Origin of the sequence: Micromonospora inositola (assembly GCF_900090285.1) — a bacterium.
GTDB classification, from domain to species: Bacteria; Actinomycetota; Actinomycetes; order Mycobacteriales; family Micromonosporaceae; genus Micromonospora; species Micromonospora inositola.
Genome location: NZ_LT607754.1, coordinates 1 through 56,213, shown reverse-complemented (window position 1 = coordinate 56,213; position 56,213 = coordinate 1). Strand labels below are relative to the sequence as shown.

General features: G+C 70.3%; 51 protein-coding genes, 1 tRNA gene and 2 pseudogenes (1 of these 54 running past the window's edge). 23 read left to right on the top strand and 31 right to left on the bottom strand.

What is annotated here, in order from left to right; translation table 11 throughout:
• The 5 genes from GA0070613_RS00250 to GA0070613_RS00230 all read left to right on the top strand — a co-directional run.
• On the top strand, positions 1–925 hold the 3' portion of the coding sequence (locus tag GA0070613_RS00250) for a diacylglycerol/lipid kinase family protein (protein ID WP_089015648.1). It extends 77 nt beyond the left edge of the window; only the last 925 of its 1,002 coding nucleotides appear in the window; its start codon lies beyond the left edge, outside the window; it ends in the stop codon at positions 923–925.
• Positions 918–1,919, top strand: a complete 1,002-nt coding sequence (locus GA0070613_RS00245) for a YihY/virulence factor BrkB family protein (RefSeq protein ID WP_089010416.1) — start codon at positions 918–920, stop codon at positions 1,917–1,919. Before GA0070613_RS00250 ends, GA0070613_RS00245 begins: the two co-directional genes overlap by 8 nt.
• 79 nt (positions 1,920–1,998) lie before the next feature.
• A complete protein-coding gene (locus tag GA0070613_RS00240; protein ID WP_089010415.1) occupies positions 1,999–3,489 on the top strand; it encodes a phosphatase PAP2 family protein in 1,491 nt (496 codons plus the stop codon).
• A 9-nt stretch (positions 3,490–3,498) separates the two neighbouring features.
• Entirely contained in the window at positions 3,499–4,302 is an 804-nt protein-coding gene (locus GA0070613_RS00235) for an endonuclease/exonuclease/phosphatase family protein (protein ID WP_089010414.1), read from the top strand.
• Positions 4,303–4,450: 148 nt separating this feature from the next.
• Positions 4,451–5,509 (top strand): hypothetical protein, encoded by a 1,059-nt coding sequence (locus GA0070613_RS00230; protein ID WP_089010413.1) that lies wholly within the window; start codon positions 4,451–4,453, stop codon positions 5,507–5,509.
• A gap of 40 nt (positions 5,510–5,549) precedes the next feature.
• On the opposite strand, the gene GA0070613_RS00225 is transcribed toward GA0070613_RS00230, so the two are convergent.
• The 8 genes from GA0070613_RS00225 to GA0070613_RS00190 all read right to left on the bottom strand — a co-directional run bounded on the left by GA0070613_RS00225 (position 5,550) and on the right by GA0070613_RS00190 (position 14,678).
• Positions 5,550–6,185: a GAP family protein gene (locus tag GA0070613_RS00225; protein WP_089010412.1), complete on the bottom strand. Its 636-nt coding sequence runs from the start codon at positions 6,183–6,185 to the stop codon at positions 5,550–5,552.
• 232 nt (positions 6,186–6,417) lie between these two features.
• Positions 6,418–7,380: a TIGR03557 family F420-dependent LLM class oxidoreductase gene (locus tag GA0070613_RS00220; protein ID WP_089010411.1), complete on the bottom strand. Its 963-nt coding sequence runs from the start codon at positions 7,378–7,380 to the stop codon at positions 6,418–6,420.
• A 108-nt stretch (positions 7,381–7,488) separates the two neighbouring features.
• Complete coding sequence (locus GA0070613_RS00215) at positions 7,489–8,733, bottom strand: RNA polymerase sigma factor (protein WP_197699084.1); 1,245 nt, start codon at positions 8,731–8,733, stop codon at positions 7,489–7,491.
• A 21-nt stretch (positions 8,734–8,754) separates the two neighbouring features.
• Entirely contained in the window at positions 8,755–9,147 is a 393-nt protein-coding gene (locus GA0070613_RS00210; protein ID WP_231929906.1) for a YciI family protein, read from the bottom strand.
• Between the two features lie 113 nt (positions 9,148–9,260).
• Entirely contained in the window at positions 9,261–11,465 is a 2,205-nt protein-coding gene (locus GA0070613_RS00205; protein WP_089010408.1) for an alpha-galactosidase, read from the bottom strand.
• Positions 11,462–12,373 carry a carbohydrate ABC transporter permease gene (locus GA0070613_RS00200; protein WP_089010407.1) on the bottom strand — a complete coding sequence of 304 codons (912 nt, stop codon included), beginning with the start codon at positions 12,371–12,373 and terminating at the stop codon, positions 11,462–11,464. The genes GA0070613_RS00205 and GA0070613_RS00200 overlap by 4 nt, the downstream gene beginning before the upstream one ends.
• Positions 12,370–13,326 carry a carbohydrate ABC transporter permease gene (locus GA0070613_RS00195; protein ID WP_089010406.1) on the bottom strand — a complete coding sequence of 319 codons (957 nt, stop codon included), beginning with the start codon at positions 13,324–13,326 and terminating at the stop codon, positions 12,370–12,372. Before GA0070613_RS00195 ends, GA0070613_RS00200 begins: the two co-directional genes overlap by 4 nt.
• A gap of 20 nt (positions 13,327–13,346) precedes the next feature.
• Positions 13,347–14,678, bottom strand: a complete 1,332-nt coding sequence (locus GA0070613_RS00190) for an ABC transporter substrate-binding protein (RefSeq protein WP_089010405.1) — start codon at positions 14,676–14,678, stop codon at positions 13,347–13,349.
• Between the two features lie 280 nt (positions 14,679–14,958).
• Between GA0070613_RS00190 and GA0070613_RS00185 the strand changes: the two genes are divergently transcribed.
• The 3 genes from GA0070613_RS00185 to GA0070613_RS00175 all read left to right on the top strand — a co-directional run bounded on the left by GA0070613_RS00185 (position 14,959) and on the right by GA0070613_RS00175 (position 19,126).
• Positions 14,959–17,025 carry a beta-galactosidase gene (locus GA0070613_RS00185; protein ID WP_089010404.1) on the top strand — a complete coding sequence of 689 codons (2,067 nt, stop codon included), beginning with the start codon at positions 14,959–14,961 and terminating at the stop codon, positions 17,023–17,025.
• A gap of 37 nt (positions 17,026–17,062) precedes the next feature.
• On the top strand, positions 17,063–17,839 hold the full coding sequence (locus GA0070613_RS00180; protein ID WP_089015647.1) for a DeoR/GlpR family DNA-binding transcription regulator: 777 nt from the start codon (positions 17,063–17,065) through the stop codon (positions 17,837–17,839).
• Positions 17,840–18,178: 339 nt separating this feature from the next.
• Complete coding sequence (locus tag GA0070613_RS00175; RefSeq protein WP_089010403.1) at positions 18,179–19,126, top strand: sporulation protein; 948 nt, start codon at positions 18,179–18,181, stop codon at positions 19,124–19,126.
• A gap of 73 nt (positions 19,127–19,199) precedes the next feature.
• Here the strand turns inward: GA0070613_RS00175 and GA0070613_RS00170 are convergent, their stop codons facing one another.
• Both GA0070613_RS00170 and GA0070613_RS00160 read right to left on the bottom strand, forming a co-directional pair.
• Positions 19,200–19,571, bottom strand: a complete 372-nt coding sequence (locus tag GA0070613_RS00170; protein ID WP_089010402.1) for a hypothetical protein — start codon at positions 19,569–19,571, stop codon at positions 19,200–19,202.
• Between the two features lie 172 nt (positions 19,572–19,743).
• Complete coding sequence (locus GA0070613_RS00160; protein WP_231929611.1) at positions 19,744–21,786, bottom strand: glycerophosphodiester phosphodiesterase family protein; 2,043 nt, start codon at positions 21,784–21,786, stop codon at positions 19,744–19,746.
• Positions 21,787–21,973: 187 nt separating this feature from the next.
• Between GA0070613_RS00160 and GA0070613_RS00155 the strand changes: the two genes are divergently transcribed.
• Positions 21,974–22,396: a hypothetical protein gene (locus tag GA0070613_RS00155; protein WP_089010400.1), complete on the top strand. Its 423-nt coding sequence runs from the start codon at positions 21,974–21,976 to the stop codon at positions 22,394–22,396.
• A 121-nt stretch (positions 22,397–22,517) separates the two neighbouring features.
• Here GA0070613_RS00155 and GA0070613_RS00150 read toward each other — a convergent pair whose 3' ends face one another.
• The 3 genes from GA0070613_RS00150 to GA0070613_RS00140 all read right to left on the bottom strand — a co-directional run bounded on the left by GA0070613_RS00150 (position 22,518) and on the right by GA0070613_RS00140 (position 28,164).
• A complete protein-coding gene (locus tag GA0070613_RS00150; protein WP_172875939.1) occupies positions 22,518–24,737 on the bottom strand; it encodes a HelD family protein in 2,220 nt (739 codons plus the stop codon).
• Between the two features lie 236 nt (positions 24,738–24,973).
• Positions 24,974–26,806 carry a glycoside hydrolase family 15 protein gene (locus GA0070613_RS00145; RefSeq protein WP_089010398.1) on the bottom strand — a complete coding sequence of 611 codons (1,833 nt, stop codon included), beginning with the start codon at positions 26,804–26,806 and terminating at the stop codon, positions 24,974–24,976.
• 185 nt (positions 26,807–26,991) lie between these two features.
• The gene (locus GA0070613_RS00140) at positions 26,992–28,164 is read right to left on the bottom strand and encodes a LolA family protein (protein WP_089015646.1); all 1,173 of its coding nucleotides are present in this window, start codon (positions 28,162–28,164) and stop codon (positions 26,992–26,994) included.
• Between the two features lie 94 nt (positions 28,165–28,258).
• On the opposite strand from GA0070613_RS00140, the gene GA0070613_RS00135 reads away from it, so the two are divergent.
• The gene (locus GA0070613_RS00135; protein WP_089015645.1) at positions 28,259–28,915 is read left to right on the top strand and encodes a response regulator transcription factor; all 657 of its coding nucleotides are present in this window, start codon (positions 28,259–28,261) and stop codon (positions 28,913–28,915) included.
• A gap of 47 nt (positions 28,916–28,962) precedes the next feature.
• A pseudogene (locus GA0070613_RS00130) lies at positions 28,963–30,408 on the top strand (sensor histidine kinase); the annotation flags it as partial.
• Positions 30,409–30,602: 194 nt separating this feature from the next.
• Here the strand turns inward: GA0070613_RS00130 and GA0070613_RS00125 are convergent.
• Both GA0070613_RS00125 and GA0070613_RS00120 read right to left on the bottom strand, forming a co-directional pair.
• Complete coding sequence (locus GA0070613_RS00125; RefSeq protein WP_089010397.1) at positions 30,603–32,204, bottom strand: tetratricopeptide repeat protein; 1,602 nt, start codon at positions 32,202–32,204, stop codon at positions 30,603–30,605.
• A gap of 57 nt (positions 32,205–32,261) precedes the next feature.
• Positions 32,262–32,723, bottom strand: coding sequence for a MarR family winged helix-turn-helix transcriptional regulator (locus GA0070613_RS00120; RefSeq protein ID WP_089015644.1), 462 nt, complete (start codon positions 32,721–32,723; stop codon positions 32,262–32,264).
• A gap of 50 nt (positions 32,724–32,773) precedes the next feature.
• Here GA0070613_RS00120 and GA0070613_RS00115 point away from each other — a divergent pair, with 50 nt between their 5' ends.
• Positions 32,774–33,295, top strand: coding sequence for a VOC family protein (locus GA0070613_RS00115; protein WP_089015643.1), 522 nt, complete (start codon positions 32,774–32,776; stop codon positions 33,293–33,295).
• A gap of 24 nt (positions 33,296–33,319) precedes the next feature.
• The gene (locus tag GA0070613_RS00110; protein ID WP_089010396.1) at positions 33,320–34,207 is read left to right on the top strand and encodes a hypothetical protein; all 888 of its coding nucleotides are present in this window, start codon (positions 33,320–33,322) and stop codon (positions 34,205–34,207) included.
• Here the strand turns inward: GA0070613_RS00110 and GA0070613_RS00105 are convergent.
• Complete coding sequence (locus tag GA0070613_RS00105) at positions 34,182–34,685, bottom strand: potassium channel family protein (RefSeq protein WP_089010395.1); 504 nt, start codon at positions 34,683–34,685, stop codon at positions 34,182–34,184. The two genes, GA0070613_RS00110 and GA0070613_RS00105, sit on opposite strands and share 26 nt — an antisense overlap.
• A 112-nt stretch (positions 34,686–34,797) precedes the next feature.
• Positions 34,798–34,977: a DUF4236 domain-containing protein gene (locus tag GA0070613_RS00100; protein ID WP_089010394.1), complete on the bottom strand. Its 180-nt coding sequence runs from the start codon at positions 34,975–34,977 to the stop codon at positions 34,798–34,800.
• Between the two features lie 100 nt (positions 34,978–35,077).
• Here GA0070613_RS00100 and GA0070613_RS32875 point away from each other — a divergent pair, with 100 nt between their 5' ends.
• Positions 35,078–35,218, top strand: coding sequence for a hypothetical protein (locus GA0070613_RS32875; protein WP_197699027.1), 141 nt, complete (start codon positions 35,078–35,080; stop codon positions 35,216–35,218).
• A gap of 110 nt (positions 35,219–35,328) precedes the next feature.
• Here GA0070613_RS32875 and GA0070613_RS00095 read toward each other — a convergent pair whose 3' ends face one another.
• Both GA0070613_RS00095 and GA0070613_RS00090 read right to left on the bottom strand, forming a co-directional pair.
• Positions 35,329–35,784 carry an RrF2 family transcriptional regulator gene (locus GA0070613_RS00095; RefSeq protein ID WP_089010393.1) on the bottom strand — a complete coding sequence of 152 codons (456 nt, stop codon included), beginning with the start codon at positions 35,782–35,784 and terminating at the stop codon, positions 35,329–35,331.
• A gap of 7 nt (positions 35,785–35,791) precedes the next feature.
• Positions 35,792–36,706, bottom strand: a complete 915-nt coding sequence (locus GA0070613_RS00090; RefSeq protein ID WP_089010392.1) for a helix-turn-helix transcriptional regulator — start codon at positions 36,704–36,706, stop codon at positions 35,792–35,794.
• A gap of 158 nt (positions 36,707–36,864) precedes the next feature.
• Here GA0070613_RS00090 and GA0070613_RS00085 point away from each other — a divergent pair, with 158 nt between their 5' ends.
• Positions 36,865–37,641 (top strand): glucose 1-dehydrogenase, encoded by a 777-nt coding sequence (locus GA0070613_RS00085; RefSeq protein ID WP_089015642.1) that lies wholly within the window; start codon positions 36,865–36,867, stop codon positions 37,639–37,641.
• An 86-nt stretch (positions 37,642–37,727) separates the two neighbouring features.
• On the opposite strand, the gene GA0070613_RS00080 is transcribed toward GA0070613_RS00085, so the two are convergent.
• A complete protein-coding gene (locus tag GA0070613_RS00080) occupies positions 37,728–38,159 on the bottom strand; it encodes an SsgA family sporulation/cell division regulator (protein ID WP_007457244.1) in 432 nt (143 codons plus the stop codon).
• A gap of 294 nt (positions 38,160–38,453) precedes the next feature.
• On the opposite strand from GA0070613_RS00080, the gene GA0070613_RS00075 reads away from it, so the two are divergent.
• Together GA0070613_RS00075 and GA0070613_RS00070 are read left to right on the top strand one after the other, a co-directional pair.
• On the top strand, positions 38,454–39,008 hold the full coding sequence (locus tag GA0070613_RS00075; protein WP_089010391.1) for a TIGR02611 family protein: 555 nt from the start codon (positions 38,454–38,456) through the stop codon (positions 39,006–39,008).
• 50 nt (positions 39,009–39,058) lie between these two features.
• A tRNA-Val gene (locus GA0070613_RS00070) sits at positions 39,059–39,130 on the top strand.
• A 76-nt stretch (positions 39,131–39,206) separates the two neighbouring features.
• Here GA0070613_RS00070 and GA0070613_RS00065 read toward each other — a convergent pair.
• The 4 genes from GA0070613_RS00065 to GA0070613_RS00050 all read right to left on the bottom strand — a co-directional run bounded on the left by GA0070613_RS00065 (position 39,207) and on the right by GA0070613_RS00050 (position 43,044).
• The gene (locus tag GA0070613_RS00065) at positions 39,207–40,427 is read right to left on the bottom strand and encodes a tyrosine-type recombinase/integrase (protein ID WP_089010390.1); all 1,221 of its coding nucleotides are present in this window, start codon (positions 40,425–40,427) and stop codon (positions 39,207–39,209) included.
• Complete coding sequence (locus tag GA0070613_RS00060; protein WP_089010389.1) at positions 40,427–40,624, bottom strand: excisionase family DNA-binding protein; 198 nt, start codon at positions 40,622–40,624, stop codon at positions 40,427–40,429. The genes GA0070613_RS00065 and GA0070613_RS00060 overlap by 1 nt, the downstream gene beginning before the upstream one ends.
• On the bottom strand, positions 40,621–42,189 hold the full coding sequence (locus tag GA0070613_RS00055) for a replication initiator (RefSeq protein WP_089010388.1): 1,569 nt from the start codon (positions 42,187–42,189) through the stop codon (positions 40,621–40,623). Before GA0070613_RS00055 ends, GA0070613_RS00060 begins: the two co-directional genes overlap by 4 nt.
• A gap of 537 nt (positions 42,190–42,726) precedes the next feature.
• A complete protein-coding gene (locus tag GA0070613_RS00050; protein ID WP_089010387.1) occupies positions 42,727–43,044 on the bottom strand; it encodes a hypothetical protein in 318 nt (105 codons plus the stop codon).
• 683 nt (positions 43,045–43,727) lie between these two features.
• Here GA0070613_RS00050 and GA0070613_RS00045 point away from each other — a divergent pair.
• Positions 43,728–46,571 (top strand): NACHT domain-containing protein, encoded by a 2,844-nt coding sequence (locus GA0070613_RS00045; protein ID WP_157746234.1) that lies wholly within the window; start codon positions 43,728–43,730, stop codon positions 46,569–46,571.
• A gap of 199 nt (positions 46,572–46,770) precedes the next feature.
• Entirely contained in the window at positions 46,771–47,193 is a 423-nt protein-coding gene (locus GA0070613_RS31810) for a hypothetical protein (RefSeq protein WP_157746233.1), read from the top strand.
• A 136-nt stretch (positions 47,194–47,329) separates the two neighbouring features.
• Here GA0070613_RS31810 and GA0070613_RS31805 read toward each other — a convergent pair whose 3' ends face one another.
• The 4 genes from GA0070613_RS31805 to GA0070613_RS00035 all read right to left on the bottom strand — a co-directional run bounded on the left by GA0070613_RS31805 (position 47,330) and on the right by GA0070613_RS00035 (position 50,334).
• Positions 47,330–47,584, bottom strand: a complete 255-nt coding sequence (locus GA0070613_RS31805) for a hypothetical protein (protein ID WP_157746232.1) — start codon at positions 47,582–47,584, stop codon at positions 47,330–47,332.
• A gap of 84 nt (positions 47,585–47,668) precedes the next feature.
• Positions 47,669–48,094, bottom strand: a complete 426-nt coding sequence (locus GA0070613_RS31800; protein WP_157746231.1) for a hypothetical protein — start codon at positions 48,092–48,094, stop codon at positions 47,669–47,671.
• A 45-nt stretch (positions 48,095–48,139) separates the two neighbouring features.
• Positions 48,140–48,922 carry a polyprenyl diphosphate synthase gene (uppS, locus tag GA0070613_RS00040; protein ID WP_231929609.1) on the bottom strand — a complete coding sequence of 261 codons (783 nt, stop codon included), beginning with the start codon at positions 48,920–48,922 and terminating at the stop codon, positions 48,140–48,142.
• A gap of 272 nt (positions 48,923–49,194) precedes the next feature.
• Positions 49,195–50,334, bottom strand: coding sequence for a hypothetical protein (locus tag GA0070613_RS00035; RefSeq protein ID WP_157746230.1), 1,140 nt, complete (start codon positions 50,332–50,334; stop codon positions 49,195–49,197).
• A gap of 137 nt (positions 50,335–50,471) precedes the next feature.
• Between GA0070613_RS00035 and GA0070613_RS00030 the strand changes: the two genes are divergently transcribed.
• From GA0070613_RS00030 to GA0070613_RS00015, 4 genes and pseudogenes are all read left to right on the top strand, one after another.
• Positions 50,472–50,750, top strand: coding sequence for a hypothetical protein (locus tag GA0070613_RS00030; RefSeq protein ID WP_089010384.1), 279 nt, complete (start codon positions 50,472–50,474; stop codon positions 50,748–50,750).
• A gap of 272 nt (positions 50,751–51,022) precedes the next feature.
• Positions 51,023–51,475: a hypothetical protein gene (locus GA0070613_RS00025; RefSeq protein WP_157746229.1), complete on the top strand. Its 453-nt coding sequence runs from the start codon at positions 51,023–51,025 to the stop codon at positions 51,473–51,475.
• Between the two features lie 138 nt (positions 51,476–51,613).
• On the top strand, positions 51,614–51,994 hold the full coding sequence (locus GA0070613_RS34265; protein WP_408631027.1) for an NACHT domain-containing protein: 381 nt from the start codon (positions 51,614–51,616) through the stop codon (positions 51,992–51,994).
• Positions 51,939–53,090, top strand: a pseudogene (locus GA0070613_RS00015) (NACHT domain-containing protein); the annotation flags it as partial. The gene GA0070613_RS34265 and the pseudogene GA0070613_RS00015, both read left to right, overlap by 56 nt.
• 1,287 nt (positions 53,091–54,377) lie before the next feature.
• Here the strand turns inward: GA0070613_RS00015 and GA0070613_RS33175 are convergent.
• The 3 genes from GA0070613_RS33175 to GA0070613_RS31795 form a co-directional block, all read right to left on the bottom strand.
• On the bottom strand, positions 54,378–54,806 hold the full coding sequence (locus GA0070613_RS33175) for an HNH endonuclease family protein (protein WP_231929610.1): 429 nt from the start codon (positions 54,804–54,806) through the stop codon (positions 54,378–54,380).
• A gap of 293 nt (positions 54,807–55,099) precedes the next feature.
• Positions 55,100–55,381 carry a hypothetical protein gene (locus tag GA0070613_RS00005; protein WP_157746228.1) on the bottom strand — a complete coding sequence of 94 codons (282 nt, stop codon included), beginning with the start codon at positions 55,379–55,381 and terminating at the stop codon, positions 55,100–55,102.
• Between the two features lie 519 nt (positions 55,382–55,900).
• Positions 55,901–56,155, bottom strand: coding sequence for a hypothetical protein (locus tag GA0070613_RS31795; protein WP_157746227.1), 255 nt, complete (start codon positions 56,153–56,155; stop codon positions 55,901–55,903).
• Positions 56,156–56,213 lie beyond the last annotated feature (58 nt).

Here is a 56,213-nt window from a genome sequence, read left to right as displayed (position 1 = left end):
GGCCGATCTGGACGAGTTCCGCCGGATCGTGGACGGTGCCCTCACCGCGGCCGGCTGGCCGGCGCCGACCTGGCACGAGACCACGGTCGAGGACCCGGGCCGGGGCCAGACCCAGCAGGCCGTGCAGGCCGGCGCCGAAGTCGTCTTCGCCTGTGGCGGCGACGGCACGGTGATGGCCTGCGTCACCGCGCTGGCCGGCACCGACGTCGCGCTCGCCGTGCTGCCCCAGGGCACCGGCAACCTGCTCGCCGCCAACCTGGGCCTGTCCAACGACCTGGCCGTCGGCCTGGAGGTCGCGGTGGAACGCGGGCGCCGCCGGCTGGACGTCGGTGTCGTCGACGACCAGTGCTTCGCCGTGATGGCCGGGATGGGCTTCGACGCCCAGATGCTCGACTCCACCTCCGAGACCACCAAGGCGCGGATCGGCTGGCCGGCGTACGTCATGGGGGCGGCGAAGCACCTGCGGGACCGGCCGATGCGGGTCTCCATCCGGATCGACGACCGGCCGCCGCTGCGCCGCCGGGCCCGGTCGGTGCTGGTCGCCAACGTCGGCCGCCTCCAGGGCGGGGTACGGCTGCTCACCGACGCCGAGCCGGACGACGGCTGGCTCGACGTCGCGGTGCTCACCCCCCGCACGCTCGGCCACTGGCTGGCGATGGGCTGGGCCCTGGTGCGCCGCCGGGGCAGCGTGCCCCGGATGGAGGTCCTCCGGGGCCGGAAGGTCGAGATCACCAGCAACCGGGTCCAGCCCCGGCAGCTCGACGGGGACCTGATCGAGCCGGGCCGGTCGCTCAAGGCCGAGATCAAGCCGGAGTCGCTCTGGCTCTGCGTGCCGCGGCCCGCGCAGCACCCCGACCTGTCGGTGGACGCCGAGGCGGCGGCCGAGCGCGGTGAGCGGCTGGTCGAGGAGGCCCGACGTGAGTAGCACCCGGATCGTGCCGGAGACCCGGCTGATGGCGCAGGAGGAGCTGTCGGCCGACGACGCCTGGCACACCCTGCGCCGCCAAGGCGGCTGGTGCCTGCTGCGGGACGCCTTCATCCGGTTCCGCTACGGCGACGGCTTCAGCCACTCCCGGGCGTTCGCGCTCCAGCTCTGCCTGGCCGTGGTGCCCTTCCTGATCGCGCTCACCGGCCTGATCACCGACCTGGGCGCCGACAGGGGCGGCAAGCTGGTCGCCGACACCGTGCTCGCGCTCACCCCCGGGCAGAGCGAGTCGGTCGTGCAGGAGCTGCTCGGCGACGGCGAGCGCACCGAACGCGCCGGTGAGCTGGCGCTGACCCTCGGTCTGCTGACCGGCCTGGTCGCGCTCACCACGACCATGGCCCAGATCGAGCGGGGCGCCAACCGGATCTACGGCGTCGAGCGGGACCGCCCGGCGCTCGCCAAGTACGTCCGCGCCGCGATCCTCGCGGTGACGGCCGGTGTGCCGGCGCTGACCGGCTTCCTGATCCTGGTCGGCGGCCGGGCGATGGGCGACTCGGTGCAGCGGCACTACGACTGGGGCGCCTTCGCCAACGCCGCCTGGGACGTGGCCCGCTGGCCGTTGAGCCTGGGGCTGACCGTGGTCGCCGTGGCGGTGCTCTTCCGCCACGCGCCCCGGCGCAACCAGCCCGCCCTGTCCTGGCTTCTCTTCGGCGCCGGCATCGCCACCGTGCTGTGGTGGCTGGCCAGCCTGCTGCTGGCCGCGTACGTCAAGCTCAGCGGCGGCTTCGGGCAGACCTACGGCGCGCTGACCGGGATGATGGCCCTGCTGCTCTGGGCCAACCTCACCGGGATCGCGCTCTTCGGCGGGCTGGCCTTCGCCGCCCAGCTCGAGGCGATGCGGATCGGCGTGGCCGAGCCGGCGCAGCCGGATCTGTGGGAGCCGGAGGCCGAGCGCGAGGAGGTCCTCGACACCGGCGAGATGACCGCGCTCTGACCCGACGCGCCGCCGGCCGCGTGTACGCGGAGCGTGAATCGGGTACTGCGCGCCTCGCAGAAGACAAGGGAGGTGCGGGGTGACCGCGGTCAAGGAGACGGCGCGACGGCCGCTGGGCCATTTCGCGGAGCGGAGCATCGCGGGCCTGCTGGGCGTCCTCGGCGCCGGCGCCGGGTTCGGCGTGCTGCTGATGCTCGTCCGGTTCAAGTGGGGGCCCCTGTACCACGCCGACCACGAGGCGGCCGAGTGGTTCAACGGCCTTGTGGCCCCGCACCACGCCCTGGTCACCGTGCTCCAGGCGGTCACCGACCTGGGTGGCCGGCCGGTGCTGATCTGGCTGGTCACCATCGCGGTGGTCGGCCTGCTGATCCGCCGGCAGTCCCGGCTGGCCGTCTACCTGATCATCACCGGGGTCGGCGGGCTGATCCTCGACCCGTCGCTGAAGGCGCTGGTCGGCCGGCTCCGGCCGGTGGTCGACGTGCCGATCACCCACGCCCCGGGCAACAGCTTCCCCAGCGGCCACGCGCTCGGCTCCTTCGTCGCGTACGGGGCGCTGCTGCTGGTCTTCCTGCCGGCCATGTCGCCCCGCTGGCGCAAGCCCGCCATCGCGATCGTGGCGGTGCTGGTGGCGCTGATCGGGCTGACCCGGATCGCGCTGGGTGTGCACTTCGTCTCCGACGTGATCGGCGGCTGGCTGCTCGGCGCGGTGTGGCTCGGCGTCACCGCGTACGCCTTCCGGCTGTGGCGCCGCGAGCGCGGCCGGCCGGTGCCCCCGATCACCGAGGGCCTGGAGCCGGAGGCGGGCGAGGAGATCACCCCCGCCCCGGCCGAGGAGCACGTGTTGGAGCATCCCCGGTCCGCCATCGCGGAACTGGTGGTCGGCTGGGTGATCGTGTTCGGCGCCCTGTACGCATTCGGGATGTTCGTCGGCTACCACGCCAAGGGGACCTTCTTCGAGACCCTGGACACCGCGGTGCCGCAGTGGTTCGCCGAGCGGCGCACCGACTCGCTGACCGGGTTGAGCTGGTGGTGGAGCAAGTTCGGCGACACCCACGCGATCCTGGTGGTGTCGCTGGTCTTCTGTCCCATCGTCCTGGCGATCTGGAAGCGCTGGCGACCGGTGCTCTTCGTGGTGCTGGCGATGTTCGGCGAGCTGAGCCTCTTCCTCGCCTCGGCCCGGGTGGTGCAGCGACCGCGCCCGCCGGTGGAGAACCTGGACGGCCACATGCCCACCTCGTCCTTCCCGTCCGGGCACATCGCCGCGACGATCTGCCTGTGGAGCGCGATCGCGATCATCGTGTTCGCCCGTACCGACCGCTGGTGGCGCTGGCTCTTCGTGGCGATGGCCGTGATCATGCCGGTCGGGGTGGCCACCTCCCGGATGTACCGGGGCATGCACCACCCGACGGACTTCATGGGCGCCATTCTGCTCAGCGCGCTCTGGATCGGCCTGCTCTACTGGGTGGTACGGCCCAACGCCGACGTGCACCGGGGCAACCAGCCGGCCATCGGGTCCGAGCAGGTGCGCGAGCTGGACGACGAGCTGGCCAAGGCCAGCCGGGAGGACTGACCGGCGCCGATGCTGCGGGTGATGACCTGGAACATCCGGACCGGCGGCCGGGACCGCGACGGGAACGACCGGCTGGACCGGATCGTGGCGGTCGTCACCGCGCAGCGGCCCGACGTGCTGGCCCTTCAGGAGCTGCGCGGCTTCGACCGGGGCGGACTGCTGGCCGACGTGGCGGGCCGGGTGGGCATGACGCCGCAGCTGGCCCGCTCGTGTCTCGGGCAGCCGGTCGCGGTGCTGGTCCGCCCGCCGCTGCGGGTGCTCGCGTCGGGCCGGGTCCGTCGGCCGTTCCACCACGCCGCCGCCACGGCCGTGGTCGCCACCTCGGCCGGACCGTTGACCGTGGTCAGCACGCACCTCGACCCGTACTCCGGTGGCCGGCGGCGGATGGAGGCCGACTGGCTGGCGGCGGCAGTGCGGCGCGCCGGCGGTCCGCTGGCCCTGCTCGCCGGCGACCTGAACACCCTCGACCCGACCGTCGACCACACCGAGCGGCTGGCCGGCCTGCCCGACCTCTACCGCCGTCGGCATCTGCGCCGCGACGGCCGTACCGTCGACACCCGCGCGGTGTCCCGGCTGCTCGCGGCCGGCCTGGTCGACCTCTGGCCGCACGCCGGCGGCGCGGAGCCGGACGGGCTGACCGTGCCGACCCGGCACGGCGGAGCCGAGTTCGCCGCGATGCGCCTGGACTATCTGCTCGCCACCCCGGCGGTGGCCGCGCTGACCCGCCAGGTCCGGGTGATCCGCGACGGGGAGGCCGACCGGGCCTCCGACCACTACCCGGTGGTCGCCGACCTGGAGCTGGCGACGGGCTGAGCGGGGCGGCGGCCGTTGCCCCGACTGACTACCGTGACGCCGTGACCGGCACGCCGACCCTGCGACCGTCGACCCGGCCCGGCGGCCGGACCCTCCCGCCGGGGGCGCGGCCGGCCCCGCGCCCCCGCGCGAGCCGTCGGGGTACGCCGTGGCTCCGGCCGTCGGCCGCGGGCCGGGGGACCACCGGACGTCCGGTCCCGACGCCGCAGGTCACCCGCGGCGCGACGGCGCCCAGGCAGAGGAGCCGCCGCCGCTGGTCGCGGCCGTCGCGCGCGGCATCGCCCTGGTCGTGGTGCTTCCAGTACGCCTGCTGTGGGAGCTGGCCGCGGCCACCGGCCGGGCGCTGGACCGGCACCTGCTCACCCCCGCCGGCCGGTTCCTGCTCCGGTGGCTGCTGCTTCCGCTCGCGTGGGTGGCCCGCACGCTGATCTGGGGCCCGCTGCGCTGGGCGGCCCGGACCCTGGTCTGGCGGCCGCTCGTCTGGCTGGCGGGGGCCGTCGCCTGGGTCGCGCGGACGGTGGTCTGGGCGCCGCTGGCGTGGGTCGCGGTGCGGCTGCTCTGGCGGCCCCTCGTCTGGGCGGCCCGCACCCTGGTGTGGGTGCCGCTGGTCTGGCTCGGCCGGGCTCTGGGCTGGGCGGCGGTGCACCTGGTGTGGCGTCCGCTGAGCTGGGTGGCCCGGACCCTGGTCTGGACACCGCTGGCCTGGCTGGTCGGGCACCTGGTCGTCCGGCCGCTGCGCTGGCTGGGTCGGGTGCTCGCCCCGGCCGGGCGTGCCCTGCTGCACGGACTGGCCCTCGTCGCCCGCGTGCTGGCCGCCGGGTTCGCGGCGCTCGGTCGGGCGATGGCCGTCGGGCTGGCCGCGGTCGGCCGGGTGCTGGTCGCGTCGGCCCAGGCCGCCGGCCGGGTGCTGGTCGACGCGGTGGTCGGCGCCTGGCGGCTCGCCGGTCGGCTGCTCGGCTTCCTCTACCGCGTGCTGCTGCGCCCGCTGGGGTTGGCCCTGCGCTGGCTCTGGGGGCACACCGCCGTACCGCTGGGGCGGGCGCTGCGGGCGGCCTGGCGGGCGACGGTCGTGCCGGCGGCGCGTGGCGGCCGCGCGGCCTGGCGGGCGACCGTCGGTCCGACCCGGCGCTGGGTCCGCCGCGCCGTGCTCGACCCGGTCCGGCTCACCTCCCGCGAGGTGCTGACCGCCCTCGGCCTGCGCCGCTGAGGTTTTCCTGCCAGTCGACGCGCCGCCCGACCCGGAGGCGTCACTTCACCAGGTCCGCGGCCACGATCGCGACGAAGATCAGCGTGACCAGCTCGCTGATCACCCAGGAGTGCGCGTTCGCCCAGTCGCGCACCTTCGGCAGGGCCGCCGTCGCCCGACGGCCGAGGAGCAGCAGCGCCAGCAGCGGCAGGGCCAGCAGGAGCAGGGTCAGGACCAGAAAGGGGAGCAGGTGCCACCAGGGCCGGTCGTGTCCGGCCAGGCTGCCCGCGACGGAGGCCATGATGACCTCGTTGCTGGGCGTCGCGGTGAGGAGCAGGAGACCCAGCCCGAACGCGAACCGCGGCCCGGGGTCCTCCAGCTTCGTCATCCAGGCCGGTGTCTGGTTGCGCTTCCGATGGAGGAAGACGATGACCATCAGCGCCAGCAGCAGCGCCAGGACGATCCAGTCGACGAGGCGCCGGCCGCGGCCTTCCTGGTCGCCGCCGGCGGTGTGCTTCACTGCACGGAAGACGACGTACCAGACGGTCAGTGCGACGAGCATGCCCAGCGCCGCCCCCGACAGGTACGCCACCGAACCGCGGCGCGGATCCCGGCTGGCGGCCAGGAACACGGCGCTGACCAGCTGGGGTCCGGCGATCATGACCAGCGCCAACGGCAGGACGGTCAGCAGGTTCATCCGGCTCGCCTCCTCGCCCCATTCTCCGGTCGCGACGGGGACGGGCCGGCGGATTCCGCCTGGTTCAGAGCAGCAGGTTGAGCAGGACGGTCAGCACGATCGAGGCGACCACCGAGAAGAGGATCATCAACAGGCAGCCGAGGCCGCCGCCCAGGGGCCGGATCTCCGTGTTGCCGATGCGCATGGGCTCACCCTCTCAGCGGGGGCGCCAGCAGGGCACGGATCGCGTCGCTCACAGCTCGCGCAGTCGCGGCAGCAGCTGCTCCTGCGCCCAGTCCAGGAACATCGGCTGGGTGTCGCCGCCCACCTGCACGATCGCCACGTGGGTGAAGCCGGCGTCGACGAACTTCTTGAACGCCTCGACGTGCTTGTCGACGTCCGGGCCGCAGGAGATGCCCTCGGCGACGTCCTCCTCGCGGACGAACTGGGTGGCGGCGGTGAACGACTCGGGGCCGGGCAGGTCGGCGTTGACCTTCCAGCCCATGCCGAACCAGCGGAACTGGTCGTGCACGAGCTTGCGGCATTCGGCCTCGTCGGGGCCGTAGCAGATCGCCACCTGGCCGTAGCGGGGCTGGCCGGCGCCGCCCGCGTCGTCGTACATCTGGATGATGTGCGGGTCGGGCTCGGTGGCGACGAGGCCGTTGCCGTACTCGGCGGCGAGGGTGGCGGACTGCCGGCCGGAGGCGGCGACGGCCATCGGCACCGGGCGGTCCGGCCGGTCCCAGACGTACGCGTCGGGGACGTCGAAGTGGTTGCCGGAGAAGGTCAGCGTCTCGCCGTTGAGCAGCGGCCGGATGATCTGCAGGGCCTCCTCGAACATCTCGTGCCGCTGCTGCACGTGCGGCCAGCCGCCGACCACGTGTTCGTTGAGGTTCTCCCCGGCGCCGAGGCCGAGGGTGAACCGGCCGTCCGAGAGCACGCCGATGGTGCCGGCCTTCTGCGCGACCACGGCCGGGTGGTAGCGGCGGATCGGGCAGGTCACGAAGGACATCAGCTCGGCCCGGTTGGTGGCGTGGGCGACGGCCCCGAGCACCGACCAGGCGTACGGGGAGTGGCCCTGGGAGTCCAGCCACGGGTAGTAGTGGTCGGACATCACGAGCTGGTCGAAGCCGGCCGCCTCGGCCCGTACCGCGTAGTCGACCAGCTGCTTCGGGCCGGTCTGCTCGCACATCAGGGTGTAGCCGACCTTGACCATCGTGGTTCTCCTTCCGGGCGGATCGTCACCGGATACCCCGCCGGCGGGCGGTCAACCCTGGTGTCCGCTTCCCGGCCGGAGTCCTGGAACGCCATCCGACGGGCCGGGTCAGAACGGAGCGTCGGGGGTCGCCAGCCGGGCGGCGCGCATCGTCAGGTAGCGCTGCTCGGGCAGGCTGGTCGTGCCGCCGGCCGCGGCCCGGTAGTGCGCGACCGCGCGCTCCCGGTCCCCGGCCATCTCGTACAGGTGCGCCCGGGCCGCGTCGAGGCGGTGGTGCCCGGCCAACCGGGGGTCGGCGTCCAGCGCGGCGAGGGCGCCCAGCCCGGCGGCCGGGCCGTGCACCATCGCGGTCGCGACCGCCCGGTTGAGCGAGACCACCGGGTTGCCGGAGAGCCGTTCCAGGACCTGGTAGAGGGCGAGGATCTGCGGCCAGTCGGTCGCTGCGGCGGTGGGCGCCTCGTCGTGCAGCGCGGCGATGGCGGCCTGAAGCTGGTACGGCCCGACCGGTCCGCGTGCCATCGCCCGGGTGACCAGCGTGGTCCCCTCGGCGATCGCCTCGGCGTCCCACCGGCCGCGGTCCTGGTCGGCCAGGGAGATCAGCTCACCCGACGGGCCGGTCCGGGCGGCGGCGCGGGCGTCGGTGAGCAGCATCAGGGCGAGCAGTCCGCCCACCTCGCTGTCGTCGGGCAGCAGCGCGTGCGTGGCCCGGGTCAGCCGGATCGCCTCCTCGGACAGGTCCACCCGGCGCAGGTCCGCGCCGAGGCTGGCGGTGTGTCCCTCCGTGAAGATCAGGTAGAGCACGTGCAGCACCGCCGCGAGCCGGTCCTGTCGCTCCTGCTCGTCCGGCATCCGGAACGGCAGCCCGGAGGCGCGGATGCGCTGCTTGGCACGGCTGATGCGCTGCGCCATGGTGGCCTCGGGCACGAGGAAGGCGCGGGCGATCTCGGCGGTGCTGAGCCCGCCCACCGCCCGCAGGGTCAGCGCGATCGCCGACGCCGTCGAGAGCGTCGGATGGCAGCAGAGGAAGAGCAGGACGAGGGTGTCGTCCCGGTCCGCGGTCAGCGGCTCGTCCGCCGCCGGCGCGGTCCGCCGGTCGTCGCCCGCCCGCCGGGCGGCGCGGTCCTCCCGGTCCCGGCGGGCCGCCTCGGCGCGGACCAGCTCGATCATGCGGCGGTAGCCGACCTGGACGAGCCAGCCGCGCGGATTGTCCGGCAGCCCGTCGACGGGCCACTGCGTCGCCGCGGCGAGCAGCGCCTCCTGCACCGCGTCCTCGGCGGTGGCGAAGTCACCGAAGCGGCGGGCGAGCACGCCGAGGACCTGCGGCGCCAGCTCGCGCAGCAGGTCCTCGACGATTCGTTCCGGGGCGTCCAGGCGTCACATCTCCTGCGGTGGCGCCGACATGACCGGGTGCACCTCGATCGGCATGTTGAGCGGCCGGCCGCCCGGACCGGGCGCGGTGGAGATGTGCGCGGCGATCTCGACCGCCCGCTCCGGGGTCTCGCAGTCGACGATCCACCAGCCGGCGAGGAACTCCTTGGTCTCCGCGAACGGCCCCTCGGTGACCACCGGGGCGCCGCCCTCACCGGCTCGGACGATCCGCGCCTGCTGCGGCCCGGCCAGGCCCTCCCCCTGGACCCACTCCCCGTCGGCGGTGAGCTTGGCGTTGACCTCCCCCATGAAACCGATGTGTGCCTGGATTTCAGCCGGGGTCCAGGTGTCGATCGACGGGAAGTCGGTCCCGGCGGCGCTGAACTGCATCAGCAGCATGTACTTCACGGTTCGCTCCTCACGCCTGTGCACCGATTCTCGGTGCTTCCACCCTCAGGTAGAAGCTGCCGCCCCGGTTCTCGACATCCTTGCCGAAGGAATTCCGAGAATTCTCAGCCGACTGCGGTGACCTCCAGCAGGAGGGCCTGCTCGGGGTGCAGGGCGGGCACCTGCAGCCCGACCGCGCTCAGCACCGCCCCGCTGAGGGTGACACTCGGCAGCCAGCCCGGCTCGGTCAGCTGGAGCACCGCCGGCTCCGGCACCCCGGCCGCCGGTCGGACCGCGTACCGCCGGTGGGCGTCCAGGCCGGGGAGGCGGACCGGTCCCGGCACCTGGGCCGCCGAGGTGGTCAGCCGGGAGACCGCGTACACCGCCTGCGAGCCGTCGTGGGCGACCACGCCGTGCGCCTGGACGGCCGGGTCCGGGTGGTCGACCCGGACCACCCGGCCGGCGTGCAGCAGCGGGCGGAGCCGCTTGTGCAGCGCGACCCACGCCGCCAGCTCGGCCCGCTCGGACGCGCTGATGGCGCTGATGTCCCACTCGATGCCGTGGTGGCCGAAGAGCGCGGTGGCCGCACGGAAGCCCAGGTCGTGCACCCGGTGGGTGGTGTGCGAGCGGTGTGGTCCGATGTGGGTGCCGACCAGCTCGGGCGGGAGGAGCAGCCCGGTCCAGCGCTGGATGGCCAGCCGTTCCAGGGCGTCGTTGCAGTCGCTGGCCCAGACCCGGTCGGTGCGGCGCAGGATCTCCAGATCGACCCGGGCCCCGCCGGAGGAGCAGCTCTCGATCTCCACGCCCGGGTGTCGGGCACGCAGCTCGTCCAGCAGCCGGTAGACGGCGACGGTTTGCGCGTGCACCCCGGGTCGACCTCGGTGCCCGGCCTCGGTGAGGTCCCGGTTGTGGTCCCACTTCAGGTACGCGATGCCCTGATGCCCGGTAAGCACCGCGTCCAGCCGGCCGAGCAGGTGCTCGTACGCGTCGGGGTGGGCCAGGTCGAGGACCTGCTGGTGCCGCCACTCGGGCGGCAGCCGCCCGGGCACCTGGAGCAGCCAGTCCGGGTGGGCGCGGAACAGGTCGGAGTCGGGGTTGACCATCTCCGGCTCGACCCAGAGCCCGAACTGCATCCCGTGCTTGCGGACGTGGTCGATGAGCGGTTCCAGGCCGTCCGGCCAGACGTCGTCGTCGACCCACCAGTCGCCCAGGCCGGCCCGGTCGTGCCGGCGGCCCCGGAACCAGCCGTCGTCGAGGACGAAGCGTTCCACACCCACCTCGACGGCCCGGTCGGCGAGGCTCTTCAGCCGGTCCAGGTCGTGGTCGAAGTAGACCGCCTCCCAGACGTTGAGGGTGACGGGCCGGGGAGTGCGCGGGTGCTCGGGGCGGGCGCGCAGGTGGGTGTGCAGCACGTCGCTGAGCCCGTCCAGCCCGGTGGCCGAGTGCACGGCGTACAGCAGGGGAGTGGCGTACTCCTCGCCGGGGGCAAGGACGATCTCGCCGGGGGCGAGCAGCTCGCCACCGCCCAGGGTGGACTCGCCGGTGGGGCGGCGGTCGGCGACGGTGACGTGGTCACCGCTCCACGCGGTGTGCACCGCCCACACCTCCCCGTGGCCGAAGCCGAAGCCGGCCGTCCCGGCGACCAGCAGCAGCGTCGCGTCGTGCCCGGTCCGTCCGTGCCGGCCCTCCCGCCCCCAGGCGCCCATCGGCCACGGGTGCCGCTGCGGCGCGCGTTCCCGGCACCAGCGACCGGTCAGGTCGAGCAGTTCGGTGGCGACCGGCGGCACCGGCAGCACCGGGGTCAGCTCCCGCACCTCGTAGGGCGCGTCGCCGTCGTTGCGCACCCGGTGGCGGACCGTCAGCAGGCCGTGCGCGTCCAGCGTGATCTCGATGGTCAGAGACAGCGCCGCGCCAGGGTCCGACGCCCGCACGGTCACCCGCGCCGCGCCGGGCCCGTCCTGCGAACCGTCCTCCTCGGATACGCCCACCGCGTGTCCGCCCGGGGCCACGCGGCTCGGGTCCGGGCCGGCGGCGGACACGTCGAGCCGGTCGAGGCGGAAGGCGGTCGACCAGTCCCGCCCGTTCCGGTGGCCGGCGAGACCCGGTCGCCCGCTCCAGCCGGCACTGGCCTCCGGCAGCAGGGACAGCACGGTCGGCGCGTCGAAGCTGCTCGGCACCACCGGCGGGATGGTGACGTCGACCAGGGCCGGCAGGTCGTCGGCGGGCAGTGGGCCGAGGTCGACGCCCCAGTGCACGATCCGCGGCAGCCCTGGGCCGCGGGCGTCGAGCACCAGGCTGGTCCGCGCGCGGCGCAGGTGGACGATGGTCATCCCTTGCTGGCTCCCAGGGTGAGGCCCCGGACGAACTGCTTCTGCAACAGGAAGAAGATCACCAGGGTGGGGATGGCGACCAGCACCGAGCCGGCCGAGACGAGGTTGTTGTCGGTGAAGAACTCGCCGCGCAGGTTGTTCAGCGAGCTGGTCACCGGGAACTTGTCGCCGCTACGCATCAGCACGGTGGCCCAGAAGAACTCGTTGTAGATCCAGGTCACCTCAAGGGTGGCCAGCGCGGCCAGGGCCGGCCGGCAGAGCGGCATGGTCACCTGCCAGTACTGCCGCCAGACGCTCGCCCCGTCGACCATCGCCGCCTCGTACAGCTCGTGCGGCAGGGCCTTCATGTAGTTGCTCAGCACGAAGACGCAGAAGCCGCACTGGAAGGCGACGTTGACCAGGATCAACCCCCAGTAGCTGTCGTACAGCAGCTCCGAGTCGCTCATGAACTCCGGCAGCGGCACCTGGGTGAAGAGTCGGAACAGCGGGATCAGCAGGGCCTGCTGCGGCAGCAGGTTCGCCGCGGTGAAGAGGCCGAGCAGGACGATGTTGATCTTCCAGCTGAACCGGGCGATCACGAACGCCACGCAGGAGGCCAGGAAGAGGGTCAGCAGCACCGCCGGGACCGTGATGTACACCGAGTTGAGGAAGTGCTTGCCGAACTCGGCGGTCTTCCAGGCGGTGACGTAGTTGTCCAGGGTCCAGCCGCCGAGTGACACGTAGCCGTGGCTGGCGGTGTACTGGTACGACCGCAGCGAGGTCAGCACCGCCCAGAGGATCGGGAAGAGCCAGCCGAGCGCCACCGCGGCCAGGAAGAGGTGCAGGACCACCCGGGCGGGCCGCAGCGGCCTGCGGCGCCCGGCCGGCGCGGTTGCCGCGGGCTCACGGGTCAGGGTCGCGGTGCTCATCGCCGGTCCTCCCGCATCACGGTGGTCAGGTAGAGGGTGATGAAGACCAGGGAGACGACCAGCATGATGGTCGCCAGCGCGGAGCCGAAGCCGATCCGACTGGCCTCGCCCACCACGTTGGAGGTGACCAGCGCGGAGATCAGCTCCAGTCCGTTGCGACCCTTGTTGATCACCCAGACCAGGTCGAACGCCCGCAGCGACTCGATCACCGTCACCACCAGCACGATGATGTTGATCGGCCGCATCACCGGGAAGACCACCCGGAAGAAGGTGCTCGCCTCCGAGGAGCCGTCCACCGCCGCGGCCTCCCGCAGCGTCGGGTCGACGCCCTTCAGGCCGGCCAGGTAGAGCAGCATGATGTAGCCGACGTGCCGCCAGCCGGCGGCGAAGAGCACCGCCCAGATGTTGACGTTGGGGTCGCCGTACCAGTCGGTCTGGGTGCCGAGCAGGGCGTTGAGCAGGCCCTCGTCGCGGGAGTAGATGAGCTGCCAGACGAAGCCGATCAGCGCCAGCGAGAGCACCACCGGCAGGTAGAGCGCGGTCTGGTAGAACCGGCTGCCGCGCAGCTCCTTGTCGAGCAGCACGGCGAGGAACATGCCGAACGGGGTGGCCACCACGAAGAGCGCGGCCAGCCAGAGCAGGTTGTTCTGCACCGCGGGCACGAACGGCGGGTAGATGTTCACCACGTCGTCGTAGTTCTTGAGGCCGACCCAGTCGATCTCGCTGACCGGGCCGATGCCGTCCCAGTCGGTGCCGGAGAGCAGCACGGTGGCCAGGGCGGGCAGCCAGACCAGACCGATGACGAGCAGCAGGGGTACGAGCACCATCAGCGTGATCACCACGCGGTCGGTGCGGGACAGGAGCCGTAGCCGGCGGCCGCGACCACCCGTGGAGGTGGTCGCGGCCGCCGGCGGCACGGCGCGATCCGCTTGGATCAGGGGCAGGTCGGACACGATGTCCTCCCCTCTCGCCGTCAGCTGGTGAAGATCGACTTCTTCTGGTTCTCGATGCTGGTCAGCAGCCCGCTGATGTCCTTCGGGTTCTTGATGAACTGCTGCAGCGCCGGGATGATCACGGTCGAGGCGAAGTCCGGCCGGGTGTCCCGGTCGAGGAACTGGGCGATCTCGGTGGCCGAGCCGACCAGTTCGGCGGCCTTCTTCTTCAGCGCGGTGTAGCCGCTGGTGTCCGCGCCGGTGTTGGCCACCAGGGTGCCGGGGTCGTTCTTCAGAATGGTGTTCGCGGCATCGACGCCGCCGATGTACTCGAGCAGCTTCTTGGCGTTCGCCTCGGACTTCGGCTTGCGGGCCATCATGTAGCCGTCGATCGGCGCGTCCAGGGCCTTGGCCCCGATGGTCGAGTCGATCTCCGGGAAGGTGAAGAAGTCGATGTCGTCCTGCTCGTTGTCGTTGAACTGCTGGGCGACGAAGAGGCCGAGCAGGTACATGCCGCTCTTCTTCTGCTGCAGCGACTGGGCGGCCTCCTGCCAGGTCCGGCCCAGGGCGTCCGGCTGGTGCAGCGGCAGCAGCCCGGCCCAGGTGTCGAAGACCTTCTTCACCTTGTCGGAGGTCCACGCCTCCTTGCCGGCCATCAGGTCCACGTGGAACTGGTAGCCGTTGATCCGCAGGTTGAGGATGTCGAAGGTGCCCATCGCCGGCCAGCCGTCCTTGTCGGCGAAGGCGATCGGGTTCAGCCCGTCCTTCTTCATCTGGGCGCCGAGCGTGTTCAGCTCGTCGAGGTTCTTCGGCACCTGGTAGCCGTGCTGCTGCCAGACCGACTTGCGGTAGAAGACCGCCCACGGGTAGTACGACGCCGGCACGAAGTACTGCTTGCCGTCGTCTCCTGTGGACGCCTTCTTGAACGCGTCGGAGAAGCCGGAGAGCTTGCCCCAGACGTCACTGACGTCGCCGGCCAGGCCCTTCGCGGCGAAGAACCGCATCCGGTAGCCGGCGAACCAGGTGAACACGTCGTCCGGCTTGCCCTGCAGGTAGTTGTTGATGTTCTCCTGGAACGTGTTGTGGTCGACCGTGTTGATCGCGACCTGGATCCCGGACGAACTCTGGAAGCCTGCCGTCACCTTGGCGAGGACGTCCTTCGGCGTCGGGTCCGAAGCGTTCGAGCCGAGCGAGACCGTCTTCGAGCCCGCGCCGGAGTCGGATTCGGAGCCGCCGCAGCCGGCGAGCAGTCCCGTGCCGAGCAGCGCGCCGGTGCCGGCCGCGCCGGCCAGCAGCGAGCGGCGGTTCAGGCCGGCGACGGACGGGGGTACGAATCGGGCGAGGTACTCGGCTTGCGATTGAGGACGGGACATTGTGCCTCCTGCGTGGAAGAGGTGCGCTGCGCCCAAGGGCCGTGGCTGGTGGCGGGAACGGTGTTCGTGCGGACAGGGGTTTAGATCCACCGTGAATCGACATGTCCGAACACAAACAGCCGGTGGCTCGTGAAGCTACCCCTCCCTACGGCGCTGTCAAGAGGGTCGGACGGCACTGATGACCCAGTCGTGACACGGCGGAGACAAGGTAAACGTTGGAATTTCAGTCGATGTTGGAAAGTGTTGACTTGAGTCGACTCGGGGTGCACGCTCTGCTCTCATGCGGAGCTGGCTCGGCGAGGGCATCTGGTACGGGGCCGACTACAACCCGGAGCAGTGGCCCGAGCAGACCTGGGGCGAGGACGTCGCGCTGATGCGCCGGGCCGGGGTCAACCTGGTCTCGGTCGGCATCTTCTCCTGGGCGCTGCTGGAGCCCGCTCCTGGCAAGTTCGACTTCGGCTGGCTGGACCGGGCCCTCGACGTGCTGCACGACGGGGGGATCCGCGTCGACCTGGCCACCGCCACCGCCAGCCCGCCGCCGTGGCTGGCCCACCGGCACCCGGAGACCCTGCCCCGCCGCGCCGACGGCGCGATCCTCTGGCCGGGCGGCCGGCAGGCGTACTGCCCCAGCTCGCCGGTCTTCCGCGAGCGGTCGCTCGCCCTGGTCGAGGCCGTCGCCGGCCGGTACGCCGAGCACCCGGCCGTGGTGATGTGGCACGTCTCCAACGAGCTGGGCTGCCACAACGTGCACTGCTACTGCGACGTCAGCGGGGAGGCGTTCCGCCGCTGGCTGCGCGACCGCTACGGCGACCTCGACGCGCTCAACGCCGCCTGGGGCACCGCCTTCTGGAGCCAGCGCTACCACGACTGGGCCGAGGTCAATCCGCCGCGTACCGCGCCGACCTTCGCCAACCCCACCCAGCAGCTGGATTTCCTGCGCTTCTCCTCCGACGAGCAGCGGGCCCAGCTCCGCGCCGAGCGGGAGCTGCTCACCCGGCTGGCCCCGCAGCCGGTCACCACGAACTTCATGATCGGCACCGGCGTCAAGTACCTGGACTACCACTCCTGGGCCGCCGACGTGGACCTGGTCGCCAACGACCACTACCTCACCGCCGCCGACCCGCAGCCGCAGGTCAACCTGGCGCTCGCCGCCGACCACACCCGGGGCGTCGCCGGCGGCGGTCCGTGGCTGCTGATGGAGCACTCGACCAGCGCGGTCAACTGGCAGCCGCGCAACGTCGCCAAGGCCCCCGGCCAGTTGCGCCGCAACAGCCTCGCGCACGTGGCGCGCGGCGCCGACGGGGTGCTCTTCTTCCAGTGGCGGGCCTCCCGGGCCGGCGCCGAGAAGTTCCACTCCGCGCTGGTCCCGCATGCCGGCCCGGAGACCAAGGTGTTCCGCGAGGTCTGCCGGCTCGGCGCCGACCTGACGGCCCTCGCCGAGGTACGCGGCAGCCGGGTCGACGCCGACGTGGCGATCCTCTTCGACTACGAGGCCTGGTGGGGCGTGGAACTCGACTCGCATCCCAGCGTCGACGTCACCTACGCCGACCGGCTCGCCGCCCTGCACGGCGCGCTCTGGCGGGCCGGGATCACCGCCGACGTGGTGCACCCGTCCACCGACCTGTCCCGCTACCGGCTGGTCCTGGTCCCCACCCTGTACCTGGTCCGCGACGCGGACGCCGAGGCCCTGCGCCGGTACGTCGAGGCGGGCGGGACCGCGCTGGTCACCTACTTCAGCGGCATCGTCGACGAGCACGACCACATCCGGCTCGGCGGCTACCCCGGCGCGTTCCGGGAGCTGCTCGGCATCCGCACCGAGGAGTTCTTCCCGCTCCGCGAGGGGGAGCGGGTCGGCCTCGACGACGGCGCCACCGCCGACGTGTGGACCGAGTGGCTGCACCTGGAGGGGGCGGAGGTGCTCGCGTCGTACGCCGACGGGCCGCTGCCCGGCGTGGCCGCGCTGACCCGGCACATCGTCGGCGCCGGTGCCGCCTGGTACGTCGGCACCCGGCTCGACGAGGCGGCCACCGACCGGCTCGTGGCCCGGCTGCTCGCCGAGTCCGGCGCCCGCCCGCCGGTGGCCGCCCCGCCCGGCGTCGAGGTGGTCCGCCGCCGCGACGCCGACCGGAGCTGGCTCTTCGTCATCAACCACACCGACGTCGACGCCCGGCTCGCGGTGACCGGCACCGAGCTGCTCGGCGGTGGTCGCTGCGCCGGCGAGCTGGTCGTACCGGCCGGCGAGGTGGCCGTGGTCCGCGAGGATGCCGCGACCGGCCGGCCGGTCGGTGGCGCGGCCGGCGCCCCGACGGCGGAGACGCCGGTGGGCCCCGCCGCGGACCCGGCCTGAGCCCGTCTACCGTTCCCGTGCGCCCGAAGGAGGTCCGATGCTCGCCCAGCAACGGCAGAGCGCCATCCTGGAGCTGATCCGGCAGCGCGGGGGCGTGCGGGTCAGCCACCTGGTCAGCCGCTTCGGGGTGTCCGACATGACGATCCGGCGGGACCTGGAGGTGCTCGCCGAGCGGGGGCTGGTCGACAAGGTCCACGGTGGGGCGACCCTGGCCGGTCCGGGGTCCGCCGAGGAACCCGGCTTCGCCGCGAAGTCGATCCGCCAGCAGGCCGAGAAGCGGGCCATCGCCGAACGGGCCGCCCTGATGGTCGAGCCGGGTATGGCCATCGCCCTCTCCGCCGGCACCACCACCGCCGCCCTCGCGGCCCGGCTGGCCGACGTCCGCGGGCTGACCGTGGTGACCAACTCGATCCCGGTCGCCGACGCGCTCTACCAGAACCCGCGCGCCGACCAGACCGTGGTGTTGACCGGCGGCATCCGTACCCCGTCGGACGCGCTGACCGGGCCGGTGGCCGAGGCGGCGATCGCCGCCCTCAACGTCGACCTGCTCTTCCTCGGCGTGCACGGAATGAACCCGCGGACCGGGTTCACCACCCCGAACCTGCTGGAGGCGGCGGTCAACCGGCGGTTGATCAGCTCCGCCCGCCGGCTGGTGGTGCTGGCCGACCACACCAAGTGGGAGACGATCGGCATCGCGACCATCGCCCCGCTGGAGGACGCCGACGTGCTGATCAGCGACGGGAAGCTGCCGCCGGAGGGACGCCGCCAGATCGGCGAGCAGGTCGGTGAGCTGGTCGTCGTCGACGCGGATTGACCCCCCGGCCCTCGGCTCGCCCGGGCGGCTGTTCCACCACGACGCTACGAAGCTGATGTCGTGGATGAATCGCCCTCACGGGCGACAGACGCCCGCCCCACCAGGCTCGCCGTCGCCCGGGTCGCTCCCGGCGTCCGTCCGGCCCAGGCCCGGCTCCGCCTCTCCGTCTTCCCGGCCGGCGGGGACGGCCTGATCCGTTCACGTCATCAGCTTCGTAGCGACCGACCGGCAACCCCGGCCCGGCCACGCCTCACAGGCACTTCACAGCGGCGCAGGCTAGGGTGCCTTGAGCAAGCCTCCGACGCTCCACGGTGGAGCGCCGTCCCGCGGGAGTGACCGATGGTCTTCAAGAAGATGTTGAGCGCGTTCGGCGTGGGCGGCCCCAGCGTCGACACCGTGCTGGCCAACCCGAACACCCGGCCCGGGCTCACCCTCGACGGGCACATCAACCTCGTCGGCGGGGATGCGCCGGCCAGCATCGAGCAGATCACCGTCGGCCTGGTCACCCGGGTCGAGATCGAGGGCGGCGACTCCGAGTACGCCGGCATCATGGAGTTCCACCGGATGGCGGTGAGCGGGCCGCTGGAGCTGGCCCCGAAGCAGCAGCTCGCGATCCCGTTCCAGCTTGTGGTGCCGTGGGAGACCCCGGTCACCGACGTGTACGGCCAGCGCCTGCACGGCATGACGATGGGGCTGCGCACCGAGCTAGCGGTGGCCCGCGCGGTGGACAAGAGCGACCTGGACCACGTGGCGGTGCACCCGCTGCCGATCCACGAGCGGATCCTCGACGCCTTCCAGGCGCTCGGCTTCCGCTTCAAGCACGCCGACCTGGAGCGCGGCCACATCCGCGGCGTGCAGCAGACGCTGCCGTTCTACCAGGAGATCGAGTTCTTCGCCGCGCCGCAGTACGCCCGCACGGTCAGCGAGGTCGAGCTGACCTTCGTGACCAGCCAGCGGGGCGTCGAGGTGCTCCTGGAGTGCGACAAGCGTGGCGGCTTCCTCAGCGCCGGCCACGACGTCGTCGGCCGGTACGCCGTCCCGCACGTCGACGCCGACCGGACCGACTGGGTCCAGCTGGTCGACGGCTGGCTGCGCGAGACCACCTCCCGCTACGGCAACCTGCGCGCCCACGGCTTCGGCGCCCCGCACGGGCACGGCCGGGGTCACGGGATGGGCGGCCTGGTGGCGGGCACCGCGCTCGGCGTGGCCGGCGGCCTGGTCGCCGGAGAGCTGATCGGGGACGCCTTCGAGGGCGACTTCGGCGACTTCGGCGGCGACTTCGAGTAGTAGCACGACCGACGACGGTGGCCCCGGGACAACTCCCGGGGCCACCGTCGTTCTCAGGTGTTGATCTCGTCGGTCAGTGTCGGGCCTTGCGTTCCTCGCTGCTGCGCCAGTTGCTGCCGGCCTTGGCGAGACCGCGGCTACCCAGGTAGCCGATGGTCAGCAGGGTGATGAAGAACCAGGCCTGGTTGGCGCGGAAGATGTCCACGCCGACCGAGTTCTTGCCGGCCAACTGCGAGGCGGCCAGCACGGCGATCACGGCCGCCACGTAGACCCAGAACTCGGTGGTCCGCAGCGACGGCTTGGTCTCGGTGCCCGGCGCCTGCATGGCCTGCCGGTGCCCGTCCTGCATCATCGGCATCGGCCGGGTGGGCGTCTCCTGCATCGCCGCCCGGTTGGCCTCCTGCGGCCGATTCATCGGCCTGGTGGATGCAGCCTGCGTGCTCATCTGGTCCTCCTCAGGATGCGATGAGTCGTTCCCTGCACTCCCTCGCCCCGCTACCGCGTGTCGGCCACGGCGCGGTTCGCGTTCATGGCGGGGGCACCCCCCGCCTACCCGGGTCCCCGAAGAGGTAACACCGATCGGTGACCGGATGCCGCCTCCCCGGGGCCAGGTCGGCTCAGCGCAGGCCGTTGCGGATGGCGACGGAGATCAGCAGCTCCGGGTCGTCGGTGATGATCCCGTCCACGCCGAGGTCGATGACCCGCTGCATCACCGCCGCGTCGTCGACGGTGTACGGCACCACGGTCAGCCCGTACCGACCCTGGAGGGTGCGGACGTCCGGTCCGTGGAAGTATGCCGGGTTCTGCCGCAGGTACCAGTCGGCCGAGGCCACCGTGCCCTGGGCCGGGTCGTGCACCTGCCAGTTCGCCGACACCGTGGTCGCGCCCGACCGCCGCACCAGCTCACCCAGGTCCTGGTACTTCCACCAGTCCAGGCCGCCCGTCCACGGGCTCCGCACCGTCGGGTCGTCGTAGACCGCGCGCAGCGAGCACTCGTCGGCGAGGCTGGCGCACTCGGCCGGGCCGTACTGCCAGACCAGGGCGACCGTGTCGATCTGCGGGTTCAGCCGGTGGGCGTACCGGATGGTGCGCCAGTCGAAGGACTGGATGGTGGCGCGCCGGGTGAAGCCGGCCCCCTCGATCGCGTCGACCAGCTTGCGAGTGAAACTCGGGTACGGCTCGGTGTCCGCCACCAGCGGGCTGATCTTCGTCTCGATGTTCATCCGGACGTCGTCCCGGCCGCTCGCCTTCACCAGCGCGAAGACCTCGTCGAGGGTGGGGATCCGGGCGCCCGGCACGGCCACCTGGGCGGGGAACTCCGGCAGCGTCTTCGACCCGCAGTCGATCGTCTTGATCTGGGCCAATGTCAGCTCGTGCACCAGCTTCCCGACGTACGGGTACTTCGGGTCGCCCGGCCGCACCGGGGCGGTGTCCACGCAGTGCGACCCGTTGATCGCCCGGTCGTGCAGCACCACCAGGTGCCCGTCGGCGGTCACCCCGGTGTCCAGCTCCAGGGTCGAGATGGCCGGGTTCTGCAGGGCGTTGGCGAACGCGGGCAGGGTGTCCTCCGGCCGGGTGGACCGGCCGCCGCGGTGGGCCTGGATGTCGAACGGCGACGCGTACGCCCGGGGAAGCCGGTAGCCGCGCTCGGCGAGCAGCCCGCGCAGCCGGTCCGGGTAGTCGGTGATGAGGCCGTCCACGCCGTCGTCGATCAGCTTCGCCATGGTCGGCACGTCGTCCACCGTCCACGGGATCACCTTGATCCCGTTGCGGTGCGCGTGCGCCACCATCTCCTTCGTCACGTACGGCCGGTAGCCGGGGTCGGTCACCTTGCCGTCCTGCGGGAAGCCGTGCACCGGCGAGAACGCGGACGCGCCGAAGCTGCGGATCGCCGCGATCGGGTCCCCGCCGAAGTCGTCGATGTCCAGCCCGCCGAGCCACGGCGAGGCGCCGGGCTGGCCGACCTGGAGGAAGTCGTAGTTGGTCAGCGCCACCAGGGGCAGCCGCGGCTCGACCTGGCGCATCCGGATCAGCGAGCCCCAGTCGAAGCTCTGGACGGTCACCTGCTTGACCATCCCGGCGTCCCGGATCTCCCGCGCGGTGACCTGTACGAACTGCTCGCGCGGGGCGGTCTCGGTCGGCGCGCCGGCCTCCACCTTGGTCTCCACGTTGAGCTTCACGTCATTCGCGCGGTAGCGCTTGACCAGCGCGAAGACCTCCCGCAGCAGCGGCATCCGGGCCCCGGGCGCGGCGAGCTGACCGGGCTTGTCCGGCAGGGTCTTCGACCCGCAGTCCAGGGTGCGCACCTGGGCCAGGGTGAGCGTGTTGACGTACTTGCCGACGTACGGGAACTTCGGGTCACCCGGGGTCACCGGTGCGGTGTCGACGCACTTGGCGCCGCTGACCTTCCGGTCGTGGGTGACCACGGCCTGACCGTCGGAGGTGATCTGGACGTCCAGTTCCAGGGTGCTCACCCCGAGCTGCAGGGCGTTGCCGAACGAGGCCAGGGTGCTCTCCACCCGCAGCCCGAGGCCACCGCGGTGGGCCTGCAGGTCGAAGGTCCGGCCCGGCCGTGGGGTCGCCTCGGCGGGGGCCGAAAGGCCGGTGGTCACGGTCGCCGCCACGAGGGCGGCGATGGCGGTACGGCGTACGGCTCGCACGCTGTTGTCCCTTCGGGGGCGGGCGGTTCCCGCCAACCCGCCGGTCAGCATGGGCAGCCGGGACGGCGGGCGGGCGAGCGGCGGGAGTCGCCCCGGTGAACCCCGGGAGACGACCCCGCCGCCTCGGGTTTGGCCGGCCGGTCGACGGGCACGCAGCTTGATCCGAGACAGCTGCGAGGTGGTTGACGTGCGTGAGGACGACATGCGGCAGGACGCCGCCCGCCGGGCCGAGGAACGGGTCGCCGGCGGCGTGTACGGCGAGGGCGCGCTCGACGAGGTCACCGTGCCGCAGACCGACGTGCTCCGGGTCATCCAGGACGAGGACCCCGACGACCCGGCGCACACCCGGATCGACCCGAACGTGCTCCGGGACGGCGGCCCGACCCGCGGCCAGGGGGCGATCACCACGACCGGCGGCACCGCCGGGCCGGCCAGCGCCCGACGGGTCGCCCGGCAGCCGGAGCGGCACCCCGGGAAGGTGGCCCCGACCACCACAGGGGACGCCACCACCGGCGGGATGAGCACCCCGGCGGGTGGCTCGACCAGCGACAAGTCCGCCAGCGGCAGCCAGGTCGGCAACTTCACCGACGAGGGAGCCAACCCCGGGTAGCAGGGATCACGCTCCACCGTGGAAGTAGTGGCCCCCCGTCGAGGGGAAGGCCACTACTTCCGATGTCAGCCACGTCCTTGACCGAGCCGTCGACGGAGGGCCGGGGGGCGGGGTGGCCGGGTCAGGGGGTGCGGAGGATGCCGAGGCGCTGGGTGGCGCGGGTGAGCGCGACGTAGAGGTCGCTGTGCCCGCGCGGTGACTCGGCCACGATCCGCTCCGGGTCCACCACCAGCACCGAGTCGAACTCGAGCCCCTTGGCCTGCCCAACGGTCAGCACCACCACGCGGTTCTCCAGCTCTGGCTGCTCGCCGACCGCGGCCTCCGGCAGGGCGGCGGTGACCGCGGCGCCCAGCTCGTCCACCCGACCGGTCGGCACGATCACGCCGAGCCGTCCGTCGTCGAGCCCGGCCGCCTCCCGCGTGGTCGCCTCGACCAGCCCGGCGGCGAGCCGGTCCGGGTCGACCGTACGGTCCCACGGCGGCATACCACTGGCGCGGACCGAGCGGGGCGGGCGGAGCGCGGGGTCGATCTCGGCGAGCACCTCGGCGGCGACGGCCATGATCTCGGCCGGGGTGCGGTAGCTGACGGTCAGCTCCTCCAGCCGCCAGCGCCGGGCCACGTACGGCTCCAGCGCCTCCTGCCAGGAGGGGGTACCGGACAGCGCCCCGGTCTGCGCCACGTCCCCGACGATCGTCATCGACCGGCTGGGGCAACGGCGCATCAGCAGCCGCCAGGCCATCGGCGACAGCTCCTGCGCCTCGTCGACGATGACGTGCCCGAACGCCCAGCTCCGGTCGGCGGCGGCCCGCTGCGCGGTGGTCAGCCGCTCGGACTCCTCCTGCCGTTCCAGCAGCCGATCGGCGTCGATCAGGTCGGTGACGCCGAGGATCTCGCCGCCGTCCGCCTCGTCCTCCACGTCGATGGAGCGGGACCCGCGGGCGATCTCCAGCACGCCCTCGGCGTACTCCCGCTGCAGGGACCGGATCCGCTCCCGGCGGGCCGCCGCGGCGCGCTCGTCCTCGCCCAGCAGCTCGGCCGCCTCGTCGAGCAGCGGCACGTCGGCCGGGGTCCAGCCGCCCGGCTCCCGGTGCAGCGACGCTCGCTCCGCCACGGTGAGCATCGGGGCGGCGGTGGCGATCCGCTCGGGCGAGGCGTACAGGTCGGCGAGCAGCCGCTGCGGGGTGAGCACCGGCCAGAGCTCGTCCAGCGTGGCCCGGACCTCCGGCTCCTCGCGCAGCTCGCGGCGGATCTCGGCCAGGTCGGCCTCGGAGAGCAGGTTCTCCCCGCCCAGCGGGTCGGCGCCGATCCGGTCGGCGACCTGGGCGGCGAGCGCGTGCACGATCTCGATGTCGAAGAGCGCCCGGGCCAGGTTGTGTGGACGGCTGGAGCGGCGGGCCCGCTCCCGGGCCTGCCGGACCGTCTCCGGCTCGAGCGTGAGGATCTCCCGCTGCGGCAGCTCGATCTCCAGCGGCTCGTCGGGCACCCACTGCCGGTCGCGGACCGCGGCGGCGAGCACCTCGGTCATCACGGCCCGGCCCTTGAGCGCCGCCGTCGCCGCCGGCTCGGCCCGCCGGGCACTCACCCCGGGGAAGAGGTCGGCCTGGGTACGCAGCAGCACACCCGTCTCGGCCAGCGCCGGCAGCACCTGGGAGATGTAGCGCAGGAAGGTGGCGTTCGGCCCGACCAGCAGCACGCCCCGGCTGGCGAGCTGCTGCCGGTGGGTGTAGAGCAGGTACGCGGCCCGGTGCAGCGCGACCGCGGTCTTGCCGGTGCCCGGACCGCCCTGCACGACCAGCACCCCGGGCAGGTCGGCGCGGATGATCCGGTCCTGCTCGGCCTGGATGGTCTCCACGATGTCGCGCATCCGGCCGGTCCGGCCGGCGGTGAGCGCGGCGAGCAGCGACGCCTCCCCGGTCAGCTCCTCGTGTGCGGTGGGGGAGGCGGTGGCCAGGTCGAGCACCTCGTCGTTGAGCCCGGTCACCTTCCGCTGCCGGGTGCGCAGGTGCCGCCGCCGGCGTACGCCCTGCGGGTTGGCGGCGGTGGCCAGGTAGAACGCCCGGGCGGCCGGCGCCCGCCAGTCCATCAGCAGCGGGTCGTAGTCGCCGCCGGTGTCGAAGATGCCGATCCGGCCGATGTAGCGGGCGGAGCCGTCGTCGCCGTCGAGGCGGCCGAAGCAGAGGCCGTTCTCCACCGCCGAGTACTGCTCGACCTGGTCGGCGTACATCTGGACGGCGGAGTCGCGCTGGGAGCGGGCCTGCAACGTGCCGCCGGTGGTGTGCAGTTCCTCGGCGAGCCGGCGGGCGGCCTGGTCCCGCATGCCGTCCAGCCGGCCGTACAGCATCGAGACGTACTCCTGCTCACGACCGATCTCGTCGTCCTGGTGCAGCTCACCGGTGGAGTGCGTTGACAAGCCGGCTCCTCATAAGCTAGATTCGTCACAGGAATGGCCTGTGGGGGTCATTTCTTTTTGTGTTTGAACTGAGAAAGATACCGCGCGGCGAGCCGCCGGACCAAGCCTGCCCGGCCGCCCGCGCCGACGTCACACCGCGCGCGGTGCGTCCGCCACGTCCAGGCGGGTCATGGGCGGGCGTCGAGTAACCGGTCGAGGTTCACGGCCGCGCCGATCAGGGCGAGGTGGCTGAACGCCTGCGGGAAGTTGCCGGTCTGCTCGCCGGTGGGGGCGATCTCCTCTGAGTAGAGGCCGAGTGGACTGCTGTAGGTGAGCATCTTCTCCAGGGTCAGCGTGGCGTCGTCGAGCCGTCCGGACTCGGCGAGGGCCTGGACGTACCAAAAGCTGCACATGGTGAAGGTGCTCTCCTGGCCGGGAAGGCCGTCGGGCGAGGCGGCCGGGTCGTACCGGTAGACCAGGCTGTCGGAGACGAGCTCCGCGTCCATCGCCCGCAGCGTGGACTGCCACATCGGATCCGTTGACGAGACCAATCCGACGCCGGGCATGGCGAGCAGCGACGCGTCCAGGACGTCGGTCGCGTAGTGCTGGACGAAGGCCCCACGTCCGGGGTGGAAGCCACGGGCCATGATCTGTTCGTAGATCAGGTCTCGGTTACGCACCCACCGGTCGGTGTCGGCCGGTCGTCCGCGCCGGTGCGCGAGGCGGACGGCCCGGTCGAGAGCCACCCACGACATCAGGCGCCCGTAGGTGAAGTCCTGGCGGCCGCCACGGGTTTCCCAGATCCCGTCTTCGGGCTGGTCCCAGTGCTTGCAGACCCAGTCCACCAGTCGTACGGTGTCCAGCCACAACTGGTGAGAGGGCTGCAGATCATGGCTGTCTGCCTCGTTGAGGCCGTTGAGTACCTCGCCGTAGATGTCGAGTTGCAGTTGGTTCGCGGCGCCATTGCCCACCCGCACCGGTGCTGATCCGCGGTAACCCTCGAAGTGGTCGAGCACCTCCTCGGAGAGATCGGTTGAGCCGTCGACGCGGTACATGATCTGCAGCGGCCTCTCCCGTTCCCTGGCCTCCCGGACCCGGTCGTCGACCCAGTGCATGTACCGCCACGCTTCGTCGGTGAAGCCCAGCTTGAGCAGGGTGTGTACGGAGATTGACGCGTCGCGGATCCAGGTGTAGCGGTAGTCCCAGGTGCGTTGCCCGCCGATCTGCTCCGGCAGCCCGGCGGTGGGGGCGGCGATCACCGCGCCGGTCGGCGCGTACGTCATGAGTTTGAGCGTGATCGCGGACCGCTCGACCATCTCCCGCCAGCGACCGGTGTAGTGGGAGCGGGCGAGCCAACGCCGCCAGAAGTCGCGGGTCTGCACGAGCATGTCGCTCACCTCGCCCGGGGTGAAAAAGCGCGGCCGGTCAGGCGACTCTCCTGTTTCCAGGACCACACCCCCGCGCTCGCCCTCGCGCAGCGTAGCGATCGCCCAGGTGCCCTCCTCGCTATGCTGGACGCCCTGCTCGCCGGGCCGGGTTTCGGGGTATCGAATGAGGCTCACGGCGAGGGAGAGTGCAGGGCTGCGGAAAACGTCCCCCTCGGGATAAGTGTCGATCTCGTGCGGATCCCGCCCGTAGTTGAACCGGGGTTGGCAGTCGACCCGGAACCGCATGACACCCCGGACCACCCGCAGCATCCGCACCAGCCGGTGGCGGTCGGTAGGCTGATCCCCCGCGACGGGCATGAAATCCACCAGCTCACCCACGCCGTCCGCGCTGAGAAAACGGGTGATCAGGATCGCCGTGCCGGGCAGGTACAACTGCTTGCTCACGTAGTCGACGCCCTCCGGCGACACCTGGAAATACCCAGCCTTGCGCCGATCGAGCAGGGCGCCGAACAGGCTCGGTGAGTCGAACCGAGGGGCGCAGAACCAGTCCAGCGTCCCGTCCATCGCCACCAGCGCCGCCGTCTGCAGATCACCGATCAAGCCGTGGGCCTCCACCGGAGGGTACGAGTCCACCCAGCCCTCCCCTCATTTCCCGACAGCGGCGACTACCCCTGACGTAGCGGGACAAACCCTGCGGAAGGGGAATTCGAGGACTTGAGGGTCACCCTCGCGGGTGAGGAACGGTCGTGGGGCTCGGGGCCGGAACAGCATCCGCCGTCCCGGCCCCGAGCCTGCCCCCAGGGGCGTGCCGCGCTGGATCAGCCCCGCGCCGCCTGGTACAGCCGCTCCGGGGTGACCAGCCCCGCCAGCACCCGGCCGTCGTCGGTGAGCAGCACGCTGAACAGCTTCCCGGTCAGCAGCCGACCGCTGCCCCAGTCGCCGCTCACCTTCGGCAGCGTCGCGAGCAGCCCGGCCACCTGGTCGGCGCCCGCCGCCGGGTCGCCGACCTTGGCGGTACCGGCCTTGGCTCCGCCCGCCTTCGCGCCACCGGCCGGGCCGGCCGCGTCGAGCCGCGCGACCACCACCGTGGTCCAGCCCGTGCCGACGGTACGCACGTCCGTGCCGTCCGGCCGGTCGCCGGCCTCGCCGTCCGGCCGATGGCCAGCCTTCCCGTCCGGCGCGGCCTTCCCACCCGGCAGGGCCTTGTCGGCCGGCTCCTCCTTCACGGTCACCCCGGGCGGCGGGTTGAACCGGAACTGGTCGGCGTCCGGCCGGGCGAAGTCGACCTGCGTGAAGGCCACCTCGACAGCCGGCTTGTCGGTGCCGTCGGCCAGGATCTCGAACCGCAGCGGCACGTGCTCCTTCGCGTCGAGGGCGATCCGGACCTGGTGCACCAGGGAGTCGGCGTCGCGCGGAGTGAGCACCAGCTCGTACGCGTCCCGCCCGGCGACCCGGGCGGACCGGCCGACGGTGACCGCGGTGGTCGGGTCGACCGCGGCGAGGGCCCGGTCGGCGGCCTCGGCCGGCGTGGCCGGCACCGACGGCGGCGCGCTGTGTTCCGCCGGCAGGGTGCGGTGCGTCGCGGTGTTGGTCCGGCTCTCCCAGACCCAGACGTCCCGGCCGTCGCGGATCACGTCCCGCTCGCCGAGGGTGTCGAGCAGCGCGACCCGCTGCCGCTCCTCGCCGGAGTACCAGACCCGCAGGGTGTGGGTGCCGGTCAGCAGCGTGGTCAGCTCGTTCCCGCCGGCCATGCCGGCGAGGTTGGCCAGCGGCGGCAGGCCCAGGTCGGCCCGCTGCACCACGGTGCCGGAGAGCCCGTCGAGGCGGGACGTCTGCAGGTCGACCAGGAGCTGCGCGGCGGTACGGGGCGGCAGGGCCGGTTCGGCGTCGGCGGCGAACGTGCCGACGGCGGCGCCGCCACCGATCACGGCGACCCCCGCGGTCACCGGGACCAGCCAGCGCAGCGTGGCGCGGTTCTTCAGTACGGACATGGTGGACACCTCCTGACCTTATGCTGCCTCGCGGTTGCTGTGACGGCGCTGAGGAGATCCCCTACGGGTGTCGTCCGGGTGGCACCCTGAACGGGTGCGGTTGCTGGTGGTGGAGGACGAGTCGCGGCTGGCGGCCGCGTTGCAGCGGGGCCTGCAGGCCGAGGGCTTCGCGGTGGACGTGGCGCCCACCGGACCGGACGGCCTGAACGCCGCCCGGCACGGCGACTACGACGCGATGATCCTGGACGTGATGCTGCCCGGCCTCTCCGGGTACGAGGTGGTCCGCCGGCTGCGGACCGAGGAGCACTGGCTGCCGGTGCTGATGCTGTCGGCCAAGGACGGCGAGTACGACCAGGCCGACGGGCTGGACTGCGGCGCCGACGACTACCTCACCAAGCCCTTCTCGTACGTGGTCCTGCTGGCCCGGCTGCGGGCGCTGCTGCGCCGGGGCGCGCCGGAACGGCCCGCCGTGCTCGCCGTCGGCGACCTGCGGCTGGACCCGGCGCGGCGGCGGGTGACCCGGGCCGACGCCGAGGTCGCCCTGACCAGCCGGGAGTATGCGCTGCTCGATTACCTGATGCGCCGCCCCGGCGAGGTGGTCTCCAAGACCGAGCTGCTCGACCACGTCTGGGACGCCAGCCTGGAGACCGCGCCGAACGCCGTCGAGGTCTACGTCGGCTACCTGCGCCGCAAGATCGGCCGGGAGCGCCTGGAGACGGTCCGCGGCGCCGGCTACCGGTTGGCCACGTGAACCGCCCGCGCCGCCTCCTGCCCGGCCTCGGCCTGCGGGCGCGGCTGATGGCGATCGGGGTGCTCGGGCTGACCGTGGGTCTGGCCCTGGGCGGGGCGCTCCTGCTCGGCGCGCTCGGCTGGACCCTGCAGCGCACGGTCGACGCCGAGGCGCTGCGGACGGCCGACGCGGTCGCCCTCCTCGCCGACTCCGACGCCCTGCCCGACCCGTTGCCGGTGGCCGGCGGTCAGCTCCGGGTGCAGGTGATCGACGCCCAGGGCCGGGTCCGGGCCGCGTCCATCGACGCCGACCGGCTCACCCCGATGGTCCGCCCGGACCGGCTGGCGCCGGGAACCCGGCAGCGGTTCGTGGTGGCCGGGCAGCGGCTCGGTCTCCCGGGACCGGTCCGGGTGGTCACCGTGCCGGCCGGCCCGCCGGGGGAGCCGCTGACCGTGGTGGTCGGCAAGTCGATGGCGGACGTCCGGCACAGCCTGGACGTCGTCCGTGCCCTGCTGCTGGTCGGCTTCCCGCTGCTGGTGGCCGGGTTGGCCGTGGTCGCCTGGCGGGTGGTCGGCGCGACGCTGCGCCCGGTGGAGGCGCTGCGCAGCGGCGCTGCCGAGATCACCGGGCGGGCCGGGGCGGGCCGGCTGCCCGTACCGGCGGCCCGGGACGAGATCCACCGGTTGGCGGTCACCCTCAACGACATGCTGGACCGGCTGGAGTCGGCCCGGGACCGGCAGCGGGCGTTCGTCGCCGACGCCGCGCACGAGCTGCGCAGCCCGCTGACCACCATGCGTACGGAGCTGGAGGTGGCCCGGCGGCTCGCGGACCGGACGGACTGGCCGGCGGTGGCCGAGAGCCTGCTCGCCGACACCGAGCGGCTGGCCCGGCTCGTCGACGACCTGCTGCTGCTGGCCCGGCTGGACGAGGCGTCCGGTGCCGGGGGTGGACCGGTGCGTCGGACGGTCGGTCCGGTGGAGCTGGGCGAGCTGCTGCGCGGGGTCGCCGGCCGGCACCCGTCCCCGCCGGTGGAGCTGACGCCGCCGATCGCGCCACTGTGGGCCGAGGGGGAGCCGGACGAGCTGCGCCGGATCGTCACCAACCTGGTGGAGAACGCCGTCCGGCACGCCCGTTCCCGGGTCACCCTGACCGTCAGCGGCCCGCACCACCCCGACGGCCCGGTCCCGTGGGCCGAACCGGTGGCGCCCGCCGGCCGGGGAACGCCTGCCGGCCGGGTGACGCCCGCCCCCGGGCAGCGCACGGCGGCGGGCCGAGGGGCGTACCACCTGGTGACCGTGACCGACGACGGGCCGGGCATCCCCGCGGCCGACCGGGAGCGGGTCTTCGAACGGTTCACCCGGCTCGACGACGCCCGGGCGCGAGACGACGGCGGCGCCGGCCTGGGCCTGGCCATCGTCCGCGAGCTGGTCCGCCGGGCCGGCGGCACCGTGGAACTCGCCGACGCCGACGCCGACTCGCCGGCCGGACTGCCCGCGCCGGTGTCGGCCGGCGCGTCCGGGGCCGCAGCCCGGGAGGCCGCCACGCACGCGGCTGCCGCGCGGGAGGCCGGTGCGGGGGAGGCCGGTGCGGCCGGTCCGGGGGAGACGGCCGGTCCGGCGGACGCGGGCGCCGGGTCCGGCGGCGGACCCGGCCTGCGGGTGAGCGTCCGGCTGCCGGCGCTGGTCGAGCCGGACGGCGGCTGAGCGGGTCAGCCGCGCCGGGTGCAGACCGGCTCGGCCCGGGCCACCGTGTCGGTGGACCAGACCAGGGCGACGGTGAAGCAGTAGTCGGTGGTCCGGCTGAGGCCGTACGCGATGTAGCTGTCGGTGCCGGCGGGCAGCTGCTCGAAGGTGTGCTGCCCCTCGCCGGCCCGGCCGCCGGCGATGACCACCGGCCCCTCCGCGCCCGCGGGGTACGTCCAGCTCAGGGCGATGCTGTCCCGCCGGTCGGTGAGCCGTACCGCGCCGGGCGGGTTGCCGGGGGAGGCGGGCGGCGCGGCGCGGGGCGTACCGCTGGTCGGGGCGGGTGGACCGCCGGCCGGGGCGCCGGTCGTGGCCGGCGGGGACGGCGGGGTCTCGTGCCCTCCGTCCATCCAGGACACTCCGGCGATCACCGCCCCGGTGCCGAGCAGCACCACGACCACGCCGGCCACGGCCAGCGGCAGCCACCGGTTGGCGCGCGGCTCGGGCGCGGGCGACCGGGGCACGTGCACCGGCAGGTGCCTGGACGGCGGTTCCGGCTCGGCGGCCGGCGGGACCCGGCGTACGCCGTCCGGCTCGCCGTCGGTGAGACCGACCGCCGTCGGGGGCGGCGCGCTCTCCCCGGCCCGGTACAGGTCGTCGAGGTGTTCCTCCGGCGGCCACCAGTCGTCGTCGGTGCTCGGCTCGCCGAACGGGTCGGCGCGGGCCTCCGGTGGGAGCCGTGGCGTGGGCACGGTCGGGTGCGGGGCCGCCGCCGCCCGGTCCGGCGGGTGGTAGAGCGGCTGCTCCGGCGGCTGGTGCGGTGGTGGTTCGGGTGGCCCCTCGGCGGCCGGCGGCACCCGGGCGGCCGGCACGACGGGTGTCTCCCGGGCGGCCGGCGCCACGGGCGCCTCGCGGGCGGGTGGCTCCGGGCCGGCGCAGACGTGCTCCGGGTCGGCCGCCGCCCGGGAGAGGGCGGTCACCTGCGCGGCGAGCGGGTCGTCGGCGGCCAGGTGCGCCCGGCACAGCTCCTCGGCGAGCGCCAGGTGCTCGTGCGAGGCGGCGTACCGGCCGCAGTCGCGTTCCATCGCGCCGAGCTTGGCCAGCATCTTGATCCCGCTCGGGTGGCCGTCGCCGTACACCTCGCGGTGCAGCTCCCAGGCGTCCTGGAGCCGGTCCCGGGCCATCTCGCACTGGCCCCGGGCGTACTCCACGGTGGCCAGGTCGGCGTGGGCGGCCAGCACCCGCATCGACTCGGGGCCGTCGCGGGCGGTCAGCTCGATGATGACGTCGGAGTAGAGCCGGGCGGCCCGGGCGTCGCTGCCGACCCGGTGCAGCACCGCGGCCAGGGTGGCGGCGGCGGTGATCGTCCGCTCGTCGGCGCGGCCGTGCAGCCGGGTGGCCGCCGCGTACGCAAAGGCGGCCCAGCCGCGGGCGGAGTGCGGTTCGCCGAGCGCGACCAGCACCCGCGCCTGGAGCCCGGCGGCGTCGGCCAGCTCGGGGGAGGCGTTGGCCGGGCGGGGATCGGCGTCGGTCAGCGCGTCGGCGAGCAGTCGCTGGGCGCCGGCCAGATCGCCCGCGGACACCAGGTGGTGCGCCTGGACGGTCAGTTCGCCGAAGCCGGAGGACACGCCCCATCGTGGCCGCCCGGCGACGGTAAGTACAACCCCCGGGGGTGATCGGATCGGTCAGGAACCGGTCAGGTGGTCGGCCAGGGTCTCGCTGATCCGCCTGAGCTGGTCGACCTGGGCCGGGCTCAACGCGTCGAACAGGTGCCGGCGTACGCCCTCGACATGGCCGGGGGCGGCGGCGGCCAGGGCGGCGAAGCCGGCGTCGGTGAGGACGGCGAGTTGCCCCCGCCGGTCGGTCGGGCAGTCCTCGCGGCGGATCCAGCCGGACGCCTCGAGCCGGGCGGCGGCGTGCGAGAGGCGGCTGCGGGAGGAGCCGGTGGCCTCGGCGAGGTCGCTCATGCGCAGCCGCCGGTCCGGGGTTTCGGAAAGCCGGACCAGGATCTCGTAGTACGCGTGCGGCATCCCCGCGTCGCGTTGCAGCTCGCGGTCGAGGGCGTCCATCAGCGCCCGGGAGGCGGTCAGGAACGCCCGCCAGGTGCGCTGCTCGTCGGGGTTCAGCCACCGGGTCATGACGCCCATCATAGCCGTACTTGTTGAACGCTCAACTAAGCCGCGCTACCGTGGTGGTCATGGGAATCCACCGGCTCAACCACGCCGTCCTCTACGTCAGCAACCTCGAGCGCAGCGTCGCCTTCTACCGCGACGTGCTGGGCTTCCGTCCGGTGGCGATGACCCCGGACGGGTTCCGCGGCGCGGCCTTCCTCCAGGCGCCCGACTCCACCAACGACCACGACCTCGGTCTCTTCGAGATCGGCGCGGCGGCCGGCCGTTCGCAGGCCGGGCGGGCCACCGTCGGCCTCTACCACCTGGCCTGGGAGCTGGACACCCTGGACGAGCTGGCCGCCACCGCCGAGCGGCTGGCCGCGGCCGGCGCCCTGGTCGGCACCTCCGACCACGGCACCACGAAGAGCCTCTACGGGCAGGACCCGGACGGGCTGGAGTTCGAGATCGTCTGGATCGTCCCCGCCGACCTGCTCGACGACGACGCCCTGGCCGCCCGCAAGCGGATCGGCCGGCTCGACATCGACAAGGAGCGGCGGCGCTACGGCGGACAGACCCGCGGCGGGGTGGGCATCTCCATTCCGGCCTGACCGGCGGTGCGGTAGAACGGCAGGATGTCGACCGACGCCGTCCTGCGCGAGCTGCTCGTCCGGCAGCTCGACCGCTGGCTCCCGGGAGCGCTGCACCGCTCCCGGCGGGCCACCCTCGCCCTGGCGTACGCGGGCGGCGACGCCGGCGGCGCGGACGCGGCGCTGCGGGTGGTGGCCGAGTTCGCCGACCGGCTGCGCGGCCGGCGGCTGACCGTGCTGGTGCTCGCCGACGCCCCCGACCTGCCGGCCCGGCTCGGCCCGGTGGAGGCGACCCTGCCCGCGGACGTCGCGGTGCACGTGGTGCCCGGGCACCCGGACCGGCTGCCGGTGGCGCTGAAGGCCGCCGGAGCGGCCGGCGCGCCGCTGCTCACCGTCGTCGACGGGGCTGAGCCGACGCCGGCCCTGCTGGCGGCCGCGACCTCCGGTCGCCCGGCCGAACTGCTGCTGGTCACCGACGTCGGTCGGTCGCCGCGGCCGGCGCTGACGGCGGCCGGCTTCCCGCTGGTCACCGAGGTCGACCTCGTCCCGTCCGACGGCGGCCCGGCCCGGCTGCTCGCCTACGCGACCGGCTCCGACCGTGGCTTGGAGGCGGTGAAGGACGCGCTCTGGGCGGTCGACGAGTACGCCGGGGTGCGCTACCGCGACCCGGCCGACCCGGCCGGGCGACTGCTGGACATCACCGGAGACCCGGCGCCCGGCCCGCTGCGCCGCGAGTTGCTGGCCGAGCTGGCCCACGGCCCGCGTACGGTGACCGAGCTGCGCCGCTTCACGCTGACCTCGACGATCTACCGGGCCGCCGACGCGAACCGGGCGCTGACCTCGCTGCTCGCCTCGGGCGCGGTGACCCGCGCCCCCGAGCACGGCCGGCTCGGCGGCGAGGTGCTGATCAGCGCCGCTGGGTCAGCTGTCTGACCACGATGGACAGCCCGGTGGCGATCACCCCGATGCTGAACGCCATCTGCACGCAGACCACCACCCGGGCGATCTGCCCCTGCGCGTGCACGTCGCCGTAGCCGACCGTGGTCAGCGTGGTGAGCGTGAAGTAGAGCGCGTCGACCCGGGTGTCCAGGCCGACGAACTGGCCGGGCCGGCTGTACGCCACGACGTAGTCGGCGAGCGCGAAGACCAGCAGCCCGGCGACCAGGGCGACAGCGAGGCGGATCAGCGAGCGGACCTCCGCGCCGCCGGCCGGCGCGGTGAGCTGTCGGCGTACCTGGCCGGTGACCAGCAGTGCGACGGTGACGACGAGGAGCAGGGTGCCGGCCGACCGCAGGGTCAGCCGCAGCCCGTTCGGGTCGGGCTCCACCGGCACCAGGAAGAACGCGAGGACCAGCAGCACGCAGGCCACCAGCGCCCGCCGCCGCTCCCGCCGGCACGACCCGTCCGCCATGCCGCGATTCTGCGCCGCGACCGGGCCTCGGTCGGCCGGAACGCCCAACCCGACGCCCGTACGCCGAGCGGGGTGCCGGTGATTCACCGGCACCCCGCTCGACCTCGGGACGTCACGCCCGGGACTTGTCCTGCTTCCAGGAGAGCGGCCCCGGCAGGTCCACGCGGTGGGCGCGGGACTTCGAGTTCCAGGACCAGCGGCCGATCTTGATGCTCCAGGAGGAGTAGCCGTTCTCGGTGAAGTTCAGCACCAGCGGGCCGTACTTCTGACGCTTGCGGAACTGAATACCCATCACGGGCTCCTCTCGTCGTCATCTCCCTGCCTCTGCGGCATCGAACATGCCCGAAACCGCGTTTCGCGAAACCCGGTCGGATCCGCACTGGACGGTGCCCTTGACGTCCCCCATGGTGACCGCCCCACCGGCGGAGGACCTGCTCGCCCTCGACCGGGCCGCCCAGAACCTGCTGTTCCGGGCGATCCGCAACCTGGTCCGGTACGTCGACCGGCGCGAGCGGCCGCCCCTGCTGGACTAACCCGAGGTGGTCCGGACGCTGTGACGGCTGCCGCCGGCCCCGAGGGCGGGCGGAGTGCCGGTGCGGTCGCTATGAAGCTGATGTCGCCGATGAATCAGCCGGAACGCGGGTCAGCGGGGCTCCCAGGCGTCGGGGCGGGCGATCAGCTTGCGGACGTGCCCGGGGAGCTTCCCGCTGGCCATCTCGGCCAGGCTCACCTCGTCGACGACCTGGCGGACGGCGGCGCGGACGGCCACCCAGAGCCGGGGCAGGTTCTCGGCCGCGCCCGCGTACTGCGTCTCCTCGGGACGCAGCCCGCGCACGCCGGCCAGCGGGCCGTCGACGGCGCGGAGGATCTGCCCGATGGTGACGTCGCGGGGCGGGCGGGCCAGGGTGTAGCCGCCCTCGGCGCCGCGCTGGGCCCGGACGATCCCGGCCCGGCGCAGGTCGGCCAGGACGGCCTCGAGGAACTTGCGGGGCATGTCCTGTTCGGCCGCGATGGCCTGGGTGGACAGCAGGGCGGGGTACGCGGTGGCCAGGCTCAGGGCCGCCCGGACCGCGTAGTCGCCGCGCGCGGAGATCTGCACCCGCTCATCATGCCCGGCCGTTGGGCACCGGCGCGTCGGCGGGCGGGCGCGGGCGCACCATCCGGACAGCCAGGGGCTGTTCCCGGGTGGCCCGGAACGATCCCGGGCTGACCCCGATCTCCCGGGTGAAGAACCGGCCGAAGTTGGTCGGCTCGGGGAAGCCGAGCCGGCGGCCGATCCGGGCGATCGGCTCGTCGGTGGCGGCCAGGAGCCGGCTGGCCTGCAACGCCACCCGCTCGTCGATGACCTGCTTGGCGCTGCGGCCGGTCACCGCCAGGCAGGCCCGGGTGAGGGTCCGCACCGAGCAGCCGAGCTGCGCGGCGTAGTCCTCGACCCGGCGGGTGTGCTGGTAGCCGCGTTCGACCTCACGGCAGAGCCGGTGGAAGGTCTCCGACTCGGGGCGCGGCGCGGGCCGCTCCTCCGGGCTGCCGAGCAGGGTCAGCCGCAGCAGCAGCACGGCGAGCTGGTGCCGGAGCAGCGCCCGGGCGGCGGGCACCCCCCGGTGCCGCTCCGCGTCCACCGCCAGCTGGGTGACCTCGCCGATCACCGCGTCCTCGTCCTCACCGGCGAGCTGCCGGTACGTCGGCACCGCGTCCGGGTCGACGTCCAGCCCGCGCAGCGTCCCGGCGCCCCAGCGCACCACGGTCGCGTCCAGGTGGGCGCCGAGACAGCGCAGCACCTGGCCGGGGCGGGCCCGCACCAGGGTGCCGGGCCGGCAGGGCAGCGCCCGGAAGTCCAGCTCGGCGCTGCCGTGTCCGCCGGTGACCAGGATCAGCAGGTCGGCGTCGAGCAGCACCGGGCGGCGCCAGCCGGACTCGGCCGTCAGGTCGCCGAGCGCGCCGGTGGTGATCTCGTCGGCGTCCCCCTCGGCGGGGGACAGGTCGGTACGGGTTGCCGGGGAGAGCTGACCGGAAGTGACCATCGTCCCGACGTTAACGGTCTCCTGCTCAGCTCGCATCTCGACGCCGGGCCGCGGGCGCGGGCTTGTCGCCGCGGTCGGGGGCCGACTAGGTTACCGATCGGTAGCGCCTGGGTCGGCGGTCCACCCCGCGGCCCCCGCCGACTCGCGATGGGATGGGCATGACGGATCTGTTCTCGGTCGAAGGCAAGACCGTCCTGGTCACCGGCGGCTCGCGGGGGATCGGGCTGATGATTGCCCGGGGCTTCGTGCAGGCCGGCGCGAAGGTCATCATCTCCTCGCGCAAGGCCGACGTCTGCGAGCGGGTGGCCAGGGAGCTCGCCGCCGAGGGGCACTGCGAGGCGATCCCGGCGGACCTGAGCCGCGACGAGGGCGCGCAGGGGCTGGCCGCCGCCGTACGGGAGCGCACCGACCGGCTCGACGTGCTGGTCAACAACGCCGGCGCGACCTGGGGCGCGCCGCTGGAGGAGTATCCGGAGGCCGCGTTCGACAAGCTCTGGGCGGTCAACGTCAAGGCCGTCTTCCGGCTCACCACCGCGCTGCTGCCGGCGCTGCGCGCGGCAGCCGGCGCCGACGACCCGGCTCGCGTGATCAACATCGGGTCGATCGACGGCCTCCGGGTGCCGTTCATGGAGGTGTACGCGTACTCGGCCACGAAGGCGGCGGTGCACATGCTCACCCGCAGCCTCGCCCACCAGCTGGCCGCCGAGCGGATCACGGTCAACGCGATCGCGCCCGGGCCGTTCGAGAGCAGGATGATGGCGTTCGCGCTGGACGACCCGGCCGCCCGGTCGGCGATCGAGCAGCAGGTGCCGCTCGGCCGGATCGGCCGCCCCGAGGACATGGCGGGCACCGCGATCTACCTGTCGTCCCGCGCCGGGGCGTACCTGACCGGGGCGGTGATCCCCGTGGACGGTGGGATCACCACGCACGGCTGAGTCGGGCACGCCCCACGGCGTACTCGACGGGTGGTGGCCGGGGCCGCGCGGACTCGGCAGATCCGCGCGGCCCCGGTTTCGTGTTGTCAGCGGCCGGCGAGCAGCCGGTTGACCGCCGTGTCGACGTCCAGGTGCTCGGCCTCGCGGCCGCGCGGGACGACGACGTAGGTCCGGCGCAGGAAGCGGACGAGCACGCTGCGCGGGACCTCGAAGAGGGCGTTGCCGTCCGGGGACGACAGCGCGAGCGCGACGAAGTCGCCGCGCGGGGTGGCCCAGGGCCAGACTCGGACGTCGCCGATGCCGGCCGGCTCGTCGAGCCCGGTGACCAGCAGTTCGCGCGCGAACGACCAGCTCACCGCCTCGCCGCCGGCGGATTCGGCGTGGAACAGGACATGGACCGCATACGGGTCAGCAGGGTCGTAACGCAGACTGGCACGCACCGGCAATGCGGTGGCGTCAGGCGCGACGAGCCTTAGCGACGTCTCGACCTCTACGGTCGTCGGTCGGATGACACTCATGGACGTTCTCCCCCCGGCACCGCTGCGGAACGCGCGTGTCCCGCTTTTCCCATACTCAGGTGCTACTCCTGGCTACGCTCCGCCATACGCTGACTTCACCCAGTGGTGGGAAGGCGGTCGGAAAGCCTCAGAGAATGTGAAAATTCTTGTAGGATTTGCCGATTCGCCCAGACCGTGGTGCCGCCCGGCATCGGGTGGTTCAGTCGTCGACTTACTCCGGTAACGTCCAGTCCTCTGCGGGGGTGACGGTCCCGGGCGACACTGGGGGTGGAAATGGTCGCGAGGGGTTCCTCAATGGATCCGACGACCACGGCCGACCCGCCGAAAGGAGCGGCCCGAGCAGCCGAAAGGCGGGGGTACGGGGTGTCGACGGAGCGGGATTCCGGTGATCCGCGCGGCACCTCCGGCGGCACCGCCTCGCGGGCCGGCGCCGCGGTTCCGGCACCTCGTCGTGGCGGCTGGCGGGGGCGGGTGAACACGACCCTCGACCTGATCCGCGCCAACCCCACCGGCCGGATCACCCTCAAGATCTTCATCGCCATCGCGGGCGCCATCGTCGTCACCGTCGGTATCGCGCTGATCCCGCTGCCCGGGCCCGGCTGGCTGCTGGTGATCGCCGGGCTGGGCATCTGGGCGGTCGAGTTCCACTGGGCGCGGCGGCTGCTCGGCTTCACCCGACGGCACGTCCAGGCGTGGACGCGTTGGGTCACCAGCCGGTCATTTCCGGTGCGGTTCGTGCTCGGTGCGGTCGGCCTCGTCTTCGTGGCCACGGTGGTGTGGCTGTCGCTCAAGTACAGCCTCGGGATCGACCTGGTGGCCCGGACGCTGCACTACCTCGCGACGCACTGACCCCGGGTTTTTGGTCTGCCTTCTCGATCAGGTAGAGTCATCGGCGCTGAGGGCGATTAGCTCAGCGGGAGAGCGCTTCGTTCACACCGAAGAGGTCACTGGTTCGATCCCAGTATCGCCCACGCAGGTCAAAGGCCACTTCCCGGCTTCGGGGGTGGCCTTTTTGCTGCCCGTACAGCAGCGAAGTACAGCAGTAGGTCAGTGGCCGAGTGAGTCACCGAGGCGCTTGAGGGCGTCGAGGGTCGCCTTCGACGAGACCTGCGTGTAGATCTCCATGGTCACGGAGAAGCGGGCGTGCCGGAGGATCTGCATGACGACTCTGGGATGGACGTCGAGGTCGGCCAGGAGGGTGGCGCAGGTGCGGCGCGCGTCGTGGACGGTGATCGGCTTGACTTTCGCCTTCTCGCATCTTGTCTGCCAGGACCGTTGAAAGTTGCGCGGCTCGATGGGTGTGCCATAGCAGGTGGTGAATACGAGGTCATTCTCGTGCCACGCGTTGCCGGCGGCTGCTCGTGCCTCGTCCCGTTGTGCCTTCCTGATTTGTAGTGCCGTTGCGCAGATGTCGGGCAGGGGGAGGGTGGCGTCGGAGGCCTGGGTCTTGGTGTCGCGGTGCAGGAGGTGGCCGCGGACCCGTTGCAGTTGGCGGCCGATGGTCAGCTCTCCGGCGTCGAGGTCGACGTCCTCCCATGTCAGTCCCAGGACTTCGCCCTTGCGTAGGCCGGTGACGAGGACCAGGGCGTAAGCGGCGTAAAGCGTCTCCTCGTCGTGGCGGGCCGATTCCAGGAACCGGCGGGCCTCGTCGCTCGACCAGGACTGGCCGCGTCGGCGGCGGACGGTGGCGAGGGTGACCGATGCCGCTGGGTTTTTGGTGATGAGGTCTTCGGTCTGGGCGTGGGTGAGGGCGGCCCGCAGGGCGGCCCGGATGTCGCTGACCGTGCGGGTCGACGGGACGGCCTGGCAGCACCGGCCGACGGCGCAGCAGCGCCGCTTGTCCTTGGGCCGAGCGGCGTCCTTGCCCTGGGCGCAGCACTGGCAGGTCCGAGCCACGTGGTTGATCCAGGTCTGCACGTCCCGCGACTGGAGCCGGTCGAGCCGCTTGGCCCCGAGGCCGGGGGCGATGTAGCGGCGGACGATCGTCTCGTAGGTCGCATAGGTCAGCGGTGCCCGGTTCGGCTCGATGATCTCCGATAGCCACCGGGTGAGGAAGCTGCCGACCGTCGGGACGCTGGTCGCCACCGGTCCCTGTTTCGCCTGCTGATGCAGCTTGATCCACTTATTGTGGACTGCCTCCCGCGTCTTGCCGTAGACGTACTTGCGCGTGCGCTTGCCGTCGGGCTTGGTGACCCAGACGTAGGCGGCGAAGCCGTTGCGGTACGGGAAGATCGAGCCTTCGCCGTTGGCGCGGGCACGGGCTGGCATCAGGCGACCTCCTGGCGCTTGACCTGCTGGCGGATGTAGTCGTCGACCCATTCGGGCAGGATGCGGCGGTACTTGCCGTCCTTGATGGAGCGCAGCTCGCCGGTGGCGATCTTCATCTTGACCTTGGAGATACCGAAGCCGAGCAGGACGGCGACCTCGGCGGGGGAGTACCAGCGCGGGGTGAGGTTACGGCTCATGCGGCCGCCCCGGCGAGCCAGGCTTCATGGGCGAGTTCTTCCCGGCCGATGCGTCTGCTCTCCCGGCGCTGTCTGGCGGCGGTGTTGGCGAGGAGAGCGTCACCATCGTTGAGCCAGCCGGACCCGACATAGGTGAGGGTGGCGACGGTGATGCTGGCGGTGGACTCGTCGTCTTCGGTGCGGCGGTAGGTGGTGCGGGTGTCGCGGAGCAGGCCGAAGGTGACGGAGTAGCGGCGGGCTTTGGTGAGGAAGTGGCCGCCGAAGCCGAGCATGTGTGCCCAGCGACGCAGCCCGGCGTAGGGGTTCGGGTTGTCGTCAAGGTGGCCTTGATGGCCGCCGGTCGTTGCGGCGCCAGTCGCGGTGGCGTTGTGGGTGGGGCGGCCGAGTCGCCAGCAGGCGTGGATGAGGCGGGCGAGGTGGTCGCCTTCCGGGTCGGCGTAGTCGCCGATCGTGTCGGCTGTGAGTCGGGTGGAGCGGTGGCCCGTGGCCTCGGTCGACTTGGTGGCGTACTTGGCCAGGTAGGCGGCCACCATGCTGTCCGTCAGTTCGCCGCTGGCGCTGTTGATTCGCCGGACGTCAACCTGCTCGCCCCAGGCGACCACCCAGCCTTCGGGTCGGTCGGGGTGTTCGGGCGTGGTGACGGTGATCTGGCGGGCGGCGGCGTGGACGGCTTCCTCCAGGTCGTCGATGGTGATGCCGGCTGGCGGCGGCACGAGGGCGTCCGGGTCGTCGGGGTCGACGCCGTCCAGGCGCAGCAGGCAGTGGAAGTGGACTGCTGCACGGCGCTGCATCTCGGCGACCTTGCCGTGCGACACGCGCACGGGCGGGAGCCAGCGGACCTTGCCAGCGGCAGTGACCACCCGGACGAAGGGGATGCCGCGTCGGCGGCAGTGGGCAGCGAGGTGGCGGTCCATGGCCTGCTTGGTGCGCCGCCATAGCTCGCCGGAGAAGTGGTTCCAGATGACCTGGTGGTCGTGGTCGTAGCAGTCCAGGCACAACGGCTGCCCAAGCCGCGGATCGTCAGCGCCGTGGCGGGCGAAGCACACGGCGGGCAGCCCATGCGGGCAGGTGCCGGCGGTGCGGCGGGCGTGGCAGGGGTCCGGGCGGCAGTCGCAGCGCTGCCGGGTCGAGCAGCTGTGGCGGCGGACGTGCCGGTGGTGGACCGAGCCGAACGAGGGTGCGGTGAAGGTGGCGAAGACGACCGGGTGCCGGCCGACGGAGGCGGGTAGGCCCTTGCCGCCGGTAAGGCCGCAACGCACCACCTGGTAGGCGTCGCCCTGGTAGACCCAGGCGCAGTCCGGGCACTGCGATTCGCGGCGGTTGCCACACGCCTTGTAGAGCGCCCGGTCGGGCAGCTGGTCGGTGTGCTGCTCGCTCACGATCCGACCGGTGTCGACGTCGATGGCGGCGAGTATGCCGGCGAGGCGGATCGGGCGGGCGCAGCCGCCGGCGGGGCGGGTGTGTTCCAGCCAGCCGAAGAAATCCGGGGCGGCGGCGCGATAGAGAACTTGGGCGCCACGGCCGGCGGCGAGGCCAGGCCGGGACAGGTCAAGCGGGGTGGACACGACTCTCTCCTCACGGGGTGTCAGGGACGGGAGACAAAGCACCACCAGCTCTGGACTTCTGTCCGCTGGTGGTGTTCGTCGTGTCTCCTGGCACCGCCGGGAGGGCGGCTGCCGCCGGAGGGCGGATTTGTGGTGGTACCACTCTCCGCCGATCGGTCGTGTCCTTTCGCGCTCGTGGACTCGGTGATTGACGTCGGCATGGGTGGGGAGCCTGGATATCGGCGTCCGGTTGCCGCAGGCTGTCCCACCGTGGGGTGCGAATCCGGGCCATCGTGGACGGCAGACCAGGCCGTGCTGGACCGCTCAGCGGATTCAGGGGACCGGCACTGTGGCCGGTGCGATCGAGACCCGGCGGAACGTGGCCCGGATCAGCGGCAGGAAGGCCGCTCGGCATCTCGGAAGTCGAGTCCAGCGATCCGGCAGGAAGGCCGCGTTGGCGTGCTCGACGAGCGTCAGAGTAGCACCGGGTGCCGACACGTCAACCCGTCGTGAACCTGCTGTCGAGCCAGTCCGGTCGCAGGCTTGGTCCGGTGCTGCCTACAGGGCGATGCGATTTTCGACCGATCGCTGAACAGGACCGGTGTACTCGGTGAGGCTGAAGCGGCGATGCCCGTCGCTGGGGTGCGCGGTGACGGCGACCCTGCTCTCGTCTTCGAAGCGCAGCATGAAGACGGGATCGAGGTCGCAAAGGAATGCAAAGGCGTCACGGTCCCCGTCGCTGTCGCTGACCAGGCGACCGCGGGCCTCCCAGCCGGCGTCTACGGCGGTAATCACAACGGCCACCTCGACGCTGCCGAGCAGGGTGGAGGAGTTCGCCCACCAGTCCAGCCAGCAGCGCCCCTCGAAGCGGTCCATGCCCTCATCCTTCCAGGGCGCAGGCCGGCCGGCTGCCAGCATGACGGCCGAGTGGGAGGACTTTCTTTACATCGATCAAGGCGGCCCTTGACGGGCCGCACGCGCCGCCGCCTGGGCGCGTGCCGGCCGCTGCCGCTGTCGCTCTGCGGCCGTCACCCCTGACGCCCGGCGGCTGGCGCGGAAAGCGGGGAAGCCCGGAGGGCCGCCGCGGAACGACAGACCGTTGACCGTGGGGTGGTGGGCCGGCAGCCGGCCGAGCCGCGCGGCCAGAACCGCGCGGCGTAGGGGAGAGCACGCCAGCCGCGTCGGCGAGTTGGCGGCGGTCGCGAGGTTGCGGTTAGGGCGCCTCCGGCGGGGGCGCTCCGGCTCCAGGATGGCAGAAGATCGTCGGCAGCCGCCGGGTCCGTGGGTGGTTGCGGTAGGCCATCCCGCCTGCCATCGACCCGGGCAAAGCCGAGCAGACCACCGCCCGACTCGCCAGCGTCCGAACCTGCGTCAAGGTCCGCTTGACGTGGCGGGCCGGGCGGCGGCCAGCTCCCCAGGAGGGCGGGTCGACGGCAGACGGGATGGCGAACGTCCTACGAGGAGTGTCGGATAGCCGACATGTCATGGCGATATGCGACAACAGCTCTCATACGCTGGCGGATCGCGCAGGTTGGCTGCCAACCCGGGGGAGGGCATCAATGACAGGCATTGTCGAGCTGATCGCTGGCGAAGCGATCAAGACCATCGTCGGCAAGGTCGCCGCGTCGGTTTACGGCAGCGCTGCTGAAGGCAGCCGGCACAGAGTTGACATCGACCTAGGCAGCCTAGTGCTCAGTGACGGAGCGGAAGCTGCGGTGGTCTTGACCTATGAGCAGGAACAGCAGATTTCCTCCTTGCTCAAGTCTCCCGAGGTCTTTGCTCTGGCAGCGGCATACGTCCTCGTGCTGAATACGCAGGCGAGAACAAGAGACCTTGGCGGATGGGCTGAGGAGTGCGAAAATGCGTTCCAAACACTCTTCGCATCCCGCGTTCCCGGCATCCCGGCGGCGTCGGACGAGACGGCAGCCCTCATTTGGCGCATTATCGTAGAGAACCTCAAACTCATCCTGCCAACGGTTGATGGTTTGAGGAGGCTAAGCGATGACGATATTGACAGCTTGCTAGCGGGTGACACAGGGTTCAACCAAAAGAAGCCAGCGCCGCTCTACGTACGGCGCATAGTCGCAATTGCGCGTGACGTGGCAAGAGCAAAACAGATTCGGGAACTGTGCGTCGATATCAGCTGCGGGATGCAAGAAGCCACCTCCGAGCTGAGGCTTGAACACACGCAGGAGCACCACAGGTTCTCTCATGACGCGCTCTATGTCAGCAGGACGCTTAGCCCGGCTCGACAAGGCGATCCCGTCGAGGCCAACCATGTCCTGGCTGACCCTCATCCGGGGACGAATCTAGTAATCATTGGCCATCCGGGAGCAGGCAAGAGTACCTTCGTCACCCGGCTCGCCGGACAGATTGCCCAACGCGAGGAAAGTGACTATGCGCCAGTCATCGTGAGGTGCAGGGAATTTGGCTCTGACGCAGACGTAGATGTCACGGATCAAGTAGCGCTGTCGATAAAGCGGGCCACCGGCATTGATGTCACCGAAGATGACCTTCGGGACTTACTCTCGGTTGGGCGCTGCTTCCTAATCTTCGACGGTGTCGACGAACTCGTTGACATTCAGGCTAGAAGAAGTCTAATTGGCCGCATCGAGATGGTCGCGTACAGGTATCCCCTTACATCGATTGTCTGCACCACTCGGAAGATTGGTTACGAATCGGCTCGCTTCGAGAGCCCGCGATTCTCTGTTCACGAACTGCATGAATATACCCCCGATCAAGTCGAGGAATATGCGACGCGGTGGTTCAAGCTCATGGAGCGGCCGAAAACAGACAGAATGGCCTTCGTTAGGGAATCTGAGGATATCCAAGAGATCCGCCGGAATCCTCTAATGCTTTCACTTCTCTGCACTCTCTACAGAGTTCGGGGATACATACCGATGAACCGTCGGGACGTGTATAAGGACTGTGCTGACCTCCTCTTCTACGGCTGGGATGCTCTCCGGCATATCCCACAACCCGTCGACCATCGACGTTATGGCCACACCCTTATGGAAGAACTTGCGGACTTCTTTTTCAAATTTCCTTCAACGGGAGCTGGCGTAGAGGAAGGTCAACTCACTCGCCTCATCGGAATATACTTCCAAGACACTGCCGGCGTCCAAGCGTCCGAGGCGGATCAACGGGCGGCAGAGTTTCTTAGCTTTTGCGCGAACAGAGCCTGGTTGTTGACAGCTACGGGATTTAACGCGCGCGGCCAGCGTCTGTTCGCTTTTACGCACCGAACTTTTATGGAGTTCTACGCAGCTGAAGCAGTTGTCCGGCGTGCTCGGAGCGAAGATGACGTCTTACAGACAGCGGCTCAGGTCTATCGGGACAACCCGAGCTCGGTCCTGCCAGATCTCATCGTACAAGCATACGAGAACAAGACTCATCGCGGTGCCGAAATGCTACTTCGGCGGTTGATTAAAGACCCATCGCAGGGAGGGAAGCTCAGCGGGTCCCCGCCATACCCTCTCTGCTTGCGTATCTTGAACGCAACGCCCGTCGGAGCACCCCTCGTCCGCGATGTGCTTACGAGTACCTTCAGGGCCTGGGCGCAACTGTCTGACGACGTGAAGAAGGGCGCCTTTATCTCGTTACTGCAGCTGTACAAGGACCCGCGACTGATCTGCATCGGGATGTTGACCGGAAGTGGCGAGGGACATCCTCAGGATACCGTGGGGTTCCGAAAGGTCTTCGTGGAGTGTTGGGCAGCGCTTTGGCTCCTAGGCGAGGCTGACCTTTTCCTAGATGAGTGGGGTCGAGTTGCCGATGAAATTGTCGAGGCAGACAATTTGGTGGATTGCGCCGACTCGGAGGTCCTACAGTCCTACCTGACTCTAACGGGACATCTCGATCCACAAACGGGGAAGAGCTTCTACAGCCAGCTGGTGTTGGCGTGCTTTGGAGAGATGACACCAGGCCTGTTGTTGCAGGCTATACAGAAGCTTTCAGTTGGCCAGGAGGAGGAAACGGACCGGGCCATTATCGCGATTCATGGCCGCAGGTTGGCGACTAGCCCGCCGAAGATCCACCCCATCCAAGAGAAGCGCCTGTCACAGGTGCTGGCTAATTTGGTTCCTCGGATGGCTGATTTTACGCAGGCTGCTATTCAGGTGGAGGGCGCGTTTGCGGTACTGATGTGGCTAGCGTGCTTTGCGGCGGAAGAATATCCTGGGGATCTGCATCCCTTTCACGAAGTAGCCCGCGGCATCTTGCCGGATGATTTGTTGCTTCGGATTCTTGCTACTCGGTCTAAGAGTTTGGTTGATGAAGGTGACATGGCCGACGATCTAGAGGGTGTTAAACCTCTGAATCGGCGAGAGCGGAGGGCAGTTGCTGAATCCGGCCCCAGCTGGCTCCAGAGGTGGATGAACGGCCGATTGGGACTCACGTTTTAAGGCGTGGGTAGCGGCCGGGGGTGGACTCGTAGTGACTCGGTCTTAGCGTTGCCGGACAAGCAGCCGCTAAGATCAGGGGCTTTCGTTTCGCCGCTCTCTGCCATCCTGGTGCCTGACTGACCGCCGGCCCTACCTTGAGGTTGCGGGCGGTAGCTACTATTCCTGCCACTAAGTCACGCCAGCGCTTAAGGACATCCGCATGTCAACCACAGAGGTACAAATCCGAGCAGGCGTACCCGGAACAGGTATGCAACGGTTGGACAACGGGCGCTACGCCTATCCGGCGACGACGAGCGACATTGCGAAGCTGCTAAGGCTGAACGGCTTCGCGGTTACATACGATCACGAACGCGGCGAGCGCATTCAGGTAAGCCACAATGCCGCCGACGCGTGGTTGCCTGTGCTGGCCTTCGCGCAATCAGTTCTAGCAAATATTCCAGCTAACATCATCTCTACAATCATCATGCAGTACTTCGGCGAGGTTGGACACAAGGAAAAGAACCTGCACGTCAAGTTCGTGGTCACTTCATCGGACGGCAGCGAGCACAACTTCGAGGCACACGGACCAGGGCAGGAAGTGGTGGAGGCAATTAATGCCTTTCAACGATCATATGCTGGCTGAGGGCAAAAGGATCCTTAGTGAAGGGCGCAGGAAGTTTGAGAGCGTTGAACGCTTGATTCCGCTTACCGGGCCAACCGACCAGCTGCACAAAGAGCTGCGGGAGGCCCTACGCGCTCTTCGTAGCGCTATGAACTGGCTAGAGGGCACGCCCCGGTTCGAGATCGCCCACCTGATACTCGATGATGCCGGCCGGCTTGCACGGAAATACTTCCCGCGTGGCTGTCGATTTCCCTACGAAGACGGAATGTATCACCAGCGATGCCCAGTCGCGCTTGCACATAATCGAGTGGGCCTGAGTCCGGCCTTTGCGATCAGCGAGATCGAATGCTCTGTGTGCAAGCTCGACCCAGATGACTGCGACCACATAGCAGGATTTGAGTACGATGGTCAAGTGTGTCATCATCTGATCAAGAAGGCTGAACTGCTAGAGATTTCTATTGTCGGTAGGCCGAACATGCCGGATGCCCGGATAGAGTCACTTAGCATCGGAAATGATGAGTTCCGCGCTCGAATTGGCGAACGGTTCAAACCTGGCATGAAGGTAGTCTGCGACCGGTGCCTTAATGAGTGTGATGGGATTTCGCGGAACTTCGAGAGATCTTCCCACTAGCTCTTCCAGCTGGAGCGAACCTTCGCCATCCCGTCTGCCGCCGACCCGCACCTTGGTGGAGCGGGCCTTGGTCTGCGGCCGAGTTACAGAAGGCGCCGCGGAGCGGCTGTCGACAGCAACGCTGACAGCAACGCCGCCGGACGGGAGCACACTGACGAGCGTTGGCACGGACGAAGCTTCGACCGTGGAGCCGTTGCCGGACGTGTGCGGATGCGATGCACAGAGCTTGTAGCGAGGCGTCACGACGCTGGTCGACGCGCCCGGGTTCGTGCACCGCGCGTTGAGCAGCAACGCGTGTCCCTTCGAGCCATCGGACCTGGAGCGGTGACCTGGTCGTCACGCTCCGAATCGCCGACGGCGGGCCGAGAAGGAGCGTAGGGCGCGGAGGAAGTCGATCTTCCGGAAGCCAGGCCAGTAAACGTCGCAGAAGTACAGCTCGGAGTAGGCGGCCTGCCAAAGTAGGAACCCGGACATGCGGCGTTCTCCACTCGTGCGGATGACGAGATCAGGGTCGGGTTGGCCGCCGGTGTAAAGGTGCGCCGCGAGGGCGTCGGCGGTCAGGCGTTGCGCGACGTCGTCGAGTGTGGCGCCCGCTTGTGCCTCTTGCTCCAGCAGGGAACGAACCGCACTGACGATCTCCTCGCGGCCGTCGTAGCCGATGGCGACGGTGAGGTGGAAGTCGGCAGCTCGCTCACGGGTGGCGTTCTCGGCAAGCTTCAGTGCGTGGCGTGTCGAGTCGGGAAGGATGTCCGCGCGGCCGGCCAGGTGAAGCTGCCACGGATTGGCCGGACGCAGGAATGGCTCCGCGACGACGTCCTCGATCATCCGCATCAGGTTCTCGACCTCGTCGGATCCGCGTTTGCGCATGTTGTCGACTGAGGCGACGAAGAGGGTGACGTAGCGGATGCCCATCTCGGAACACCAGCCCAAAACCTCGTGGATGTGCTCTGCGCCGTACCGGTGGCCCAGCCCGGGGTCGTCGAAGCCCATCTGCCTGGCCCACCGGCGGTTCCCGTCCATGACCATGGCAATGTGCCGCGGCAGTGACTTATCGGCCAGCTGGGCTCGAAGACGGCGGGCGTAGAGCTGGTAGGCCGCGCGACGTACGAGCTGCATCATGATCAAATGAAACCACCTCAACGATTCTCTTACTGGCCCGACTGCCCCCGGGCAAACGATCCCGGAGATCCCAATGGCTCGGCGCGCCGGACGAAGGGTGAGCGGATGGGCGACCTGAGGCCCCGGAGATCCACCGAGCAGCCAAGCGAGCAGCCAAACCGGCGAACAGCAGCGAACGATCGCGGGCCTGGATGGCAAGCCGGGAACGAGGACCAGGCGGTAGACCAGCACCCGGGTGCTGACTCGTAATGCGTCGGTCGGTGATAGCCAGGCTAAGGGGCCTGTGGCGGCACCCCTCGCCTGGAGTTGCTAGAGGTGTGGCGGCGCGGGCGTCGTGCTTGAGATCGGCGGGCACCGGGTGCCGGGAGAGTTGCCTGAACTTCCTCTCTCAGAGCACCCAGCGCCGACACCACGTGCGTCTGCACGGTTTGCCAGGCTTCGCGAATGTCGCTGATGGGATAGGTCAGTCCGAACGACCGCAAGGCCTCGGCCGCCTGGAGCGCGGCATCCATGTGCTGGCCGGCGTTGCGCATGTAGGTCACGTTCTGCAGCGTGGTCACAGCCGACTCGACGCGAACCATCGCTTCGGCCGTAAGGTGGTCGGCAAGGAAGACGCGGAGTCGCCGCAGCGTTCCTTGCTGCTGGTCGCCGGGGACATCGAACCCCTTGAACATCTCGCCGAGAGCGCTGAGCCGGTTGTCGAGCTCCTCGGCAGTCGTCGCGTCAAAGGCAAGCCGAGCTGCCCGTTCAGCACTCGGCACGACCAAGAGTCCGGCGCCGAAGCGTAGCCGCCACACGACGTCGAGATAGTCGAGCGCCCCTACGAGGCTCAGCGGGGAGGCAAGGACTGCAGCGGGCTGACGGGCAGGCTCAATCCAGCCTCGCAGACGGTGTAGGTACTCGTCGACCGACGATACGTTGCGGAAACGACGAACGAACGTGCTCGGTGCGGGCATCCAGACCCCGCCATTGACGTTGCCGCCACCCTGCCACGTCGACGGCTCTCCTCGTAGGATCTCGGGCAATAGCCGGACCAACGGCTCGTCCTGAAGACCGAGGTCGCTTAGCAAGTCAGGGCCGGACAGGGTCACCTCGATCACCTGCCGCGGGTCGTATGCCGCCTTGACGCGACGGTCGCTCAGCTCGTTGAGCACGGCGAGGAACATGTCCCAGACGCCAGCATGAGCAGGCAGGTGGGCGAACCCGGCGATCGTCAGCTTGACCAGGGTGTCCGGGGCGGTGCTGTGGTCCCGGCGGACCAGCGAGTAGCTCAGCTGGCCGTCGGAGATGGACGGCATCGACCGCAGCACAGCGTCGGCGTCGAGCCCCAGCTCATCCATGCGTGCTTCGACGTACTGATAAACCGGCCACTCGCCGATGTCGGTAAGTACGTCACCCACGATTCGCAGCAATGCGAGCTGCTCGTTGGTGACGCGGTCAGCAGCGGATCGGTCATCGATACTGATGTGTTAGACATGCCGTGCTCCTGCGCAGGGTTGGTCCAGGGACGGACTGAGAGGCCGCCGCTGCCGCTAGACGCAGAGCAGCCTTGCAGGGTAGACCACGCCGGCCGGAAACGCCACAGCTTTGGATCGCGGCTTGCGAGGCGGCAGGGAGGCAGCGAGAAGGCGGCGTCAGCCTCGATCAGGGCCAGTCCCGAAGGCCACCCGATGACGACCAGCACCTGCTCGACCTGGTATTCACCAGCGTCGGTGCGGGCAACCTGTGCGAACGTCTGCCCTGTGGCGTCGGCGAGGCAATCCACGACGAGAAATTGTTCCTCGCCGCGCTCTATGCCCAACAGCAGCTCGAACAGCAGGTCCTCTGAGGGGTCGTCTAGCTTGTCGCACGACGTCAGATCCGACGCCCGGGCACCAGGTAGTTGCGCCAGCGACCTCAGCAAGGGTGGGCTGATGAGTCACCGTCGAAGCAGGCCGGTCAGGATGGGCATCCACTACTTGCTGTGATCAGTGGATGACCGGCTCTACAATCGAGTGTCCTCGGACGGTTCCATGGGTCTGGTCGCGGCGAGACACGCTGGCTGCCGCGCCTTGGCGGGAGGTGACAGGTGCTCTATAGCCTCGACAAGGGATCCGCCCGTTGTCTGCGTTGTCCGGCGAGGTCTATCGCAGAGTCAAGACCCGTATCGGCCGAGCTAGGGTCCAAAAAGGCGCCCGCGAGCTTGCGTCGGCGCAAGCGACCGAGGGAGTGCTTTCGACCCTCGCGGCGGAAGAGGCGGAGAACCTCTCGCGCTACCTACTGTCGCCCGACTTCGACCACGTCTGCTTCGAGTACGCCCTGCACCGCCGGCTGAACTACGGCGGCAGTCATCGACAGTACGAGGAGATCGTTACCGCGATCCGTGCCGAGATCATCGAAGGCCTTCGTCACTTCACTTCTGTCCAACCACATCAGCGGACCCTGCTGGCGGACGTCCTGCTGCGGGAGATCGTCGCCGGTGCCGAGGTCGCCATACCCACCAGGGGGCTGATCCCCGACGAGATCGACGTGTCGGTCGTTGGGGCACGCCGCCGCAGCGGGAGTGCGGAATAGTCAACTTCTCGCCAAAATCAATAGCTTGTCCGAGATTCACGACTTTGCGCAGCAAATGCGGGCACAAGTCCGGAACTGCCTAGGTGAAATGGCCCTCCCCCATATCCGCGGCGCGCAGAAGGTGCCGTACGAGGAACTCTGGGTGCGACCGGAGTTCGGTCGATTGGGCGAAAAGGCAGTAGAGTCGGCCAAGTCGCCTTCGGGCCACTGTTCGAAGGACGGAACGTCCTGCTGGGCGCCCCCGGCGCAGGTAAGTCCACGATGGCCCAAAAAATAGCGTTGGATGTCGCGAGCGCGGATCAAGAGGGGAGCGCGCTGGTTCCCTTCCTGGTCGTCCTCCGCAACTTCACAGCCGAGTTTCAGCAGGTCGGCCGGACGCTGGACGAGTTCCTCGAGATGCAATGTGCCGACCCGTACGGACTGAAACCGCCTAACGACGCGGTGCCCTACCTGCTCCAGAACGGGGCGCGCGGTCGTCATCCTCGACGGTCTCGACGAGCTGACCCGGGTGTGGCTTAGGCGCCGCGTGGTCGATCTCATTGAGGGCTTCACCTACCGCTATCCCAATGCAAGCATAGTGGTGACCTCGCGGCAGGTGGGATACGAGTACGCTCCGCTATCCCGCAAGCTGTTTAGCGTGTGGAAGCTGGAGCCCTTCACCGACCAGCAGGTCGAACGGTATGTGACCAAATGGTTTGCGCTAGACGCACAGCAGAGCCGGAGCGCTGAAGCCGCAGGGAGCGGTGGCCGTCGGGACAGCTTCCTCCGCGAGAGCGAGTCGATCCGTGACATCCGTAGCAACCCGCTCATGCTCTCGTTGCTTTGCGGCATCTACTTGGCCGAGCACTTCATACCCGCCAACCGCGCCGACGTCTATCGCAAATGCGCGGAGCTGTTGTTCGCTCAGTGGGACGCCATGCGCGCGGTCGCCAGCCAGGACCAAAGCGTACTTGCGGCGCGGACAGCGCTCCAGCATATCGCCTGGGTCTTCTACTCTGAGACACCCGACGCAAAACTCAGCCGTCGACACATGGCAGAGCACCTGAAGCGACACTTCGCGGAGCGGTTCGACGAGGACATCGCGGCCGAGAAGGCGGAGTCCTTCCTGGAGGTTTGTGCGGGTCGAAGCTGGGTATTGGCCCAGGTCGGCTCGACCAACACTGACGAGATTTACGCATTCGTGCACCGAAGCTTCCTCGAGTACTTCGCCGCCGAGCACGTTTCACGGACTTGTACCAGCGTCGAGGGCCTCCTGAGCAAAATCGGCGACCGAATCTCACGGGGTGAGTGGCTGGAGGTCACCTACCTCGCCGTGCAGCTGCACGTCCTCTACAAGGGCGGTGCTCGGGAGGTGGCCGAGGGGTTGCTTAATGGGGTCGGCCCGGGCGTGCGCGGAGAGCCGGTCCTCGCCTTCGTAGCCCAGATGCTGTCATACACGGGCTTCCCGCCGTTCTTGCTGCGCGCGGTCGTCGACCTCATTGTCGTGCTGGCGATCGACAACGTTGACGACACCTCGAACATGACCGTGCTGCGCGATAATCCCCTGAAGATCCTATTGTCCGAGGCCTCTCCCGAAAACCTTGAGATGATCGCCGTGCGGTGGTCGAGACTATGACGAAGGAGCTGCGGACCCGCCCCTCCAGCGTTATTGCGCTAGTGGTTCACCTTGAGCATTACCTGCAGAACGCATCACCGACGCGATTCGGATTCTGGACGCGGATGCGGGACACCTTCATCGAGGAGTTGCCAGAGATTGCTTTGCCTCAGAATGATCCGCGGGAGCTCTGGTTCCGGGCCTGGCGAGCTCAGGAGGATCTCGCTGCGGCCGTGGAACTCGTCAAGGCCTTCGGGCCTGCCAGCCTCTATGCAGATGTTCCGCTGCGGCTGGGCACGGTGAGAGCTCCGGTAATACGTTTGTTGGTTCACCCCGGAGACTCGTCGCCGACCGGGGAATCCGCTTATGCACTGAGCCAGGTGTTAGTGCAGTTTGATACACCGTGGGTCAGAACTTTACCAGCGGGGCTAGTCAGTCCCGCTCTGGCTGCCATTAACGGACAAGTGGACGTCGATCTGGGCAGCCCACGACATGGAGACCAGGACGCTGCTGTCGCTGCCGTTCCTGGAGTGGGTCGCCCATCCGATGCGTCGCGAACTGACCACTGGGCAGCGCGGGGAGACCGTCGATCTCGGTGAACGGCTCACCAGAGACATCCGGGGGCACCGCCTCCTCCGCGCCCGGCGGGACGGCCATGCTCGGAGCGACGTCCTCGCTCACTACCGAGAGGCGGGCTGCAGCGACGACTTTGGTGCGGTTCCTTGTGCAGTGGGTCGAGGGCCACCTCAACACCCTTGACTCCAAGGATGTCTCCGTGCCGCCCAATACACTGGCTCGGTCGTGGTGCTCGATGATTGACCCACTCCGACGGTCCTCACTATCACCGAACGCGTGGGCTCTCGACAGCAACGGGCCCGGACGAGGGCAACGGCCGGCGGCCGGGCGCAGACAGCCGCCCGAGGTCGTAGATGCGGACGGACCCGCCGACGAGCCGCCTAGAACCTTTTGGCGAGGCGTCAGGGGTTCGCGAGCCCGGGCGCCACGCGGCTGGCGGAAGGCCCCGACAGGGCTGGACTAAGCAGTGCCGTAGCGCGCAGATTGTCTCAACGCCTGCTGGGCGCTGGGGGTGTGGCTGAGGGAGGCCAAGGGTTCTAGCTGCGGCCGCTAGTTCCGGGGTACCGAGCGTGCGTGCCGTCAGCACCCACCGCTAAGGCAGCGACGAGAGTAGGTCGCCGTCGAGGCGAGGGGCGGCGCGGCACGCACGGCGCGGCACCGCCCTTGCCTGTGGTTGTTAGAAGGCGCGGACGACGGTGATGGTGACGTTGGAGCAGGAGTTCGCCCAGCTGGTCAGGGCGTTCTTCTCGGCGGTGTCGACGGTGAGCCGCCAGCGGATTTTGGTGGCGACCCATTCGTTGGATGTAGCGGCAAGCGGGCCGAGCTGTAGGAGGGCATCCAGGTGGCGGGGTCCTGGTCGCCCTTGGCCTGGTTGACGTTGTCGGTGACGGCGACCAGGGGGCGGGAGTCGCCGAGGTCGTTGGCGTAGGACTGGCGGCGGCTGGTGGTCCAGTTGCGGGCGCCGGAATCCCACGCTTCGGCAAGGGGAACCATGTGGTCGATGTCGAGGTCGCTGGTGATGGTCCAGTAGGTGTTGTCGTAGTAGGAGTACCAGCGGCCGCCGGACAGGGCGCAGCCGGCGCCACCGAGGGTTTGGTGGTGGCCTCGGCGATGAGGACTTCGTAGCGGGTGTTGCAGCCGTCTCCGTCGGCGTCGATCCACAGGGGGAACAGTCTGCGGTCGTAGCCGGTGCGGACCTCGGTGGCGACGGGCAGGTTCGCCACGGCGGTGCGCAGGGCGGCGGAGTAGGTCTCGGCGTGGGCGGGGGCGGCGGTCAGGGTGGTGGTGGCGGTGACGGCGGCCAGCAGGGTGGCGGCCCAGCGCAGGGTACGGGTCACGATCGGCTCTCCCGGTCATCGAAGATAGCGATACCTCGATATACGCGGGTGTCGACCGCCATAGCAATGGGCTGCAAGCAAACAGCGGCAGAACAACCAATCCGCCGGCGGTAGCGGTCAGTCTCCCGCCTCCGACGGAGGCTGCTGGTACTGGTAGACCTCGATGTCGTCACGACTGTCGGCGAGCACGTAGACGTGCTCAACCGCGGGCGCCGCGACATCACTCGCCCCGAGGTAGAAGCCGGTCTGAGGCAGCTTGACCACCGTCGGCGGATTGCCGTCGGCCGTGGTCTCCACGGGCATCAGTCTCCCGTCGACCGGCCCACCCAGAAACCACGCCTCAACCGCTGCCATCCCGCCATCATGCCGCCCGTCCGCATCTTTGCCGTTGACATCCATCGCTGACATCAACCCCGATGACCGAGGATGGACTCTCATGCACGTTCGCGGGACCCATCGCGGACGGCACGGACATCTACGGACGCCATGACTCATGCCGGAAGCGACTTGTAAGCAAGGCGTCGGGGTCCTTCGCTCAGCTCGCAACTTTCATCGAAGGTACGGATGATCCAGGGCGGAGACGGAGGCGGGCGCCCTCGCAACGAACAGCGCCACCCTGGGTGACTGCGGACGTTCGGCTGCTGGGCGCGAGGGGCAGCAACTTTGAACGGCGAGAGCTAGGCTCGGGCGGCTCTGGTCCACAGTTTGATCATGAATAAGGGGCCTGCATGACTACTGCAGCTGAGTGGTACGAGGTGGGCAACTTTTGGGTTGCGCTGGCCGGGGTAGTAATCACCTTGCTCATTGGGATGATCACGCTGTGGGATTCTTATAGGAAGGAGATGCCGCAGCGTCGCATCGTCTACAAGTGCGAAGTCGAACCCCTGCACAAAGGCTCTGGCGCCAAAGGACGCGGGCCTAGTCGTTCATCACAATGGACAGCTGGTCGAGAGCCCTCGAATCGCCTTCCTGGGAATTGGCAATGACGGCAAGAGAGATGTGCCGTCCAGTCTGTTCGATGGAGACAAGCCTCTTGTGCTCGATTTTGCCGTACCGGTTCTGGAAATCCTCAGCCGTACCTCGAAGCCGCCGGGGACAGTGGAACCGGAGCTCCAGCTCTCTGGCACCAAACTCTACATCGGGCCCTCTCTTGGCTGCACGCCAACTGGTCAACGTCTCCCTTCTCCTTAACGGTGAATCCCATCCTGTCTGTCTCTAACCCGATTATTAA

Excerpts from the sequence above, each read along its gene's own strand:
- GA0070613_RS00235 (WP_089010414.1), top strand. The coding sequence starts at position 3,499 with ATGCTGCGGGTGATGACCTGGAACATCCGGACCGGCGGCCGGGACCGC.
- GA0070613_RS00225 (WP_089010412.1), bottom strand. The coding sequence starts at position 6,185 with ATGAACCTGCTGACCGTCCTGCCGTTGGCGCTGGTCATGATCGCCGGA.
- GA0070613_RS00220 (WP_089010411.1), bottom strand. The coding sequence starts at position 7,380 with ATGGTCAAGGTCGGCTACACCCTGATGTGCGAGCAGACCGGCCCGAAG.
- GA0070613_RS00210 (WP_231929906.1), bottom strand. The coding sequence starts at position 9,147 with ATGCTGCTGATGCAGTTCAGCGCCGCCGGGACCGACTTCCCGTCGATC.
- GA0070613_RS00205 (WP_089010408.1), bottom strand. The coding sequence starts at position 11,465 with ATGACCATCGTCCACCTGCGCCGCGCGCGGACCAGCCTGGTGCTCGAC.
- GA0070613_RS00200 (WP_089010407.1), bottom strand. The coding sequence starts at position 12,373 with ATGAGCACCGCGACCCTGACCCGTGAGCCCGCGGCAACCGCGCCGGCC.
- GA0070613_RS00190 (WP_089010405.1), bottom strand. The coding sequence starts at position 14,678 with ATGTCCCGTCCTCAATCGCAAGCCGAGTACCTCGCCCGATTCGTACCC.
- GA0070613_RS00185 (WP_089010404.1), top strand. The coding sequence starts at position 14,959 with ATGCGGAGCTGGCTCGGCGAGGGCATCTGGTACGGGGCCGACTACAAC.
- GA0070613_RS00180 (WP_089015647.1), top strand. The coding sequence starts at position 17,063 with ATGCTCGCCCAGCAACGGCAGAGCGCCATCCTGGAGCTGATCCGGCAG.
- GA0070613_RS00175 (WP_089010403.1), top strand. The coding sequence starts at position 18,179 with ATGGTCTTCAAGAAGATGTTGAGCGCGTTCGGCGTGGGCGGCCCCAGC.
- GA0070613_RS00170 (WP_089010402.1), bottom strand. The coding sequence starts at position 19,571 with ATGAGCACGCAGGCTGCATCCACCAGGCCGATGAATCGGCCGCAGGAG.
- GA0070613_RS00150 (WP_172875939.1), bottom strand. The coding sequence starts at position 24,737 with ATGCTGTACGGCCGGCTGGACGGCATGCGGGACCAGGCCGCCCGCCGG.
- GA0070613_RS00140 (WP_089015646.1), bottom strand. The coding sequence starts at position 28,164 with ATGTCCGTACTGAAGAACCGCGCCACGCTGCGCTGGCTGGTCCCGGTG.
- GA0070613_RS00120 (WP_089015644.1), bottom strand. The coding sequence starts at position 32,723 with ATGGGCGTCATGACCCGGTGGCTGAACCCCGACGAGCAGCGCACCTGG.
- GA0070613_RS00115 (WP_089015643.1), top strand. The coding sequence starts at position 32,774 with ATGGGAATCCACCGGCTCAACCACGCCGTCCTCTACGTCAGCAACCTC.
- GA0070613_RS00110 (WP_089010396.1), top strand. The coding sequence starts at position 33,320 with ATGTCGACCGACGCCGTCCTGCGCGAGCTGCTCGTCCGGCAGCTCGAC.
- GA0070613_RS00105 (WP_089010395.1), bottom strand. The coding sequence starts at position 34,685 with ATGGCGGACGGGTCGTGCCGGCGGGAGCGGCGGCGGGCGCTGGTGGCC.
- GA0070613_RS00100 (WP_089010394.1), bottom strand. The coding sequence starts at position 34,977 with ATGGGTATTCAGTTCCGCAAGCGTCAGAAGTACGGCCCGCTGGTGCTG.
- GA0070613_RS00090 (WP_089010392.1), bottom strand. The coding sequence starts at position 36,706 with ATGGTCACTTCCGGTCAGCTCTCCCCGGCAACCCGTACCGACCTGTCC.
- GA0070613_RS00085 (WP_089015642.1), top strand. The coding sequence starts at position 36,865 with ATGACGGATCTGTTCTCGGTCGAAGGCAAGACCGTCCTGGTCACCGGC.
- GA0070613_RS00080 (WP_007457244.1), bottom strand. The coding sequence starts at position 38,159 with ATGAGTGTCATCCGACCGACGACCGTAGAGGTCGAGACGTCGCTAAGG.
- GA0070613_RS00075 (WP_089010391.1), top strand. The coding sequence starts at position 38,454 with ATGGATCCGACGACCACGGCCGACCCGCCGAAAGGAGCGGCCCGAGCA.
- GA0070613_RS00065 (WP_089010390.1), bottom strand. The coding sequence starts at position 40,427 with ATGCCAGCCCGTGCCCGCGCCAACGGCGAAGGCTCGATCTTCCCGTAC.
- GA0070613_RS00060 (WP_089010389.1), bottom strand. The coding sequence starts at position 40,624 with ATGAGCCGTAACCTCACCCCGCGCTGGTACTCCCCCGCCGAGGTCGCC.
- GA0070613_RS00050 (WP_089010387.1), bottom strand. The coding sequence starts at position 43,044 with ATGGACCGCTTCGAGGGGCGCTGCTGGCTGGACTGGTGGGCGAACTCC.
- GA0070613_RS00045 (WP_157746234.1), top strand. The coding sequence starts at position 43,728 with ATGACAGGCATTGTCGAGCTGATCGCTGGCGAAGCGATCAAGACCATC.
- GA0070613_RS31810 (WP_157746233.1), top strand. The coding sequence starts at position 46,771 with ATGTCAACCACAGAGGTACAAATCCGAGCAGGCGTACCCGGAACAGGT.
- uppS (WP_231929609.1), bottom strand. The coding sequence starts at position 48,922 with ATGATGCAGCTCGTACGTCGCGCGGCCTACCAGCTCTACGCCCGCCGT.
- GA0070613_RS00005 (WP_157746228.1), bottom strand. The coding sequence starts at position 55,381 with ATGGATGTCAACGGCAAAGATGCGGACGGGCGGCATGATGGCGGGATG.